The sequence below is a fragment of the Nocardiopsis metallicus genome, from assembly GCF_014201115.1.
In the GTDB taxonomy this organism is placed as follows: Bacteria; Actinomycetota; Actinomycetes; order Streptosporangiales; family Streptosporangiaceae; genus Nocardiopsis; species Nocardiopsis metallicus.
The window spans coordinates 4,127,789-4,184,340 of record NZ_JACHDO010000001.1 but is presented as its reverse complement, the minus strand read 5'-3'; the positions used below and the strand labels follow the sequence as shown (position 1 = coordinate 4,184,340).

53 protein-coding genes (2 of these 53 running past the window's edge) are annotated in these 56,552 nt (G+C 70.3%); 26 read left to right on the top strand and 27 right to left on the bottom strand.

From position 1 onward, the window contains the following. On the bottom strand, positions 1 to 8 hold the start of the coding sequence (locus tag HNR07_RS18235) for a GntR family transcriptional regulator (protein WP_013154702.1). Its footprint begins 733 nt before the window's first position; the window shows 8 of its 741 coding nt (coding positions 1–8); its start codon is at positions 6 to 8; the stop codon falls past the left edge of the window. Between the two features lie 145 nt (positions 9 to 153). On the opposite strand from HNR07_RS18235, the gene HNR07_RS18230 reads away from it, so the two are divergent. Beyond that, complete coding sequence (locus HNR07_RS18230) at positions 154 to 1,698, top strand: sensor histidine kinase (RefSeq protein WP_184366023.1); 1,545 nt, start codon at positions 154 to 156, stop codon at positions 1,696 to 1,698. Between the two features lie 99 nt (positions 1,699 to 1,797). On the opposite strand, the gene HNR07_RS18225 is transcribed toward HNR07_RS18230, so the two are convergent. Next, positions 1,798 to 2,052 (bottom strand): WhiB family transcriptional regulator, encoded by a 255-nt coding sequence (locus HNR07_RS18225; RefSeq protein ID WP_184366022.1) that lies wholly within the window; start codon positions 2,050 to 2,052, stop codon positions 1,798 to 1,800. Positions 2,053 to 2,338: 286 nt separating this feature from the next. Further along, positions 2,339 to 3,301 (bottom strand): diacylglycerol/lipid kinase family protein, encoded by a 963-nt coding sequence (locus HNR07_RS18220; protein ID WP_184366021.1) that lies wholly within the window; start codon positions 3,299 to 3,301, stop codon positions 2,339 to 2,341. Between the two features lie 115 nt (positions 3,302 to 3,416). On the opposite strand from HNR07_RS18220, the gene HNR07_RS18215 reads away from it, so the two are divergent. Then, positions 3,417 to 3,815: a hypothetical protein gene (locus tag HNR07_RS18215; protein ID WP_184366020.1), complete on the top strand. Its 399-nt coding sequence runs from the start codon at positions 3,417 to 3,419 to the stop codon at positions 3,813 to 3,815. Positions 3,816 to 3,983: 168 nt separating this feature from the next. After that, positions 3,984 to 5,363 carry an acyltransferase family protein gene (locus tag HNR07_RS18210; protein WP_184366019.1) on the top strand — a complete coding sequence of 460 codons (1,380 nt, stop codon included), beginning with the start codon at positions 3,984 to 3,986 and terminating at the stop codon, positions 5,361 to 5,363. 64 nt (positions 5,364 to 5,427) lie between these two features. Here the strand turns inward: HNR07_RS18210 and HNR07_RS18205 are convergent, their stop codons facing one another. The 7 genes from HNR07_RS18205 to HNR07_RS18175 form a co-directional block, all read right to left on the bottom strand. Beyond that, positions 5,428 to 6,186 (bottom strand): RNA polymerase sigma factor SigF, encoded by a 759-nt coding sequence (locus tag HNR07_RS18205; RefSeq protein ID WP_017581906.1) that lies wholly within the window; start codon positions 6,184 to 6,186, stop codon positions 5,428 to 5,430. Between the two features lie 41 nt (positions 6,187 to 6,227). Further along, positions 6,228 to 6,653, bottom strand: a complete 426-nt coding sequence (locus tag HNR07_RS18200) for an ATP-binding protein (RefSeq protein WP_017581905.1) — start codon at positions 6,651 to 6,653, stop codon at positions 6,228 to 6,230. Between the two features lie 125 nt (positions 6,654 to 6,778). Continuing rightward, complete coding sequence (locus tag HNR07_RS18195) at positions 6,779 to 7,270, bottom strand: GNAT family N-acetyltransferase (RefSeq protein WP_184366018.1); 492 nt, start codon at positions 7,268 to 7,270, stop codon at positions 6,779 to 6,781. Positions 7,271 to 7,422: 152 nt separating this feature from the next. Continuing rightward, positions 7,423 to 8,013, bottom strand: a complete 591-nt coding sequence (locus HNR07_RS18190; protein ID WP_184366017.1) for a class I SAM-dependent methyltransferase — start codon at positions 8,011 to 8,013, stop codon at positions 7,423 to 7,425. Positions 8,014 to 8,200: 187 nt separating this feature from the next. Then, positions 8,201 to 9,031, bottom strand: a complete 831-nt coding sequence (locus HNR07_RS18185) for an amino acid ABC transporter ATP-binding protein (RefSeq protein ID WP_246420381.1) — start codon at positions 9,029 to 9,031, stop codon at positions 8,201 to 8,203. Continuing rightward, positions 9,031 to 9,990 (bottom strand): amino acid ABC transporter permease, encoded by a 960-nt coding sequence (locus HNR07_RS18180; RefSeq protein WP_017581901.1) that lies wholly within the window; start codon positions 9,988 to 9,990, stop codon positions 9,031 to 9,033. The genes HNR07_RS18185 and HNR07_RS18180 overlap by 1 nt, the downstream gene beginning before the upstream one ends. A 99-nt stretch (positions 9,991 to 10,089) precedes the next feature. Continuing rightward, on the bottom strand, positions 10,090 to 11,001 hold the full coding sequence (locus tag HNR07_RS18175; protein WP_184366016.1) for an ABC transporter substrate-binding protein: 912 nt from the start codon (positions 10,999 to 11,001) through the stop codon (positions 10,090 to 10,092). A gap of 381 nt (positions 11,002 to 11,382) precedes the next feature. Between HNR07_RS18175 and HNR07_RS18170 the strand changes: the two genes are divergently transcribed. Continuing rightward, positions 11,383 to 12,576, top strand: coding sequence for an NAD(P)-dependent malic enzyme (locus tag HNR07_RS18170; RefSeq protein ID WP_184366015.1), 1,194 nt, complete (start codon positions 11,383 to 11,385; stop codon positions 12,574 to 12,576). Between the two features lie 69 nt (positions 12,577 to 12,645). Here HNR07_RS18170 and HNR07_RS18165 read toward each other — a convergent pair whose 3' ends face one another. The 3 genes from HNR07_RS18165 to HNR07_RS18155 form a co-directional block, all read right to left on the bottom strand. Further along, the gene (locus tag HNR07_RS18165) at positions 12,646 to 12,825 is read right to left on the bottom strand and encodes a hypothetical protein (protein WP_184366014.1); all 180 of its coding nucleotides are present in this window, start codon (positions 12,823 to 12,825) and stop codon (positions 12,646 to 12,648) included. Between the two features lie 88 nt (positions 12,826 to 12,913). Further along, a complete protein-coding gene (locus HNR07_RS18160) occupies positions 12,914 to 13,864 on the bottom strand; it encodes a PadR family transcriptional regulator (RefSeq protein WP_184366013.1) in 951 nt (316 codons plus the stop codon). Next, on the bottom strand, positions 13,865 to 14,716 hold the full coding sequence (locus tag HNR07_RS18155) for a DUF4097 family beta strand repeat-containing protein (RefSeq protein ID WP_017581894.1): 852 nt from the start codon (positions 14,714 to 14,716) through the stop codon (positions 13,865 to 13,867). It lies immediately after the preceding gene. A gap of 190 nt (positions 14,717 to 14,906) precedes the next feature. On the opposite strand from HNR07_RS18155, the gene HNR07_RS18150 reads away from it, so the two are divergent. Further along, on the top strand, positions 14,907 to 15,362 hold the full coding sequence (locus HNR07_RS18150; protein WP_246420380.1) for a hypothetical protein: 456 nt from the start codon (positions 14,907 to 14,909) through the stop codon (positions 15,360 to 15,362). An 84-nt stretch (positions 15,363 to 15,446) separates the two neighbouring features. On the opposite strand, the gene HNR07_RS18145 is transcribed toward HNR07_RS18150, so the two are convergent. Further along, the gene (locus tag HNR07_RS18145) at positions 15,447 to 15,626 is read right to left on the bottom strand and encodes a DUF6104 family protein (protein ID WP_017542535.1); all 180 of its coding nucleotides are present in this window, start codon (positions 15,624 to 15,626) and stop codon (positions 15,447 to 15,449) included. A gap of 16 nt (positions 15,627 to 15,642) precedes the next feature. After that, positions 15,643 to 19,272 (bottom strand): multifunctional oxoglutarate decarboxylase/oxoglutarate dehydrogenase thiamine pyrophosphate-binding subunit/dihydrolipoyllysine-residue succinyltransferase subunit, encoded by a 3,630-nt coding sequence (locus HNR07_RS18140; protein WP_184366012.1) that lies wholly within the window; start codon positions 19,270 to 19,272, stop codon positions 15,643 to 15,645. 587 nt (positions 19,273 to 19,859) lie between these two features. On the opposite strand from HNR07_RS18140, the gene HNR07_RS18135 reads away from it, so the two are divergent. After that, on the top strand, positions 19,860 to 20,282 hold the full coding sequence (locus tag HNR07_RS18135) for a BlaI/MecI/CopY family transcriptional regulator (RefSeq protein ID WP_184366011.1): 423 nt from the start codon (positions 19,860 to 19,862) through the stop codon (positions 20,280 to 20,282). On the opposite strand, the gene HNR07_RS18130 is transcribed toward HNR07_RS18135, so the two are convergent. After that, positions 20,265 to 21,488 carry an MFS transporter gene (locus HNR07_RS18130; protein ID WP_184366010.1) on the bottom strand — a complete coding sequence of 408 codons (1,224 nt, stop codon included), beginning with the start codon at positions 21,486 to 21,488 and terminating at the stop codon, positions 20,265 to 20,267. The two genes, HNR07_RS18135 and HNR07_RS18130, sit on opposite strands and share 18 nt — an antisense overlap. Before the next feature lie 114 nt (positions 21,489 to 21,602). After that, the gene (locus HNR07_RS18125) at positions 21,603 to 22,691 is read right to left on the bottom strand and encodes a suppressor of fused domain protein (protein WP_184366009.1); all 1,089 of its coding nucleotides are present in this window, start codon (positions 22,689 to 22,691) and stop codon (positions 21,603 to 21,605) included. A 228-nt stretch (positions 22,692 to 22,919) separates the two neighbouring features. Between HNR07_RS18125 and rlmN the strand changes: the two genes are divergently transcribed. Both rlmN and HNR07_RS18115 read left to right on the top strand, forming a co-directional pair. Further along, complete coding sequence (gene rlmN, locus HNR07_RS18120) at positions 22,920 to 24,017, top strand: 23S rRNA (adenine(2503)-C(2))-methyltransferase RlmN (protein ID WP_184366008.1); 1,098 nt, start codon at positions 22,920 to 22,922, stop codon at positions 24,015 to 24,017. A 15-nt stretch (positions 24,018 to 24,032) separates the two neighbouring features. After that, positions 24,033 to 24,506, top strand: a complete 474-nt coding sequence (locus tag HNR07_RS18115) for a YqaA family protein (protein WP_184366007.1) — start codon at positions 24,033 to 24,035, stop codon at positions 24,504 to 24,506. Between the two features lie 29 nt (positions 24,507 to 24,535). On the opposite strand, the gene HNR07_RS35045 is transcribed toward HNR07_RS18115, so the two are convergent. The 3 genes from HNR07_RS35045 to HNR07_RS18100 all read right to left on the bottom strand — a co-directional run bounded on the left by HNR07_RS35045 (position 24,536) and on the right by HNR07_RS18100 (position 27,480). Beyond that, positions 24,536 to 25,150, bottom strand: coding sequence for a TetR/AcrR family transcriptional regulator (locus HNR07_RS35045; protein WP_184366006.1), 615 nt, complete (start codon positions 25,148 to 25,150; stop codon positions 24,536 to 24,538). Positions 25,151 to 25,182: 32 nt separating this feature from the next. Further along, on the bottom strand, positions 25,183 to 26,556 hold the full coding sequence (locus HNR07_RS18105) for an amidohydrolase family protein (protein WP_184366005.1): 1,374 nt from the start codon (positions 26,554 to 26,556) through the stop codon (positions 25,183 to 25,185). A gap of 93 nt (positions 26,557 to 26,649) precedes the next feature. Continuing rightward, on the bottom strand, positions 26,650 to 27,480 hold the full coding sequence (locus tag HNR07_RS18100) for an alpha/beta hydrolase (RefSeq protein ID WP_184366004.1): 831 nt from the start codon (positions 27,478 to 27,480) through the stop codon (positions 26,650 to 26,652). Positions 27,481 to 27,622: 142 nt separating this feature from the next. Here HNR07_RS18100 and HNR07_RS35040 point away from each other — a divergent pair, with 142 nt between their 5' ends. Genes HNR07_RS35040 through HNR07_RS18085 form a run of 4 tightly spaced genes read left to right on the top strand, consistent with a single transcriptional unit; the run spans position 27,623 to position 29,263 of the window. Next, the gene (locus HNR07_RS35040; protein WP_246420379.1) at positions 27,623 to 27,925 is read left to right on the top strand and encodes a hypothetical protein; all 303 of its coding nucleotides are present in this window, start codon (positions 27,623 to 27,625) and stop codon (positions 27,923 to 27,925) included. Then, positions 27,883 to 28,236 (top strand): hypothetical protein, encoded by a 354-nt coding sequence (locus HNR07_RS35035; RefSeq protein ID WP_246420378.1) that lies wholly within the window; start codon positions 27,883 to 27,885, stop codon positions 28,234 to 28,236. The genes HNR07_RS35040 and HNR07_RS35035 overlap by 43 nt, the downstream gene beginning before the upstream one ends. A gap of 56 nt (positions 28,237 to 28,292) precedes the next feature. Further along, positions 28,293 to 28,922, top strand: coding sequence for a hypothetical protein (locus HNR07_RS18090; RefSeq protein WP_184366003.1), 630 nt, complete (start codon positions 28,293 to 28,295; stop codon positions 28,920 to 28,922). 2 nt (positions 28,923 to 28,924) lie between these two features. Beyond that, the gene (locus HNR07_RS18085) at positions 28,925 to 29,263 is read left to right on the top strand and encodes a transcriptional regulator (protein ID WP_184366002.1); all 339 of its coding nucleotides are present in this window, start codon (positions 28,925 to 28,927) and stop codon (positions 29,261 to 29,263) included. Between the two features lie 29 nt (positions 29,264 to 29,292). On the opposite strand, the gene HNR07_RS18080 is transcribed toward HNR07_RS18085, so the two are convergent. The 4 genes from HNR07_RS18080 to HNR07_RS18065 all read right to left on the bottom strand — a co-directional run bounded on the left by HNR07_RS18080 (position 29,293) and on the right by HNR07_RS18065 (position 33,643). Next, positions 29,293 to 30,180, bottom strand: a complete 888-nt coding sequence (locus HNR07_RS18080; RefSeq protein ID WP_184366001.1) for an undecaprenyl-diphosphate phosphatase — start codon at positions 30,178 to 30,180, stop codon at positions 29,293 to 29,295. A 224-nt stretch (positions 30,181 to 30,404) separates the two neighbouring features. After that, positions 30,405 to 32,003, bottom strand: a complete 1,599-nt coding sequence (locus HNR07_RS18075; protein ID WP_184366000.1) for an ABC transporter permease — start codon at positions 32,001 to 32,003, stop codon at positions 30,405 to 30,407. Beyond that, entirely contained in the window at positions 32,000 to 32,929 is a 930-nt protein-coding gene (locus HNR07_RS18070; RefSeq protein ID WP_184365999.1) for an ABC transporter ATP-binding protein, read from the bottom strand. The genes HNR07_RS18075 and HNR07_RS18070 overlap by 4 nt, the downstream gene beginning before the upstream one ends. 48 nt (positions 32,930 to 32,977) lie before the next feature. Further along, positions 32,978 to 33,643, bottom strand: coding sequence for a TetR/AcrR family transcriptional regulator (locus tag HNR07_RS18065; RefSeq protein WP_184365998.1), 666 nt, complete (start codon positions 33,641 to 33,643; stop codon positions 32,978 to 32,980). A gap of 122 nt (positions 33,644 to 33,765) precedes the next feature. Here HNR07_RS18065 and HNR07_RS18060 point away from each other — a divergent pair, with 122 nt between their 5' ends. Next, on the top strand, positions 33,766 to 34,578 hold the full coding sequence (locus tag HNR07_RS18060; RefSeq protein WP_184365997.1) for a carbon-nitrogen hydrolase family protein: 813 nt from the start codon (positions 33,766 to 33,768) through the stop codon (positions 34,576 to 34,578). Between the two features lie 240 nt (positions 34,579 to 34,818). Beyond that, positions 34,819 to 35,061 carry a hypothetical protein gene (locus tag HNR07_RS18055; protein WP_184365996.1) on the top strand — a complete coding sequence of 81 codons (243 nt, stop codon included), beginning with the start codon at positions 34,819 to 34,821 and terminating at the stop codon, positions 35,059 to 35,061. A 282-nt stretch (positions 35,062 to 35,343) separates the two neighbouring features. Here the strand turns inward: HNR07_RS18055 and HNR07_RS18050 are convergent, their stop codons facing one another. After that, a complete protein-coding gene (locus HNR07_RS18050; RefSeq protein ID WP_184365995.1) occupies positions 35,344 to 36,852 on the bottom strand; it encodes a CoA-acylating methylmalonate-semialdehyde dehydrogenase in 1,509 nt (502 codons plus the stop codon). Between the two features lie 162 nt (positions 36,853 to 37,014). Then, on the bottom strand, positions 37,015 to 38,301 hold the full coding sequence (locus HNR07_RS18045; protein ID WP_184365994.1) for an aspartate aminotransferase family protein: 1,287 nt from the start codon (positions 38,299 to 38,301) through the stop codon (positions 37,015 to 37,017). Between the two features lie 184 nt (positions 38,302 to 38,485). Here HNR07_RS18045 and HNR07_RS18040 point away from each other — a divergent pair, with 184 nt between their 5' ends. Both HNR07_RS18040 and HNR07_RS18035 read left to right on the top strand, forming a co-directional pair. After that, positions 38,486 to 40,090 (top strand): PucR family transcriptional regulator, encoded by a 1,605-nt coding sequence (locus HNR07_RS18040; RefSeq protein ID WP_184365993.1) that lies wholly within the window; start codon positions 38,486 to 38,488, stop codon positions 40,088 to 40,090. A gap of 107 nt (positions 40,091 to 40,197) precedes the next feature. Then, the gene (locus HNR07_RS18035) at positions 40,198 to 40,686 is read left to right on the top strand and encodes an Lrp/AsnC family transcriptional regulator (RefSeq protein WP_017581869.1); all 489 of its coding nucleotides are present in this window, start codon (positions 40,198 to 40,200) and stop codon (positions 40,684 to 40,686) included. 92 nt (positions 40,687 to 40,778) lie between these two features. Here the strand turns inward: HNR07_RS18035 and gabT are convergent, their stop codons facing one another. Beyond that, positions 40,779 to 42,113 carry a 4-aminobutyrate--2-oxoglutarate transaminase gene (gabT, locus tag HNR07_RS18030; protein ID WP_184365992.1) on the bottom strand — a complete coding sequence of 445 codons (1,335 nt, stop codon included), beginning with the start codon at positions 42,111 to 42,113 and terminating at the stop codon, positions 40,779 to 40,781. A gap of 171 nt (positions 42,114 to 42,284) precedes the next feature. Between gabT and HNR07_RS18025 the strand changes: the two genes are divergently transcribed. From HNR07_RS18025 to HNR07_RS17980, 10 genes are all read left to right on the top strand, one after another. Then, positions 42,285 to 43,751, top strand: coding sequence for a PucR family transcriptional regulator (locus HNR07_RS18025; RefSeq protein ID WP_184365991.1), 1,467 nt, complete (start codon positions 42,285 to 42,287; stop codon positions 43,749 to 43,751). A gap of 254 nt (positions 43,752 to 44,005) precedes the next feature. Then, positions 44,006 to 44,971 carry a phosphate/phosphite/phosphonate ABC transporter substrate-binding protein gene (locus HNR07_RS18020; RefSeq protein WP_184365990.1) on the top strand — a complete coding sequence of 322 codons (966 nt, stop codon included), beginning with the start codon at positions 44,006 to 44,008 and terminating at the stop codon, positions 44,969 to 44,971. A gap of 112 nt (positions 44,972 to 45,083) precedes the next feature. After that, the gene (gene phnC, locus HNR07_RS18015) at positions 45,084 to 45,884 is read left to right on the top strand and encodes a phosphonate ABC transporter ATP-binding protein (RefSeq protein ID WP_254418276.1); all 801 of its coding nucleotides are present in this window, start codon (positions 45,084 to 45,086) and stop codon (positions 45,882 to 45,884) included. Between the two features lie 13 nt (positions 45,885 to 45,897). Further along, on the top strand, positions 45,898 to 47,742 hold the full coding sequence (phnE, locus tag HNR07_RS18010) for a phosphonate ABC transporter, permease protein PhnE (RefSeq protein ID WP_184365989.1): 1,845 nt from the start codon (positions 45,898 to 45,900) through the stop codon (positions 47,740 to 47,742). 171 nt (positions 47,743 to 47,913) lie between these two features. After that, positions 47,914 to 51,072: a DNA helicase gene (locus HNR07_RS18005; RefSeq protein ID WP_184365988.1), complete on the top strand. Its 3,159-nt coding sequence runs from the start codon at positions 47,914 to 47,916 to the stop codon at positions 51,070 to 51,072. Positions 51,073 to 51,150: 78 nt separating this feature from the next. Next, on the top strand, positions 51,151 to 52,038 hold the full coding sequence (locus tag HNR07_RS18000) for an Fpg/Nei family DNA glycosylase (RefSeq protein ID WP_184365987.1): 888 nt from the start codon (positions 51,151 to 51,153) through the stop codon (positions 52,036 to 52,038). A 148-nt stretch (positions 52,039 to 52,186) separates the two neighbouring features. Beyond that, complete coding sequence (locus HNR07_RS17995; RefSeq protein ID WP_184365986.1) at positions 52,187 to 53,206, top strand: LacI family DNA-binding transcriptional regulator; 1,020 nt, start codon at positions 52,187 to 52,189, stop codon at positions 53,204 to 53,206. A 258-nt stretch (positions 53,207 to 53,464) separates the two neighbouring features. After that, a complete protein-coding gene (locus tag HNR07_RS17990; RefSeq protein WP_184365985.1) occupies positions 53,465 to 55,159 on the top strand; it encodes an ABC transporter substrate-binding protein in 1,695 nt (564 codons plus the stop codon). Between the two features lie 67 nt (positions 55,160 to 55,226). Next, positions 55,227 to 56,222, top strand: a complete 996-nt coding sequence (locus HNR07_RS17985; RefSeq protein ID WP_184365984.1) for an ABC transporter permease — start codon at positions 55,227 to 55,229, stop codon at positions 56,220 to 56,222. Next, positions 56,219 to 56,552, top strand: partial view of an ABC transporter permease gene (locus tag HNR07_RS17980; RefSeq protein ID WP_184365983.1) — the beginning only. The gene runs 578 nt beyond the window's last position; 334 of the gene's 912 nt are visible here — the first part of the coding sequence; the start codon lies at positions 56,219 to 56,221; its stop codon lies beyond the right edge, outside the window. The genes HNR07_RS17985 and HNR07_RS17980 overlap by 4 nt, the downstream gene beginning before the upstream one ends.

Here is a 56,552-nt window from a genome sequence, read left to right as displayed (position 1 = left end):
CCAGTCATCAGTCTCCTCCGCCGCGTCCCGCGCTCGCCATCGCACCGCGCCCGGAAGTGGCCGGTCCGGTGGCTGTTCGGCCGCCGATTGGTGTGGACCACTGGTCGAGTGCGTGTCTCTTGAGTATGCACGTCTTCATGGGATGATTTGTGAGTGCCTCACCTCAGCGACCTCATTCGCCGCCACACCTCACTCAAGCAGGCGGACCTGGAGTGGATCCACTCACTGGTCTCGGACTGGCAGCTCCTGGCCGACCTCTCCTTCGCGGACCTCGTGCTGTGGGTGCGTCTGCGCGATGACGACGGCTGGGTCGCCGTCGCGCAGATGCGTCCCACCACCGGACCGACCGCCTTCCAGGACGACCTGGTCGAGACGGTGCTCCGGGACGACATGACCGATGTCACGTCCCGCTCCGGCCCCAGAGTGGTCGGCCGCCGCGCCCTCATAGACCGCGCCTGGAGCGAGGGGCGGATCTGCCGGGACGGTGACCCCGACTGGTCGGGCGGGGTGCCGGTCCGCGAGGAGACCATCCCGGTCCGCCGCGCGGGCAACCTCATCGCCGTCATCCAGCGCAGCACCAACCTGAGCTCGGCGCGTACCCCCAGCCGACTGGAGCTCACCTACCTCCAGAGCGCGGGCGACCTGGCCCAGATGATCGCCGAGGGGGCCTTCCCGTTCAGCGACCAGGGGCCGCTCATGGTCCGTTCGCCGAGGGTGGGCGATGGTCTACTCAGACTGGACCAAAACGGTGAAGTGGTCTACGCCAGTCCCAACGCCCTCTCGGCCTACCGGCGGTTGGGCCTGACCGCTGACCTGGTGGGCGCGCGCCTGGACCGCACCACGCTCGAACTCGCCGCGCAGGGCGAGGCCCGCGACGAGAACCTCACCTACACGGCGAGCGGCCGAGCCCCGCAGGAGGCCGAGGTCGACGCGCGCGGGGTCACCGTCCAACTGAGGTCCATACCTCTGGTCATCGACGGGGTGCGCATCGGCGCGCTGGTGATGGTCCGCGACGTCACCGAGCTCCGGCGGCGCGAGCGCGAGCTCATGACCAAGGACGCCACCATCCGGGAGATCCACCACCGGGTGAAGAACAACCTCCAGACGGTGGCGGCGCTGCTACGGCTGCAGTCGCGGCGCCTGGACATCCCCGAGGCGCGGGCGGCCCTGGACGAGGCGGTGGGGCGGGTGGGATCGATCGCGATCGTGCACGAGATGCTCTCGCACACCCCGGACGAGGTCGTTGACTTCGACGACATCGCCGACCGGGTCATGCAGATGGCGGCGGAGGTGTCCTCGACCGGCAGCGCGGTGGTGCCGCGCCGGGACGGGCACTTCGGGCTGCTGAACGCGCTGGTGGCCACGCCGCTCTCGATGGTCCTGGCCGAACTGGTGCAGAACGCGGTGGAGCACGGGCTGGATCAGGGGCCGGGCCTGATCGAGGTGAGGGTGCGCAGGTTCGACGCCGGGCCCGGGTTCCCGGGGCCGAGCAGTCTGGAGCTGGCCGTCTCCGACGACGGCGGCGGACTGCCGGAGGACTTCGACCTGGAGGGGACCACGAGTCTGGGCCTGCAGATCGTGCGGACCCTGATCGTGGGAGAGCTCGGAGGGACCCTGGCGATCAAGCCGAAGGAGACCGGAGGGACCGAGGTGGCGATCAGCCTGCCACTGGAACACGAGGAACGCGAGGTTCCGTGAGGTGATGAGCCCGGTGGGGGCGTGCGGTCGTGCGCCGTCCCCCGCCGCGCCAGCGGGGGTCGGTCGGCGTCATCGTCTGTTCGTGCTTGGGGGCGTCGGCTAGCTACGGACCATGGGCCGTAGCGCGAAACCACGGCGCTTGATGCGGCGTCGTTCCTCTTCCGAGGTGCCGCCCCAGACTCCGCCGTCCTGGCCGCTCTCCAGCGCCCACTTCAGGCAGGCCGAGCTGACCGGGCAGCGCTGGCAGACTGCCTTGGCCTCCTCGATCTGGATCAGTGCGGGGCCGAAGTTGCCGATGGGGAAGAAGAGTTCGGGGTCTTCGTCACGGCAGGCTGCGTCATGGCGCCAGTCCATGCGGTCCACTCCTCACAGTGAGGCGATCATTTGTGAAGCTTTTCACGATCGGAATGTGCAAGGGCGCCCGGTGGAGGGGATCCACCGGCGGGTCGTCAAGGCCGAGGTAGTTGAGGTTTCACCCCACGGCCACGTGGGAAGCGCCCAAATTAACTCGCCCGTAACTCGCGGCGATATCTTGAGCGTGACAGGATCACCGGGGCCATGCAAGAGCTCGCGAGGCCAAAGGTCCTGTTCTCCGTGTCGGGTGCGTCACAGTGATCGGGAATGGCCGCTTTCCCCGCAATTAACAGAAGATTCGTAATGCCTTCGGTACCGATTGGAAGTTGACCTCTTCACGCTCGCCCAGGTATTCGCCGTCGATTTGGAAGGCTCTCGGGTGAGTCGAGGAGATCCGCAGCCACGGTTGGTCGTGCCAGGTCACGTACCCGTCCCCACGTGCGGGAAGGCCCTTGGGCAAGAACATTTGGGAAAGAACCCAGCCAGTATGCATGTCTTGCACAACGGCCACGTCGCCCAGCGCGTGCGAAGGCTTCGTCAGCGCGAAAGCGTCCAGTCCCAGCTCGAAACGGGAGTCCGGGGTCGGCTGGAGTGGGAAGGCGCCCGCGTAGGTCCACGGGGTCGTATTGGTGACCAAGGCGAAATACGCGTCGTCCAAGGACCCTCCGTCAGTGGCGACGCTCAGTGACGGATCGCGCAGATCCCCCTGGAAGAACAGTTTCGCCGCGGCTTCCGCGTACAGCGCGGGTGTCGCCTTCCGGCCGACCTCGCGTTCGAGTTCCACCTGGTGCACCACGTCGGCGTCCCAGCCGAAACCAGCACAGAAGGTGAAATAGCGGTCGTCCTGGTCGCTGGTGATCCGGCCCAGCCCGATATCCCGCCGACGGTCGGCCTTGATGGCCTTCAGTACCGCGCCGGTCGCGTCGACCGGGTCGCCGGGTACGCCCAGGGAACGGATGAACACGTTCGCGCTGCCGCCGGGGATCACCGCGTAACCGGGGCGGGTCAACCCTTCCGGGGTGGACAGGAGCCCGTTGACGACCTCGTTGACGGTGCCGTCACCGCCCAGGCTCAACACGAGTTCGTACCCCTCCGCGGCCGCCCCACGGGCCAGCTCGCGGGCGTGGTTCCGATACGCGGTCTCCACGGCCGTGACGTCCAACTCCTCCGTCAGAGCGCCGAGGATCACCTCACGGGTACGGGAAGTGGTCGTGGTCGCCTGGGGATTCATGATGAAGAGGGATCGCACGTCGCCAGTGTAGGCGTTCCCCTACCAACTGGTAATACGGAAGGCGGGGATGAGGCGCCGGCGGACGTCGCGGGGCCGGGAAGGGGAACGCCGGGAGCGCGTATAGGCTCGTCAGGTGTCTTCGCGTCCCATCACCATCGTCATCGCCGCCGCGCTTGAGGCCCTGATCGGGCTGGTCGCGGCGATCGCCGGAATCTACAGCCTCTACACCGCGATCACCGGCCGGGCCGCCGACCCGGTCTCGTCGGCCGTCCCGCTCGCCGTGATCGGTGTCGGGGTCGGCGCGCTGCTGGTCTTCGTCGCGCACGGGCTGTGGCAGCTGCGCGACTGGGCCCGGACCCCGGTGGTGGTCACCCAGCTCTTCATGGCCGTGATCGCCTACTACATGTTCACCGGCGGGCAGTTCGTGATCGGCTCCGTGATGATCGGCACCGCCGTCATCGCCGCGGCCGCCGTTCTGGCACCGCCGACGACCGCGGTGCTGTTCACCGAGGCGGGGAACGAACGCCGTTAGGGCCTTCGTGGCGGGCGCCCCGGGCGCCCCGGCACCCGCGGTGGGGACCGCGGCCGGTCGCGGGGGCGCGCGCCGCGCACCACTGAAACGTGCCGGTCCCAGGCGTGCTCTGTCGGTGAACCGGGCACACTAGCCGGAACCGCAGGTGACGTCCGTGGGGTGGTGAACATGTCGCAGTGGACTCCTGCCCTTCTCGCGCAGGCGCGGAGGGCGGCGCGAGAGACCCCCGCTAGGCGGGAGCGGTACGTCGATTTCCTCCGGGCCCTGGCCATCCTGCTGGTGGTGCTCGGACACTGGCTCGCCGCCGTGATCGTCTCAGCCAACGGTATGACCGGCGAAAACGCCCTGGCGCACCTGTCCTGGGCCCACCCACTGACGTGGTTCTTCCAGGTCATGCCGGTGTTCTTCCTGGTCGGGGGGTACGCCAACGCGGCCTCCATGGACCAGCACCGGCGCAAGGGCGGTGACGGCGCGGGCTGGCTCCTGGGCCGTACCGACCGGCTGCTGCGCCCGACCAGTGCCTTCATCGGCCTGCTCTGGGGCTGCGCGCTGGTGGCGGGCCTGGCCGGGATGGACCGCGAACTGGTCGCCATCGGGGTCTGGGCCGCCTCGATCCCCCTGTGGTTCCTCGCGGCCTACCTCGGTGTGGTGTTGTGCGCCCCGACCATGTACGCCCTGCACCGCAGGGCGGGAGCCGCCGTGCCCGTCCTCCTGACCGGCGCGGTACTGCTGCTCGACGTGCTGAGGCTGGGTGCCGGGGTGCCGGTGGTGGGAGAGGCCAACTATCTGCTGGTCTGGCTCACGATGCACCAGGTGGGCTTCCTGTGGCGCGACCGGTGGACGCGGACGGGGCCGCTCGCTCCGGCGGGCTTCGCCGCGGCCGGTTTCAGCCTGCTGTTCGTGCTGACCGTGTTCGGTCCCTATCCGGTGAGCATGGTGGACGTGCCCGGGGAGGAGTTGGGCAACGCCTCGCCTCCGACCTTCGCCCTTCTCGTGCTGGGGCTGTCCCAGACGGCGCTCGCTCTCGTGCTGCTGGGGCCGGCCAGACGGATGCTGCGCAGAACCGGGCCCTGGACGGCGGTCGTCGCCGTGAACTCGGTGGTGCTGACCCTGTTCCTGTGGCACATGCTCGCCGCTGTGCTGACCGGCGCCCTGCTCCACGGCACCGGACTCTTCCCCGAGCCGGCGGTGGGTTCGGGGGAGTGGCTCCTGTTCCGGCTCCCGTGGGTGCTCGCGGTCTCGGTGGTGATGGGCGTGTTGTTGGCGGTGTTCGGCCGGGTCGAGGCGCGCACCGCTCCCTCCAGCGCCGGTTGGCGGGCAGGCGGGCTCCTCGGACTGCCCCCCGGGCAGGCACTGTGGAACGCGGCGACCTGGTCGGCGCTGCTGGCCGTGATCCTCGGCCTGGTGTGGGTGGCGCTGGCAGGTCCCGAGCCCCACGGCGTCGGTGCCCTGCCGACCGCTGCGTTCGCTGCCTACGTCGTCGGCGCGAGCGTGTTGCGTCTGGCACGGCGTCGGCAAGCCCGTGCCGCGCAGGAGCAGGAGGATTAGGGGGCGCGACGGACGGAGGCGGCCCCGTCGCCTCCAGGAGGTGACGGGGCCGCCAGGGCAGAACTCAGTCGTCCGTGGTGAGCGCCTGTCGCAGCTGTGCCAGTGTGCGCGCCAGCAGGCGCGACACGTGCATCTGGGAGATGCCCAGTTCCTGGGCGATCTGCGACTGCGTCATGTTCCCGAAGAAGCGCAGCAGCAGGATGCGCTTCTCCCGGGGCGGGAGCTGTTCCAGAAGCGGCTTCAACGACTCCCGGTACTCCACGCCCTCCAGGGACTCGTCGACGATCCCCAGCGAGTCAGCCACCGCGGGGGCGTCCTCGTCACCGCTGTCGGGAGCGTCCAGAGAGACCGTCGAGTAGGCGTTGGCGGACTCCAGGCCCTCCAGCACCTCCTCCTCGGTCATCTGCAGGTGCGCGGCCAGTTCCGCGACGGTGGGGGAGCGCCCCTCCCGCTGGGACAGGTCGCTGACCGCCTTGGTCAGCGAGAGCTTCAGCTCCTGGAGGCGACGGGGAACCCGTACCGCCCAGCCCTTGTCCCGGAAGTGACGCTTGATCTCACCGACGATCGTCGGGGTCGCGTAGGTGGAGAACTCCACCCCGCGCTCCAGGTCGAACCGGTCGATGGACTTGATCAGCCCGATCGTGGCCACCTGGGTGAGATCGTCCAGCCACTCACCGCGGTTGCGGAACCGTCGGGCCAGGTACTCCACCAACGGCAGGTGGAGTTCCACCAGCTCGTCACGGATCGCCCGGCGCTCAGGTGCGTCCGCGTCGAGTTCGTTAAGGCGCTCGAACAACTCTCTCGCGCGCGCCCGGTCGGGCACCGCGTGCTCGGTCTTCGCTGTCAGAGCGGGCCCCCTTTCGCTCACGCCGGCTCCAGGGTGCCTCGGCGTTTGTACAGGACGATGTAGACGCGGTCGTCCGGACCGACCCCCGCGTCGACATCCCCCGCGAGAGCGGACAGGACGGTCCAGGCGAAGGTGTCACGGGCGGGAAGGCGGCCGTCCGCGGTCAGCACCGAGACGGATATGCGCATCCCCTCGGGGGTGAGTTCGAATTCCGTGGTCAGTTCTGTGCCGGGCAGCGCCTGTGAGAGGAGCATCGCGCACGCCTCGTCGACCCCGATCCTCAGGTCCTCGATCTCGTCGAGGGTGAAGTCGAGCCGGGCGGCCAGCCCTGCCGTCGCCGTGCGCAGGACAGACAGGTAAGCGCTGTCGGCGGGCATGTTGACGGTGACAGCGTCGCGTACACCGGTGGCGTCGGCCGTGGGCACAGCGGTTTCTTCGGTCACGTCCCTCCTTCGGGGGGCGAGGTTGCCGCTTGAGAGCAATGTATCTCGTTTCACCCTGCCACTGACGCAGGGAGAACAGATCGTGTCCGGCCTCAGAGGCCCGAACACGAGACGAATGGCCCGGCTCAGCCCTTCTCAGAGCCCAGTGCGGCCAGCGCGTCGCCGTCCAGGCGGCGGACCGTCCATTCGTCCATGGGCGTTGAACCCAGGGTCTCGTAGAACCCGATCGCCGGAAGGTTCCAGTCCAGAACCGACCATTCGAGACGGGTGTAGCCGCGCTCCACGCAGATCCGGGCGAGGTTTCTCAGCAGGGCCCGCCCGTATCCGTGGCCGCGCAGCTCGGGCCGGACGTACAGGTCCTCCAGGTAGATGCCGTGCCTGCCGGTCCAGGTGGAGTAGTTGCGGAACCACAGGGCGAACCCGGCCGCGACCGGGCTGCCGTCGGAACCCGTGTGTTCGGCGACGTGCGCGTACACCGCGGCGTCCGGTCCGAACAGGGCGGTGCGCAGGTCCCGCTCGGTGGCGACGACCGCGTCGGGTTCCTTCTCGTACTCCGCGAGCTCCCGGATCATCCCGTGGATGACGGGAACGTCGTCGGGTCGGGCAGGACGGATCATCGGACCACCTCGGGAGCGGAGCTACGGCTACGGTCGGTCCCCAGGGTATGCGCTGGACGGAGGGGGGCCGCGGCACATCCGGGACCCACGGGACGGATCCTCCCCTCAGTAGGGGGCCGGCCCGCCGTCAGGGCGCCGCCGTCCCGCCTCTCCTAGTGCGGCCGGTGCGCGACCAGCCGCTCCACCATGCCCAAGAGCAGCCGGTCGTGGTGGCCCACCTCGAACCCGGCCTCCTCCGCGACGGTGCGGGGCAGCCTGCGCGGGTGCTTGCGCAGGCGCTCAAGGAGCCGGAACGGGAACCGGGTGTACTCGATGTGGTCGACCAGCAGCAGCCGGCCCCCCGGCACCAGCACCCGGTGCATCTCCGCCAGCGCGCGCCCCTGGTCGGGGATCGTGCACAGCGCCAGAGCGCACAGCACGGTGTCGAACGACTGGTCGGCGAAGTCCAGCGCCTGGGCGTCGCCCTCCACCAGGGTCACCGGGCGGCCCTGCTCCTCGGCTCTCTCCCGGGCCCGCTCCAGCATGGCGGGGCTCAGGTCCACCCCGGTCAGCTTCACCTGCGGCGGGTAGTGCTCCAGGTTCATCCCGGTGCCCACGGCCACCTCCAGGGTGCGCCCCCTGGCGCCGCCACACAGGAGCCTGCGGGTGTTGCGGATACCCGCGGGCTCGATCCGGCCCCCGGTGTCGTAGCTCTTCGCCCGGCCCTCCCAGAGCTCACGGGCCTTCTCCGTACGCGCGTCCATGCCTCTCCCCAGGGGCGGGTGGGATCCCCCTGATGACTTTGGGGCCGCGAGCCCCTCCGGTCAAGGGCGACGCGGGCACACAGCGTCGGACACCGGGGTGAACACGGCGGAGCCCCGCGCTCCCGGTGGCGGGGAACGCGGGGCTCCGCGCGGCGATTCGTGCGGTGGTCCGTGGGGCCGTTCGCTCCTAGAGGACCTTGGACAGGAAGGCCTGGGTGCGCTCGTGCCGGGGGTTGGAGAGCACCTCGTCCGGGGTCCCCGCCTCCACCACGACGCCGCCGTCCATGAAGACCAGCGAGTCGCCGACCTCGCGGGCGAAGCCCATCTCGTGGGTGACCACGACCATGGTCATACCGCCCTTGGCGAGGTCGCGCATGACGTCCAGGACCTCACCGACCAGCTCCGGGTCCAGGGCGCTGGTGGGTTCGTCGAACAGCATCAGCGACGGCTCCATCGCCAGCGCGCGGGCGATCGCCACGCGCTGCTGCTGGCCGCCGGAGAGCTGCTCCGGGTAGGCGTGCGCCTTGTCCGGCAGCCCGACCCGTTCCAGCAGCTCCATGGCGTGCGCGGTGGCCTTCGCCCGCGGAACCCGCTTGACCTGGACCGGCGCCTCGGTGACGTTGCCGAGCACGGTCAGGTGCGGGAACAGGTTGAACCGCTGGAAGACCATCCCGATGTCGCTGCGCTGCGCGGCGATCTCACCGTCGCGCAGCTCGTACAGGCGCCCCCGCTTTTGCCGGTAGCCCATCAGCTCGCCGTTGACCCACAGGCGGCCCGCGGTGAGCTTCTCCAGGTGGTTGATGCAGCGTAGGAACGTGGACTTGCCCGACCCCGAGGGGCCGACGACGCACATGACCTCGCCGCGCTTGACCTCCAGATCGATGCCCTTGAGCACCTCAAGGCGCCCGAAGCTCTTGTGCACGTCCTCGGCCACCACGAGGGCGTCCGCGGGCAGCTCCGCGCCCTCAGCGGTCTCCACGACCCCGTCGTGCGCGGTCACGCCGTTCTCCTCGGCCATCAGTGCGCCCCTCCCACGATGCGGTCCCGGACCCCGCGCTCACTCCGGCTGAACCTGCGTTCGATGAAGTACTGGCCGACCATCAGGACACTGGTGATCGCCAGGTACCACAGGCACGCCGCCACCAGCATCGGGAAGATCTGGTAGGTGCGGGTACCGACCGCCTGGAGCTGGTAGAAGAGCTCGATGGTCACCGGTACGTACGCCAACAGGGCGGTGTCCTTGAGCATCGCGATGGTCTCGTTGCCGGTGGGCGGGATGACCACGCGCATCGCCTGCGGCAGGGTGATGCGCCGCATGATCTTGCTCCGGCTCATCCCGAGCGCCTGGGCGGCCTCGGTCTGGCCCTTGTTCACCGACTGCAGGCCGGCACGGATGATCTCGGCCATGTAGGCGCCCTCGGACAGGGCCAGGGCGAGCAGACCGGCCATGTAGCCGCTCAGCAGCGTGCGGACGTCGATCTCGAAGAAGCGGGCGTCGCCCTCCAGGCCCAGCCACGGCATCCAGTAGTTGTCGAACGGCAGCCCGATGTGGATGGTCGAGTACAGGATGGCGATGTTGCCGAAGAGCACCGCCAGCACCAGGCGGGGCACGCCGCGGAAGAACCAGGTGTACATCCAGGAGACCGAGACCAGGACCGGGTTCCCGGACAGGCGCATGATCGCGAGGATCACGCCCAGCAGGATTCCGATGATCATGGCCAGGATGGTGGCGCTGAGGGTCACCCAGACACCGCGCAGGACCGGGTCCGAGAACATGTGGTCGAACATGAAGGGCCAGTTGAACGCCGGGTTCGTGATCAGCATGTTCACGAACATCGCGGCGAGGACCAGCACGATTCCGGCGGCGACCCAGCGTTCCGGGTAACGGACGGGGACGGCGGTGATCGGGTCGGCCGAACGGCTCCGGGTCGGTTCCTTCGACCCCGGATCGTCCGCCGATGCACTCGGTGACGTCACGGATCAGACTTTCGCTAGTGGCGGGCGCCCGGACGGATCCGGGTGAAACGGCCGCACGCCGGCCCTGTGCGAGCTCGGCGTGCGGCGGGGCGGTTGGACCTACTCCTCGACGGAGGGGTTGACCTCGGAGGTGTCGATGGCGCCGGTCTCGATACCCCACTCCTCGAGGACGGCGTCGTAGGTGCCGTCCTCCATGATGGCGTTGAACGCGGCGGCCAGGGCGTCGGCCAGCTCGTTGTCGTCCTGGTTGACGACGACGCCGTACGGCGCGGCGTCGTACTGCTCACCGATGAACTCGAGCTGGTCGCCGGTCTCCTGGAGGGCGAACAGCGAGGTGGGCAGGTCGGCCAGGGAGGCGTCGTTCACCCCGGAGATCACGCTGGTGGTGGCCAACTGCTGGTTCGGGAACTTCTCGATTGTGATGGCGTCCTCGCCCGCCTCGACGCAGGCCTCGCTGCGGGCCTCGACGTCGGCGTCGTGCGTGGTGCCGGTCTGTACGGCGACGCGCTGACCGCAGGCGTTGTCGGGGTCGATGTCCTCGGGGTTGCCGGCCAGGGAGAACCACTGCGTCCCGGAAGAGAAGTAGCTGACCATGTTCACGGTCTCCATGCGCTCCTCGTTGATGGTGAAGGAGGAGGCGCCGAGGGTGTACTGGCCGCTGTCGACCCCGATGATGATCGCGTCGAAGTTGGCGGGGACCCACTCGGCCTCGAGGTCGAGCTTGGTCAGGGCGGCGGTGACCAGGTCGACGTTGAAGCCCAGGACGGTCTCGCCGTCCTCGTCCAGGTACTCGCCGGGCGGGTACTCGGCCTCGACGCCGATGGAGACGGAACCGGCCTCGCGGATCTCGTCGGGGACCAGGGCGGCGAGCTCCTCGTCGGCGGATACCTCGGGGGCGGCCGAGTCGTCGGCACCCTCCCCACCGTTGCCGCACGCTGTCAGGGCCAGGATGCCGGCGGCGGCCAGGGCGCCGAGGGCGAACGGCCCGGAGTCGGGCTTGCGCAGTGCCATGTGGGGTCTCCTTCTGGGAGCACGGAGTGCCTGGTCAGAACCGGGTGCGACGGTGAACGCGGACTGCCGATGTCGAGATGCAGGACATTATGCTTGATCTGGTGATACGTCGGTAACTTCCCATCGTGTCCACCCGCGATTTTCCTGTGGTCACCGTTGTGAGAGGATTGCGTAACGGGTCATCCCCGTGAGATGCGGACGCGCAGTACTCGGATAAGAGTCCAGCGAAGACCGTCCCTTCCGGCGAACACCACCGGTCATGGCCGACCGGCGCCGTGGAGGGCTCCCCTAGCACCCTTACGTCTTCGCGCGTGATCCGTTGCCCACCGTCCCTCGTCATGGCCGACGCGGGACGTAGCATCAGACCGAGGGGTTTGAGTAGTGACCACCTTTTCTTCGCGTACCCAGAACACGTCCCACCTGGACGAGGACCCGGCTTTCGCCATGCACCGCGGCGGCAAGCTGCAGGTGACCTCCACCGTGGACGTCAGTGACCACGAGGGCCTGTCCCTCGCCTACACCCCCGGCGTCGCCCGCGTCTGCGACGCGATCGCCGAGGACGCCGAACTGGTCGAGACCTACACCTGGAAGAGCAACCTGGTCGCCGTCGTCACCGACGGCACCGCCGTGCTCGGTCTGGGCAACATCGGACCAGAGGCCTCCCTGCCGGTCATGGAGGGCAAGTCGCTGCTGTTCAAGCAGTTCGGCGGTGTCGACTCCGTGCCGATCGCGCTCAACTGCACCGACACCGACGAGATCGTCGAGACCGTCGTGCGCATGTCGCCGTCCTTCGGCGGCATCAACCTGGAGGACATCGCCGCCCCGCGCTGCTTCGAGATCGAGGCCAAGCTGCGTGAGCGCCTGGACATCCCGGTCTTCCACGACGATCAGCACGGCACCGCGATCGTGACCGTCGCCGCCATGCACAACGCCGCCCGCCTCACCGGCCGCACCCTGGCCGACCTGCGGGTGGTCGTCTCCGGTGCGGGCGCCGCCGGGGTCGCCGTCACCAAGATGCTCATCGACGGCGGGATCGGCGACATCGCCGTGGCCGACTCCAAGGGCATGATCTACCAGGGCCGCGAGGGCCTGACCCCGATCAAGCAGGAACTGGCCTCGATCAGCAACAAGGCCGGTCTGCAGGGCTCCATCGAGAGCGCCCTCGAGGGCGCCGACGTCTTCGTCGGCCTGTCCGCCGGAGAGGTCCCCGAGTCGGTCGTGGCCACGATGGCCGAGGACGCCATCATCTTCGCCATGGCCAACCCCAACCCGGAGGTGCACCCGGACGTCGCCCGCAAGTACGCGAGCGTCGTCGCCACCGGGCGCAGCGACTTCCCGAACCAGATCAACAACGTGCTGGCCTTCCCGGGCGTCTTCCGGGGCGCCTTCGACGTCCAGGCCAGCGACATCACCGAGAACATGAAGCTGGCCGCCGCCAAGGCGCTGGCCGGGCTGGTCGGTGACGACCTGAGCGCCGACTACGTCATCCCGAGCTCCTTCGACGAGCGGGTGGTCCCGGCGGTCTCCGCCGCCGTCGCCGCCCAGGCCCGCCAGGACGGCGTCGCCCGCCGCTAGGCGCACCGAAACACACGGCCAAGGCCCGCGGACCGCACCGGTCCGCGGGCCATCGCTGTGCTCTGACCCTCACATCAGCTCCGCCGAGGTGTCGAACTCCTTGGCCAGGAGGGCGAAGGCCGCGCGCAGCTCGGCGAGGGCGGCGTCCGGGGTGTCTCCCTCGCCGTGGGCGGAGACCCCCGGCCGCAGCACCGCGTGGGCGCACCAGACCCCGTCCTCGTCCTGCTCGATCGTGTACGGAACCAGCAACGGTACTTCCTCGTCCGTCGGATGATGCGCGACCGAAGGGCCCGGAGGAGCACGCCCCCGCGTGCTCCTCCGGGCCCTCGCCCGCCGGTCAGCCCTTCTTCTGGTCGTCCTCGCCGGTGGCGGCGGACCAGGGGTCGCCGCCCGAAGGCGGCATCGGGTGTGCGCCCGAGTCCTCCGGGCCGGACCCCTTGTCCTCGGCGGCCTCGGGCTCAGGGGACCCGGGTGCGTCCCGGCCGGAGTCGCCGGGCGCGGAGTCCTTGGCCTCGGCGCCCCCGGGTCCCCGGTCGGGCGGGCCCCAGTGGCCCAGGTCGCGGCGGATCACCTCGACGGTGTCGTCGAGGATGCGGCGCAGGTCGTGGGTGGCGGACTCGCCGACCTGACCGGCCCCGCGCACCATGTCGCGGACCTTGGTCGAGAAGTCCCGCAGGGCGTGCTCGAAGTCGGGGCGGTCGCCGCCCTCGGTGCCGCGGTCGGAGTCGGTGCGGTTGCCCCAGGCGGCACCGAAGGCGCCGAAACCCTGGGCGAACCGCTCCCACTCGCGGGCCCACATGCCGCTGTCGTCGCAGCGCTCGCGCTTCTCGCGCTTGTCTTCCCCGGAACTCTCCGAACTCTCGGAGTCCTTGGCGTCGCCGCCGCGCTCGGAGTTCGAACCGCGGGCCGCGCCCGAGGCGAACTTGAGCTCGTCGCGCAGGGAGCTGATGGTCGCGCGCACGTCCTGTTTCACGGCCCGTGCGATGTCGCGCACCGAGTCGGTGATCTCCCGCTCCAGGTCGTCCAGGTCGCTCTCGCGGGCCCGCAGCTCCTCGCGTCCCTTGTCGGTGAGGCTGTAGACCTTGCGGCCGCCCTCCTCGGTGTGCGTGACCAGCCCCTCCTCCTCCAGCCGCGCGAGTCGCGGGTAGATGGTGCCGGGGGAGGGCGAGTACACGCCCAGGAAGCGGTCGCGGAGCAGGCTGATGATCTCGTAGCCGTGCTTGGGGCTCTCGTCCAGCAGCTTGAGCAGGTACAGCCGGAGTCTGCCGTGGCCGAAGATGGTGCTCATTCAGGCCCCCTCGGGGATCGCGGCCGGGGCCTCGGGCGCGCGCCGCAGCAGCGCGGTCCGGCCGGACACGGTGTTGATGCTGATGGAGGCGGGGTCCACGCCCACGCCGATCTTGCCGCTCAGGGAGTTGCGGGCCGGGGCGGTGCGGCGGTCCAGGCCGAAGTCGGAGTCCACCTTGCCGGTGACGGCGCGCAGCTCCACGGTGGCCGAGCTCTCCGACGGCACCCGCAGGGCCACCTCGCCGGAGACCGTGTTCACCCGGACCCGAGCGGAGGACGCCAGGTCCGTGTCGACCAGAACGTGGCCGGAGGCGGTCTTGGCGCGCAACTCGGCCAGGCGGCCACCGGCCACCGCGAGCTGTCCGGTGGCGCTGTTGAAGCCCAGGGTGCCGCCCGGGTTGCGCACCGAGGCGTCGCCCGAGGCGGTGTTGATGTCGGCCTCACCGGAGACGTGGTCCAGGGTGACCTCGCCGCTGGCGCTGCGGATACGGGTGCGGGAGTTCAGCCCGGCCGCCACCACGGGAGCGCTGGCCGTGGTCACCTCCACCGGGCACTCCCGGGGCACCCGGAGGTTGACCGTGGCGCGGCGGGAGGAGAGGTCCCGGTAACCGCCCAGCTGGATGGGCTTGAGCCGGTCCAGCAGACCCTGTCCGGTGAGGTCCTTGTAGTGGATGGTGAGGATGCCCGCCTCCTGGGTGACCTCCAGGGGCTCGCCCTCGATGTCGGTGATCTCGAAGGTGACCGGGTCATCCGTGGGGATGATGTTGACCTGTCCGTGGACGATCCGCACCTTCAGGGCGACGATGCCGTCCAGGGTGTGGGTCATCGGACTGTCGATGGTCCATCGTGCCATCGTGAACCCTTTCCGCTCGCTCTCGATGTCTTCACGATATGTCGCGAGTCAGGCAAACTCAAGATATGTCGCGGATTTCAGGGGCGGATCAGGGAGAGCTCGGGGTCGGCCCCGAGCAGCGGGTGTCACGAACCGCGCTTGAATAGGTGCTCGACCTGCTCATACGGACAAAAATCAGGAGTTCCCCACCTTGCATCCCCCGCAGACCCTTCCCGCGAGCCCGCCCATGCCCCGGGCGCTCCGGGTTCTCCGTGTCCTGTTCAGCCTCGTGGCGACCGTCTCCGCCCTGGGTTGCCTCTTGGCCGCGCTGGGAGTGATCGCCCGGGTCGCGCAACCCGATGCCTTCGGTGCGCCGGAGTCTTCCCTGACGGGGGAGGTGTTCTTCGTCGTCGGCGGTGCCGTGTGGGCGGCCCTGTACGGTGCCGCGGCCGTACTACTCGGCCGGGGCGGGACGGCTGGGCGACGCTGGGCGCTGGCGGCGATCGGGTTCGACGCGGCCCACACCGTGGGCAACGCGGTCCTGACCGGACTCGGGGAGCCCTCGGCCTGGGTCGGAGGCCTGGTCGTCCTCGCTCTGCCCGGCCTCTTCCTCCTGCTGCTGAGCACTGGGTCCAGCCGGGACTGGTTCCGCGCGACCGCGGTGTGACCGCCGAGAACGGCCGAGGGGCCCGGGTCGTGACGACCCGGGCCCCTCGGCCGGAATTCCGCCGCTCAGCGCGGCTCCGCGTGACTACTCCTCGTCCTCGTCGTCCAACCGGGCCAACCAGGTGGCCAGTCGTTCGACCGGGGTCTCGAACTCGGGGTTGAGGTCGGTGAACACCCGCAGCTGCTCGGCGAGCCAGGCGAAGCTGACCTCCTCCTCGCCGCGGCGGTTCTCCAACTCCTCGATCCCGCGATCGGTGTAGTACATACCGTCGTTTCCCGTCCTACTCGGCGGGCGGGAACACCGTGTCCACCAGGGCACGCTGCTCGGCCTCGTGGCGCTTGGCCGAACCGGCCGCGGGCGCGGAGGAGGCCGGACGCGAGATCCGGGTGAACGGACGGTCGAGCTGCTCGGAGAAGACGAGCGCGACGAAGGGCCACGGGCCCATGTTCGCCGGCTCCTCCTGGACCCACAGGACCTCGCCCGCGTTCGGGAAGGCCTTGAGCTGCTCGCGGATCTCCTCGATCGGCAGCGGGTAGAGCCGCTCCGCCCGGATGATCGCGGTGTGCTTGTCGCCGCTCTTGCGGCGGGCCGCGTCCAGGTCGTAGTAGATCTTGCCCGAGCAGATGACCACGCGACGGACCTTGTCCGGCGCGATCGAGTCGTCCCCGATCAGCGGCCGGAAGTGGCCCGAGGTGAAGTCCTCGGCGGCCGAGGTCGCGGCCTTCAGGCGCAGCAGCGACTTGGGCGTGAACACCACGAGCGGACGCTCGAACGGCGACTTCGCCTGCCAGCGCAGCAGGTGGAAGTAGCTCGCCGGGGTGCTCGGCATCGCGACGGTCATGTTCTCCTGCGCGCACTGCTGCAGGAACCGCTCGATCCGGGCCGAGGAGTGGTCCGGGCCCTGGCCCTCGTAGCCGTGCGGCAGCAGCATGGTCACGCTGGAGCGCTGACCCCACTTCTGCTCACCGGCGCTGATGTACTCGTCGATGACGGTCTGCGCGCCGTTGACGAAGTCACCGAACTGCGCCTCCCACATCACCAGGGAGTCCGGGCGGGTCAGCGAGTAGCCGTACTCGAAGCCCAGCGCCGCGTACTCGCTCAGCAGCGAGTCGTGCACGTGGAACTTCGTGGTGCCGTTGTCGAACTGCTTGAGCGGCGTGTACGTCTCACCGGTCTCGCGGTCCATCAGCGAGGCGTGGCGTTGGCCGAAGGTGCCGCGGCGGCTGTCCTGCCCGATCAGGCGGACCGGGTGGTCGTCCAGCAGCAGCGAACCGAAGGCCAGCAACTCACCGGTGGCCCAGTCGACCGCGTCGTTCTCGACCATCGTGGCGCGACGGGACAGCTGCGGCGCCAGCCGCGGGTGCGGCGTGAAGCCTTCGGGCATCGTCACCTGGGTGTCGATGACCCGCTTGACCGTCTCGGTGCTGATGGCCGTCTCGACCTTGGAGTGGTCCAGACGGGACTCGGTGAACACCTCGGGCTTGACCACGGCGCCCGGCTCGATCGGCTTCTTCTCGACCTCGCGGGTCTCGGTGAAGGCGCGCTCGAGCTCGGTCTGGTAGTCGCGCAGGGCCTGTTCGGCCTCCTCCACCGTGATGTCCCCGCGCCCGATGAGGGACTCGGTGAACAGCTTGCGGGTGGAGCGCTTGGCGTCGATGACGTCGTACATCAGCGGCTGCGTGAACGCGGGGTTGTCGCCCTCGTTGTGGCCGCGGCGCCGGTAGCAGACGAGGTCGATGACGACGTCCTTGTTGAACGCCTGACGGTAGGCGAAGGCCAGGTGCGCGACCCGGACCACGGCCTCGGGGTCGTCCCCGTTGACGTGGAAGATCGGCGCCTGCACCATCCGCGCGACGTCGGTCGCGTACACGCTGGAGCGGCTGTCGGTCGGCGAGGTGGTGAAGCCGACCTGGTTGTTCACGATGACGTGCACCGTGCCACCGGTGCGGTAACCCCGCAGCTGGGACAGGTTCAACGTCTCGGCGACCACGCCCTGACCGGCGAACGCCGCGTCACCGTGGATGAGGATGGGCAGCACGGTGAAGCCGTGCGGGCCCTTGTCCAGCACGTCCTGCTTGGCGCGGACGATGCCCTCGGCGACCGGGTTGACCGTCTCCAGGTGGGACGGGTTGGCGGCCAGCGAGATCTGGATCTTGTCGCCCTCGCGGGTCTCGAAGGTCCCCTCGGTGCCCAGGTGGTACTTGACGTCACCGGAGCCGTGCGCGCTGCGCGGGTCGAGGTTGCCCTCGAACTCACCGAAGATCTGCCCGTAGGACTTGCCGCAGATGTTGGCCAGCACGTTCAGGCGGCCGCGGTGGGCCATACCGATGACGGCCTCGTCCAGCTCGGCCTTGGCGGCCTTGGAGATCACACCGTCCAGCAGCGGGATCAGCGACTCGCCGCCCTCGAGGGAGAAGCGCTTCTGACCGACGTACTTGGTCTGCAGGAAGGTCTCGAACGCCTCGGCGCTGTTGAGCCGGTGCAGGATGTGCAGCTGCTCGTCGCGGTCGAGCTTCTCGTGCTCGCGCTCGACGTGCGACTGGATCCACTCCCGCTCCTCCGGGCTCTGGATGTGCATGTACTCGATACCCACCGTGCGGCAGTAGGTGTCGCGCAGCACGCCCAGAACGTCGCGCAGCTTCATGACCTGCTTGCCGCCGAAGCCCCCGGTGGGGAACTCGCGGTCCAGGTCCCAGAGGGTCAGGCCGTGCTCGAGCACGTCCAGGTCCGGGTGCTTGCGCTGCTCGTGGTCGAGCGGGTTGGTGTCGGCCATGAGGTGGCCGCGCACGCGGTAGGCGTGGATCAGCTCCTGGACCCGGGTGGTCTTGTCGAGCTGGGTCGCCGTGTTGACGTGGATGTCCTGGACCCAGCGGACCGGCTCGTAGGGGATCCGCAGCGAGTTGAAGATCTCGTCGTAGAAACCGTCGTCGCCCAGCAGCAGCTGGTGGATCCGGCGCAGGAACTCACCCGACTGGGCGCCCTGGATGATCCGGTGGTCGTAGGTCGACGTCAGCGTCATGACCTTGCTGATGCCGAGCTGGCTCAGGGTGTCCTGGGACGCGCCCTGGAACTCGGCCGGGTACTCCATGGCACCGACGCCGAGGATGGTGCCCTGGCCGGGCATCAGGCGCGGCACGGAGTGCACGGTGCCGATGCCGCCCGGGTTGGTCAGGCTGATCGTGGTGCCCTGGAAGTCCGGAACGCCCAGCTTGTTGTTCCGGGCCTTGCGGACCAGGTCCTCGTAGCCGCTCCAGAACTCGTTGAAGTCCATCTCGTCGGACTTCTTGATGGAGGGCACGACCAGCTGACGGGAACCGTCCGGCTTCTGCAGGTCGATCGCCAGGCCGAAGTTCACGTGTTCGGGCTTGGCGACGCCGGGCTTGCCGTCGATCTCCGTGTAGGAGTAGTTCATCTCGGGCATGGCCTTGAGGGCCTTGACCATGGCGTAGCCGATGAGGTGGGTGAAGGAGACCTTCCCACCGCGGCCGCGCCGGAGATGGTTGTTGATGACGATGCGGTTGTCGAACAGCAGCTTGACCGGCACCGCGCGCACGCTCGTCGCGGTGGGCAGGGTCAGGCTGGACTCCATGTTGGTCGCGGTACGGGCGGGTGCGCCACGCAACCGCTCCTCGTTGACCTGGAGCGCATCGTCGGTGTTCTTGGGTGCCGGGGCCGCGGCGGCCTTCTTCTTCGGCGCGGGTGCGGCGGGGGCCTTCTCGGGCTGCGCCTTCGTGGCCGCAGTTCCCCCACCCTTCCCGTTGGCCGAGTCCGCGGGCTTGTAGTCCGCGAAGAAGTTCCACCAAGCCTTGTCAACCGAATTCGGGTCGGTGAGGTACTTCTGGTAAAGCTCCTCGACCAGCCACTCGTTCGGGCCGAAATCTGTCAGGGGTTGAGACGCCTCAGACGACACGGCGGAGATCGCCCACTTCCGCAGCTCGCTTGTGAATGTGTAGGAAAGACGGGTGGCTGCTGGCAAGGCGGGCTCAAAGAAGCATGAAGTCGCTCCCCTTGACAGGGAGAATCTGACCTGGCCAGCACTCGTCGGGTACCAGGCTACTTGTACAGACCTCCCGGACGGGAACATCGGTCTTGTTGAAACTGGGAGATACCTAACAATCTTTCACACGAACCTTGTCGCTACGTGCCGGTCACTTCGCGTTCCGTGGTCAACGTGGAGCGTTTGATCCTTTTTGTCGGGGTTTTGAGTCTGCTTTGTCGTGACCGCCTCCGGACAGCCCCGGTGTGGCGCGCACCACGATTCCAGCGCAAGCCGCGTCGGCGCGGCTGAACTGAGGACTGGGGGCGGCCGACCGGTGACGGAACAGTCCCCGACAGTGCCCGACCAACGGTGCGCGACCTGCGCTCGACGGCGAAACGCCGGTAATCGACGACGGCGATGTCCGGATCTGTGTGCTCTTCCCCGTTCTGCCACATGAGGGCCCGCCCGCTGACTACGATCACCCCACGTCAACGCCGACACATGCGGGTGGGAGGCCGATGAGAGGGCTCGGGGAACTGGAGGCGGCCATCATGGGCGCTCTGTGGCGTACGGAGGTGCCGCTCTCCGTGCGCGGGGTCCGGGAGAACATGGTCTACGACCGGGACGTCGCCTACACGACCGTCATGACGGTCGCGAACATCCTCTTCCACAAGCGTCTGGTGGACCGGGAGAAGGACGGTCGGGCCTGGGTCTACTGGGCCAGGGAGAGCCACGCCGAGTACACCGCCAGAGTGATGGAGGAGGTGCTCGACACCGGCCCCGACCCCGGCGCGACCCTGCTGCGGTTCGTGGAGCGCTTCGACGAGGAGGAGATGGCCCGCCTCCACCACGTCTTCAGCCAGGTGCGCGACCGGCACGTCGCGGGACGCACCTCACCGACGGTGCGATCGTCGACGGCTCCGTCAGCGACGGCGCAGTGAGCGCACGCTGGGGGCGGCTATCGCCGCCAGGGTGGCCGTGACGGTCAGACCGGCCACGATGAGGATGGACCGCTCCGGCCCGATCGCCTTGGCCACCGGGCCGATCGCTATCTGGCCCACCGGCATCGCCACGAACGAGCCCAGCGCGTCGTAGGAGTAGACCCGGGAGAGCCGTTCCGGCGGGATGTTCTCCTGTACCGACACCTCCCAGGCCACGCTGAACTGCTCCACCGCCACCCCGCCCAGGAACATCGCGGCGAACAGCAGCGGCACCACCGGAGCGGGATCGGCCAGGACGAAGAACGGCGCGGTCTGGAGCGTGACCAGTGAGGTCCCGAAGAAGAGCGCGCGCCGCGGCTGCCATCGGGCCGCCAGGATTCCGCCGAGCAGCAGCCCCACGCTGTTGGCGGCCATCACCAGTCCCCAGGTGGCCCGGCCGAACGTCTCGTCGGCGATACCCGGGCCCAGCACGCTGGTGGTCGCCGACCATCCGGCGTTGACCACCATGAACTGCAGCACGATGATCCACACCCACGGCCGGGCCACGAACTCGCTCCACCCGTCCAGCAGGTCGCGCAGCACACCGCCGCCCGGCACCGCCGTCGAGGGCACCCGCAGGAAGAGGAAGACCGCCCCGGCCGCGGCGAACAGCAGCGCGTCGACGCCGATCGCCCACCCCGGGCCGACCAGGCCCACCAGCACGCCGCCCGCCGACATCCCGGCGAACATGCCCAGCTGTTTGGCGATCCCGGCCAGCGCGTTGGCCGGGCGCAGCAGCGCGTGCGGAACGGTCTGCGGGGTCAGCGCAGCCAGGGCGGGCAGGTTGGCGGCGGCCGCGGCCCCGTTCAGCGCGCTCAGCGCCATCATCACCGCGAGCGTGGCGGTGCCGGTGAGCAGGGCCAGCGCCAGCAGCCCCTGGGTGAGCGCGGCCAGCACGCAGGCGCCCTGGACCACCAGGGCCCGTGGCAACCGGTCGGCGAGGACCCCGCCGAGCAGGAGCAGAGCCACGTTGGCGATCGAGCGCGCGCCCACCACCAGGCCCACCTGGGTCAGGGAACCGGTCACGTCCAGCACGGCGAAGGCCAGCGCGACCGTCGCCATGCCGTTGCCGAAGAGCATCAGCACCCGGCCCGCGACCAGGGTGCGGAAGGGCGCGTGGGCCAGCGGCGCCATGACGCCCGGGGCCGGGCCCCGCCTCCGTGCCATGCTCCCCCCCCCGGTCAGCCTGCCGACCGGAGCACCCTTCCTGAGCCGGAGGAGTGGGTCAACCGGTTTTCCGAGGACGGGGGGCTGTCGCCCAGGACCCAGCGCTGGGACGTACTACCGGCCCAGGACCCAGCTGCGGCCCTCGGCGGCCAGCTTCTCCACCAGGGTGGCGCTGTCGTGCTCCTTGGCGAAGAGGTGTTCGGGGCGGGTGATCGGCACGATCCACAGCCACCGCACCGGGTCGCCCTGGAAGGTCAGCCCGGAGGTGTCCGGCGGCAGGTGGGCCGGGTCGGTGACCAGGGGGCTCGGGTCCTCCAGCAGCAGGACCGCGCCCGCGCCGCCGCGCATGGAGCGGTCCTCGGGGTTGTCCAGCCACTTGACCGTGTGCCCGGTGCCGAACCACGTGACCGCCCGCCACGGGAACGCGCCGATCCACCGGAAGATCCGCGCCGCGTGGTGCGCGGGCAGGGTCGTGGCCAGGGCCAGTTCCACCCGGGCGTGGTGGGAGGTGTCGGCCATGTACCGGTCCAGGGTGGGCATCCGCTGGCCGCACATGCCCACGGTGGAGAGCACGGTGTAGGGGCGCTCCTCCGAGGGGGGCCGTTCCGAGACCCGCAGCAGCGGCGGGTGCCCGTCGGAGACGTCCCAGTAGTGGCCGGGCTCGCCGATCCGGCGGTTCAGGTGGCTCAGGACGGTCCGCTGCACACTGCGCCAGGCGCCTGAGGCGCGCCGCCAGTCCCAGTAGGCCTCGGCGTGCACCACCCGCGGCCACAGCTGGTTCTTGACCGAGTCCAGCTCCCAGGCGTAGGCGCTGCGCCCGATCGCCTCGCGGGCGTACCCCGGCAGACCGCTGTCGGCCTCGGCCCAGCCCGGTATCACCGCGAGCAGGCCCTCCTCGTCCACCAGGGCCACCCCGTCGCCCTCCTCGAACCACACCGCGCGCAGCGCGGCCGGGTCGAAGCGGGGGCGCCCCTGGGGGTGCTTGGTGTAGGCCTCCGGCATCAGCGGGGCCTGCCCCCGGTAGAGGCCGCTCGACTCGCTGTCGCGGGGTGCGGCCTCGTGGTTGGCCAGCCACACCGGCACCCGGATCCGCTCACGGGCGTCCAGCAGGTAGGCGGCCGTGGTGTGGGAGTCGCACTCGACGACGACGCGACGGCTCTGGTAGGGGCTCATCTCGTCGAGCAGGACGTCGATCTCGGTCACCGGCCCTCCCACGCGCCGACGGGGTGTCGTGTTGTCAGTGTCATGCTGCCAGCGGCGACCGGGCTGGGGCGGATCCGCCCGGGCTGTCCGCAAGGTAAGTAGAATCGACGGTAGTGCCCTGACAGGCGGAGCAGCACCGCAGTCGCGTATAGGTCGTATAACGACCCGTGCCGCCACATCCCTCCCGCGCCGGGCGCAGTCCACCGACTCCACTCCTTACGGATCCTTATGCCCGCCGAGCTCACATTCGTCGCACCCCGCCGCGCCAAGCCGCCCCGGCACCTGGCCGACCTCAGCCCCGAAGAGCGGCAGGAGGTCGTCAGGGAGCTGGGCGAGAAGCCCTTCCGGGCCAAGCAGATCGCCAAGCACTACTACGGCGCCCTGGAGTCGGACACCGCGAAGATGACCGACCTCCCGGAGGCCTCCCGGGAGAAGCTCGGCGAGGCGCTGCTGCCCACGCTGCTCACCCCGGTCCGGCACATCACCTGTGACAACGGGATGACCCGCAAGACGCTGTGGAAGGCCTTCGACGGGGTGATGTTCGAGTCGGTGCTGATGCGCTACCCGGACCGCGTCACCCTGTGCATCTCCTCCCAGGCCGGCTGCGGCATGAACTGCCCGTTCTGCGCCACCGGCCAGGCGGGGCTGACCCGCAACCTGTCCACCGGCGAGATCGTCGACCAGGTGGTCGCCAGCGCCCGCGACCTGGCCCGCGGCGAGGTCGCAGGCGGCCCGGGGCGGATCAGCAACATCGTGTTCATGGGCATGGGCGAGCCGATGGCCAACTACAAGCGGGTGCTCCAGACCTGCCGTCAGATCACCGACCCGGTCCCCAACGGCCTGGGCATCTCCCAGCGAGGCGTGACCGTCTCCACGGTCGGGCTGGTCCCGGCGATCAACAAGCTCATCGACGAGAAGATGCAGGTCCGCCTGGCGATCTCGCTGCACGCCCCGGACGACGAGCTGCGTGACGAGCTGGTCCCGATCAACACCCGGTGGAAGGTCGAGGAGGTCCTGGACGCCGCCTGGCGCTACGCCGGGACCACCGGCCGCCGCGTGTCCATCGAGTACGCGCTGATCAAGGACATCAACGACCAGGCCTGGCGGGCCGACCTGCTCGGCAAGCTCCTCAAGGGCCACCTGGTGCACGTCAACCTCATCCCGCTCAACCCCACCCCGGGGTCGAAGTGGACGGCCTCGCGCCCCGAGGACGAGCGCGAGTTCGTCCGGCGGCTCCAGTCCCACGGGGTCTCGGTGACCGTCCGCGACACCCGCGGCCAGGAGATCGACGGCGCCTGCGGGCAGCTCGCCGCCGCCGAGAAGTAGCGGGAAGCGGCCGACGTGGTCGAGACCGCCCTGGCCTTCGTGGTGGCCACCGCGGCGGGGCTGGTCCCGCTCATCAACATCGAGCTGTACCTGCTGGGCGCCGTCGCCGTTCTGGACGACGGCGCCCTCGTCGCGATGGCGGTGGCCGCCGCCGTGGGCCAGACCCTCGGCAAGATCCCCTACTACTACGTGGGGTACGGGACGATCTCGGCGCCCTGGCTCAAACGCCGGGCGGCCACCCCCGGCAAGTGGTCGGAGCGGGTGACCCGCTGGCGGGCCAAGGCCGAGGCACGCCCCGCCTGGGGCGCGGGCCTGCTCGCCCTCAGCTCCTTCGCCAGCGTGCCGCCGTTCATGGTGGTCTCCGTCCTGGCCGGGGCCCTGCGGATGAACCTCGTGCTGTTCTGCGCGATCACCTTCGTCACCCGGACCGCGCGCTTTTTGATCCTCGTGCTGGCCCCGGCCTGGGCGATGTCCTTCCTGCCGGGCTGACCGGCGGCCCCGTCTGCCCCAGCAGGGCCTCAGCGTTCGGTTCGGGGGCCGGTTCCGCCCAGCAGGCGGTTCAGCAACAGCCGCAGGTCGCGCAGCTGCGCGGGGGCGTCGAACCCGGTCTCGGTGGCCGCGCGCAGGAAGAGCGCCCCGATGATCGTCTGGATCCACACGGCGGTGGCCCGCGCGTCCAGGACCGGATCCGCCCCGCCCTCCCGGACGGACCGGGACACCAGGTGGGTCAGGGCCTCCAGTTCGAGATCGCTGTCGGCCTCCAGCGCCGCGGCCAGTTCGGCGTCCTTCCCGGCCTGCCGCAGCGCCTCCATCACCAGTCCGGCGGCCACTGGGCTCGCCGCCGGCGCGGCCAGCTCCTCCACCAGGTCGAGGAGGGCCGACCGGGGGTCGTCCCGGTCGCGTGCGGCGGCCAGGCGCTGGGCGTCGCCGTTGTCGTCGTCGGTCAGGAGTGCGACGAAGACCGCGCGCTTGCTGGGGAAGTAGTGGAAGAGCGTGCCCGAGCTGACTCCGGCGGCTTCTCGGATCCGGGCCGTGGAGGTACCGTCCAGGCCGTGCGCGGCGAACAGCGGAGCCGCCGCCATCATGATGTGGCGCCGTTTGGCCCGGTACTGGGCGGGGTCGACCTTGCGCATGGGTTCAGCTTCCCACCATGTGTCCGCTGCCTTCAGCTCCCCACCACCCGACGACCGTCCCGGTAGACGGCGGCCACGTCGCGGACGCGGGTGATGTCGGTCAGCGGGTCACCGGTGAGGGCGACCAGGTCGGCTGCGCGGCCCACCTCGATCGCGCCGAGGTGGTCGGCGTCGAGTACCCGGGCGGCCTCGCTGGTCGCGGCCCTCAGGGCCGCGTGCGGGCCCATCCCGCTCTCGGACAGCAGTTCCAGTTCGCGGTGCAGGCCGTCGCCGAAGCCGACCCCGGGCACGGCGGCGTCGCTTCCGGCGACGATCCGGCCGCCCGCGGTGTGCAGCTCGGCCAGCCGGTCCCTGATCACCCGGTGCTCTTCGGCGGAGACGGCCACCTCGGTGACGGCCAGGGTCGGGGTGACGGGGACGTCCCGCTCGACCAGTTCGGCCAGTAGTTCCTCGGGCCACCCGTCGAGGACGCCCCGGGCCTCCAGGTGTTCGAGCCCGTCCACCCCGGCGGCCAGGGCGTCGGTCAGGTCCGGTTCCGAACCCCAGTGCGCGGTCACGAACAGCCCGTGCTCGTGTGCCTCGGCCACGACGGCCTCGAGGACGTCGGCGGGGATCGGGTCCAGTTCCAGGCGCTCGGCGTCGCCCCGCTCCTGCACCACCTTGATCAGGTCCACCGGGTAGTCGCCGGTGGCGAGTTCGCGTACGGCCTCGCGGGCCTCCTCGGGGGTGGACGGCAGCCGGACGGTGTCGGAGTCGGGTTCCACCCCGAAGGTGGCCACGGGGTGGCCCGCCGGGGTGGTGAACAGCGGCCCCGACGTGTACAGGCGCGGTCCCTCCAGTTCGCCGTCGCGGAGCATCCGGCGCATCTCGGTGATCCAGGTGTGGTCGTCGCCCAGCCCGCGTACCGTCGTCACACCGTGTTCGAGCAGCGCGCGGCGGGCGGAGGGGACGTAGCGCGCCATCTCGTAGACCACGCCCGGCATGTCGGTCGGCCCCAGCTCCTCACCGGGCTCCTGCTGCGGGAAGCCCAGGTGCACGTGGAGGTCGATCAGGCCGGGCATGAGCGTGTGCCCGCCCAGCTCGACGGTCTCGGTGCCCGCCGGGAGCTCGAGGTCGCCGTCGTCCGCGATCTCGGTGATGACACCGTCGGTGACCAGCACCGTGGTGTTCTCACGCGGTTCCAGGTCCGTACCGACCAGGACCGTGGCCCCGGTCAGGGCCAGAGCGCCCCGCTGCGGATCCGTCCGCGGGCTGTACAGGGTGGCGACGTAGTGGCCCACGAGCCCGCCGCCGGCGAGGAGGCCCAGACCGCCCACCACCGCGGCCCCGCGCAGGAACCGCCGCCGGGTGCTCCTCTTCCCGGGCTTGCCCGAACCCTGCTCCGCCGTGCCGTCCGCTGTTTCCATGGGCCGCCCTCAGGCTCGTTTATTAATAGACCGACTGATCGGTTTATGTTTACCATCGCAAGCCGCCCGGGGCGGGGCGGTGGCCGATGCCGGTCAGCGAGCGTGGTCGGCGAGCCGGGCCACCGCCGCGACCACCTCGGGGCCGTGGATCGTCGCGGGGTCGTTGTGGCCCCCGCCGGGCAGCACGACCTCCTCGACCAGGTTCGCGCTGGCCCCGGCCACTTCGTGGCTCTGTTCCGGGGGAACGATGGTGTCGGAGTCGGCGACGACCACGGTGGTGGGCGTGTCGAGGTCCGCGACCCGTTCGGCCACCGGGAACTCGTCCCTGAGCAGCAGGCGCACGGGAACGAAGGGGTAGTGGTGACTGCCCATGTCGGCCAGGGAGGTGAAGGGCGAGCGCAGGAACAGTGCCGCGGGCGAGCGTTCGGCGGCCAGGTTGGCGGCCACGGCGGCGCCCAGGCTCTCGCCGAAGTACACGGTGCGCTCGGCGTCGAAACCGCGTTCGGCCAGTGCGTCGGCGGCGGCGCGCGCGTCCATGGCCAGCCCCGCCTCGCTGGGGCTGCCGGGGTTGCCGCCATAGCCCCGGTAGTCGAACAGCAGCACGGAGAAGCCCTCGGCCGCCAGGGCGCGGGCCAGCGGAGCGCGGCTCTCCCGGTTGCCCGCGTTGCCGTTGGCCACCAGGACCGCGGTCTCCCGGTCGGTGGCACGGTCGGTGTCCTGCGGGGTGATGAACCAGGCGCCGAGTTCGAGGCCGTCATCGGTGTGCAGGCGCACGTCCTCTGCGCCCTCGATCACCTCGGCGGCGGGTGGCGGCTCCCCGCCCATGGGGATGAAGATGACCGATCTCTGCAAGGCCCAGGCGAGTCCCACCAGTACCACCAGTACGAGCGCCACCACCGCCGCCACGATCAGGGCGCGTCTCACTACGGCTCCTTCCCGGAGGGTTGCTGTCCTTGCCCTGCGGGCTACCCGTTTCCGGCCGGAACATCCCTGAGGTTTGCATTGCAAACCAAGATGCCCCCGCCTACGGTGGAAGAAAGGTTTGCGTTACAAACCGGAGGTGCGCATGACGACCCCCCATGACCTCGACCGCCTTCAGCGGATCCGCGAGGTCACGTCCGACTACGGCGGCTACCAGGGCCTGTACACGTCCCTGCTGGGTGTGTTCGCGATCTGTGTGGGCCTGGCCCCGCTCACCGGGGAGGGGCCGCTGACCGACCTGTTCCCGGTCGGGATGCTCTTGATCGCCGCCCTGTTCATCGCCGTCCAGCAGTACTACCGGCGCAGGTGCGGCCGCGGTGGACCACGGGACGGCTGCTGTGGGTGGTGCTGCTGCCGATCGCGCTGGTCCTCGCCTATATGGCGCTGATGATCACGACCAACCTCCTCGGGGTCCAGGGGGGTTGGGTATTCGGAGTGTTCCTCGCGGTCGCCCTGTTCGGGGTGGGCTGCTCCGATCTGCGGAACCGTCGGCACTACCTGGTCGGCGCCGTCCTTATCCTCACGTTCACGGTGCTGCCGCTGGGTCCTCTCTTCCCCTCGGGGACGCATCCCGTCGAGTGGGAGTACCCCGTGACGGTCGCGGTGGCCGGTGGGGTCGTCTTCGTGGTGAACGGGCTGCTCGACCACCGCACCCTGGTGCGCACCCTTCGGCCTGCGGCGGAGAGCGAGAAGGCCTGACCACGGGCACACCCTTCTCCCGCATTCTGGGTTCGCGTTACGAACCGGAGGTTCGCATGACTGTCCCGTACGACTTCGAGCGGCTCGAACGGGTCCGCCACGTCACCGCCTACTACGTCGACTACCAGGGGCTCTACATGCTCGTGGTGGCGCTCTTCGCACTGAACCTGCTACTCGTCCGGGGCGGCAGCCTGGAGCCGCTGATCATCGGCCTGCCCCTCCTGGTGGCCCTTGGCTTCCTGGTCCGCTGGTACTACCGGTGGCGCTTCGGGCAGGTCCGAGCGCTCTTCGACCCGGGGCGGATCTCCGCTTACGTGCTCCTGCCCTTCGGCCTTCTCATTCTCTCCATGGCCGGAGGAACCCTGAGCGCCCAGGCGGGCTGGACCTACGGGCCCCTGGGGATCGGCGGGCTCGTGTTCACGCTGCTCTTCGTCCTGCTCGCCTGTCCCCACTGGCGGATGCGGGCGCACTACCTGGTCGCCGCGGCCGCCGTCGGCCTGGCGAGCCTGCTGCCGTTGGGGATGCTGCTGCCCTCGGGCGTCCATCCGCTCAGCTACGCCGCCACCGACACGCTCCTGGTCACGCTCGCTGCCGTACTGTGCGTCGGGGGACTGCTCGACCACCGTACGTTGGTGCGTACCCTCCCGCCGGTGACGGACGCGGCGACAGAGAACGGAACGGCCTGATCATGGGTACCCCTTTCGAGGACATGGCGGAGATCGACCGCCTGGTGCACGACCCCTCGCGGTTGGCGGTCACCAGCGCCCTGCTCTCCTGCGAGAGCGCGGACTTCCTCTTTCTTCAGCGGCTCACCGGCCTGTCCAAGGGCAACCTGTCCAGCCACCTGTCCAAGCTGGAGAGGGGCGGCGTCGTCGAGATCGAGAAGAGCCGGGAGCGCCGCCCCCGTACCGTCGTCCGGCTCACCGCCACCGGCCGCGAGAGGGTGTCCGAGCACTGGGACCGGCTGGTCCGGTTGCGTGAGGAGGCCGCCGGGTGGGACGGCACGCAGGAGGCGCCGCGGGGGTGAGCCCCGCCCCCGCGGGGCTCACCCCTTGATCAGGGGTGCCCCATCACCGCGCCGGTGAGGCCGATGTCGACCAGGCCGTAGGCGTCGGCCAGGATCAGCGCGGCCAGGGCCCACACGTAGTAGGAGAAGTAGCGCAGCCGGGCCTTGTACAGCAGCTTCAGGACCAGCAGCAGGGAGAACGTGCCGACGATCGCCGCGACCACGAACCCGGTCAGCAGGGGGAGGGGGTCGAAGGCCGACAGGATCTCGGGTTCCAGGATGGGGAGCAGCACGTTGCCCGCGATGATCGTGGGAATGGCGATGAAGAAGCTGAACTCCGCGGCCCAGCGCCGGCGCAGCCCGAGCAGCAGGGCGATGGCGATGGTCGTGCCGCTCCTGGACAGGCCGGGCGCGAAGGCCATCGCCTGGGCGAGACCGATGAACAGGGCCATCATCCAGGTGAAGTCGCGCAGGCCCTTGGTGCGGGGGCTCAGCAGGTCGGTCCACAGCAGCAGGGCGCCCGTCACGCAGAGCATCAGGGCGATCAGCGCCGGGTTGGCGAAGACGTTCTCCAGCGGTTTGCGGATCGTCAGGCCCAGGACGCCGGTGACCGCCACCGCGAACAGGCCCATCATCATCAGCTTGAGGTAGAGGCCCTCGGTCCGGGGGCCTGCTCCCACGAGCCCCCGCAGGTCGGCCACCGAGCGGGCCACGAGGTCGGTCAGCGCCCTTCGGTAGACGATGAGGATCGAGACCACGGTTCCCACGTGCACCACGATGTTGAAGAACACCATCTCCGGTGACTCCGGCGGCGGCAGCGCGGAACCGTTCTGGATGAGCCAGTGCTGGGCCAGCGCCAGATGACTGCTGGAACTGACCGGGATGAACATGAACAGACCCTGGATGACACCGAGGATCGCCGACTCGAGGACGGTCATGGGGAGAAGGCCTTTCGGGCGAGGCCGGAGCGGCTCTCCCTCGCCGACTCGGAGGAGTACGGGGAGGGGAGCCAGGAGGTTCCGGCCAGGAGAACATCCCGACCCAGGCTAGTTCCAGGAAAGGTGAACGGGGGCTCCCCCGGAGGTGAACACGCGGAGCGGCCCCGCGGCACGTCCCGGGCGGGTGCGGTCCCGCACCTGCCCGGGACGGCCCTTCCACTGCCTCAGACGGCCGCCAGGTCCCGGTTGCGGAACCCGACCAGGGACAGCGCTCCCGCGAGCAGGACCGCGCCCGAGTACAGGACGTAGTGGAGGGGTTCGAAGTCCTCCACCGGAAGCCTGGGCAGGATCTCGAAGGCGCTGAGGCCCATCATCCAGTCGGGGAACTCCAGCAGTCCGCCCATCACGGTGGCCAGGATGCTGTATCCGAACCACAGCCAGAGCAGGCCCGTCAGGCGTGGGGCCGTGCCCAGCAACAGCCCGGCCAGGGCGCCGAACACCAGCGCCGCCGGGAGCTGGGCCAGGACCGCCTGCAGCAGTCGACCCACCCAGGCGCCGTCCTCCAGGACGGCGGCGGCGCCCAGGCCCATCCCGAGGCCGCCCGCCAGCACGACGAACAGGGTCGAAACGGCGGCCACCGCCAGTGCGGAACCGATCCAGGCCACCCGGCCCGCCGCGGTGGACAGGACCAGTTCGGTACGGCCCGAGTTCTCCTCCGAGCGCAGGCGCAGTACGGACAGGGCTCCGAAGGCAGCGGCGCCCATGATGGTGTAGCTGGTGACGAAGGACAGGAACCCGCCGATCACGTCGTCGACGTCGGTCCCGAAGACCGCCTGCAGGTCCGGGTTGCTCTCGAACATTCCCTCCACCTCGGTGGCGAGGGTGCCGAAGGACACCGCGAAGAGCAGCACGGCGAGGGTCCAGGCGATGATCGAGCCCCGCTGCTGATGCAGTTGGAGCGTGGTCACCCCCCGCAGCAGACGACCGGCCTCCGCCGGGCCGGGACGGGCGGCGACCAGCCCGGCGCCCAGGTCGCGGCGGCCGGACAGGACGTGGGCCGTGGCGGTCAGGGCCACGATCGCGAGCCCGTACAGGGCGAGGGGCGCCCAGCGCAGGTCGTGGAACGGCTGTGCCTGCTGGACCCAGGCGAACGGTGAGAGCCAGGACAGCAGGTTGCCGCCTGGCTCGGCCATGTCGCCCACCACGCGGAGCATGAAGAGCACGCCCACCGCGAGGAAGGCCAGCCCCGAGGCGCCGCGTCCGTATTCGCTCACCTGGGCGCACACGGCGGCGATCGCGCCGAAGGTGATTCCCGCCAGGGCCAGCCCCAGGCCGTAGGCGAGCGAGTCCGCGACGGCCAGGTCGAAGCCGGCCAGCGCGAGTGCGATGACCCCGCCGATGAGCAGGTTGACCGCGGTGACGGTCAGCAGGGCGGCGGCCATGGGCGCGCCGCTGCCCATGACGTTGGCGCGCAGCAGTTCGGCGCGCCCGCTCTCCTCCTCGGCCCGGGTGTGCCGGATGACGTGCAGGATGCTCATCACCGCCATGGCGATGAGCAGGGTCATGGTCATCTCGTTGGCCATCATCGGGCCGAGCGTGTAGTCCTCCAGCCCGTACCTCGGACCTCCGAACACGATGCCGGTCGGTGTGTCCATGAGGGCCGCACGGCCCTGGCGCTCCTCCTCGGTGGTGAACATCTCGTCCAGCATCGGGATGGTGGCGGCGGTGATTCCCGCCAGGGCCAGGGTCCACACGGACAGCCGGATCCTGTCCCGGCGCAGGATGAACCGGGTGAGCGTCCCGGTTCCGGTGAAGGCGCTCACTTGCCCTCGCCTCCTTCGCGGTTGCCGTTGAGCGCGGCCAGCTCGTCGCCGTAGTGGCGCATGAAGAGCTCCTCCAGCGAGGGCGGGTTGCTCACCAGTGAGCGCACGCCCAGGGCGGTGACCTCGCTCAGGACGTCCCCGATGCGCTGGTTGTCCACCGCGAAGGACACCCGGTGGCCTTCGGCTTCGAAGTCGTGGACCCCGGGCAGGGAGGACAGGCCGGAAGGATCGCGTTCGACCTCGGCGTGCACGGTGGAGCGGGTGAGGTGGCGCAGTTCGGCGAGGGTGCCCGACTCCACGGTGCGTCCCTGCCGGATGATGGTCACGGTGTCGCACAGCTTCTCGACCTCGGAGAGGATGTGGCTGGACAACAGGACCGTGCGTCCCTCCTCCTTGACCTCGCGCACGCATTCGGTGAACACCGTCTCCATCAGCGGGTCCAGCCCGGAGGTGGGTTCGTCGAGGATGAGCAGTTCGGCGTTGGACGCCAACGCGGCCACCAGGGCGACCTTCTGCCGGTTGCCCTTGGAGTAGGTGCGGGCCTTCTTCGTCGGGTCGAGCTCGAAGCGCTCCAGGAAGGCCTTCTTGCGCCGGGTGTCGAGCCCGCCGCGCAGCCGCCCCAGGAGGTCGATGGCCTGTCCGCCGGTCAGGTTCGACCACAGGGATACGTCTCCGGGCACGTACGCCAGGCGCCTGTGCAGGGTGACGGCCTCCTTCCAGGGGTCTCCACCCAGGAGGCGGACGCTGCCGGAGTCGGCGCGGAGCAGGCCGAGCAGGACGCGGATGGTGGTGGACTTGCCCGAGCCGTTCGGCCCGAGGAACCCGGCGACCTGGCCGGGGCGCACGGTGAGGTCGAGTTTGTCGAGCGCCTGGAAGCGCCCGAAGCGCTTGTCGAGGCCGCGGACCTCGATGGTGGGTGCGGACATGGTGGTGCAACTCCTGGTCTGGTGGGGATCTGTTGCTCTCCGAGCGGGTCAGCGCTCCTCCTCGGGCGGATCGCTGACGTAGACCAGGTAGGCGTCGAGCATGGTGCGGTCCGCCAGCAGGCCCTCGGTGTACACCTCCAGGGCCGGGAGTATGTACTGCTGCTCCCAGTCGTGCAGCACCTGGCCGAAGTCGGGGTTCTCCTGGTCCCGCTGCATCGTGACGAGGACCAGGATCGAGCCGAATCCGTTGGCGGCCAGCCAGCGGGCCCGCTTGGCCGGGTCGCGGCTGGGGCGGATGGTGCCCTCGCGCACGCCGATGTCCAGGTAGCTCTGCACGTCGGCGACCATCGCCTCGTACAGGTGCCGGCTGAGCTCCCCGCCTTCCTGCATGGCCCGGAAGAGGTAGGCCAGGAGGCCGGAGTACTGGTCGACCGCCCTGAGGGAGCGGATCATCCCGTCGGCGCTGGGGTGGCTCACCGACTCCTTCTTGGCCTCGTAGATCACCTGCCTGACGTACTCGTCGCAGGTCTCCCGGAGCTTGGCCTTGCTGCCGAAGTGGTGGATGACCAGTCCCGGGGACACCGAGGCCCGGTCCGCGATCGCGCGCACCGTGACTCCGAACCCCTTCTCACCGAAGCACTCGATGGCGGCGTCCCGGATGCGGGCGCGTGCGGTGAGGTCCCCGTCGGGGGGAACCTTCCTGCTTGAACTCATGTTCAATACATTAAACGCCTGTTTAGTCTCTTGGCAAGGGGGTGCTGTGCCCCGGGCGTACACTCGGGGCACGTTCGGGGCTGCCGGCTGGGCTGGCCCCAGGCCATGAGGGGGGAATTTCGATGGTGCAGGTCGCGGTCGCCCAGTTCGCGCCGGGTCAGGACAAGGCCGAGAACCAGCGTTCGGTGGCGGAGCTGACCGCCCGGGCCGCCGCTCTGGGAGCGAAGGTCGTCCTGCTGCCCGAGTACACGATGTTCACCGCCCCGCGCACCGACCAGCGCTACGTGGCGGCCGCCGAGCCCCTGGACGGCCCCTTCCTGGCCGACGCCGCGGACACCGCTCGCCGCGAGGGCGTGTACCTGGTGCTGGGGGTCAACGAGTCCGGGGGTGAGGGTGCAGCCCGCTTCACCAACACTCTGGTCGCGCTCTCCCCCGAGGGCAAGCGCGTCGCGCTCTACCGCAAGATCCACCTCTACGACGCCTTCGGGGTCAAGGAGTCGGACGTGGTCGCGCCCGGGCCGATCGAGGACCCGGAGACCTTCACCGTCGACGGCGTGGTCTTCGGCCTCCAGACCTGTTACGACCTGCGCTTCCCGGAGGTGACCCGGCGGATCGCCGGGGCCGGGGCGCACGTGGTGCTGCTGGCCGCCCAGTGGGTTCCCGGCCCGCTGAAGGAGGACCACTGGCGCACGCTGGCCCGGGCGCGCGCCATCGAGAACACGGTCTACGTGGCCGCTTCGGGGCAGTCGGCGCCCACGGGGGCGGGTAACAGCATGATCGTCGACCCTATGGGCACCGCCCTCGCGTCCCTGGGGGAGCAGACCTTCGAGGTCGCCGCCGCGGAGGTTTCGGCCGCGCGTGTGGACGCGGTGCGTGTCACCAACCCGGCTCTGTCGCTGCGCCGTTTCGAGGTCTCCCCGCGCTCGGAGGGCTAAGGTCCGGCGCCTGGAGGGTCTGTACATATCCGGCGCTTCGTATGAAAAACCAACCCTGAACTGGGGTCTTCCCAGGGTTCGTTACTTAGGGTTATGATTTCCCTGCACGGAGTGATTTAGATTGGTCCGGACCCTTCCAGGCGCCGAGAGCTTCTGATTCAATAAAGAGCCGGTAACTATCGGCCCGCCAGACTGTCCTAAACCACGGGGGGAGCAAGGACATTGCGCGGAACGAGCACGATGTGCGAACCAGACACGAAGCCTGACGCCGCATCCGAGAACTACGTCTACGACCCGAGTCGGCTGAGCGGGGCGCAGTGCATGGGGGATGCCTGCGTCGTCTGCCACGCCAAGTGGCCCCGGCCCCGCCGGGTTCTGGGCGAGCTTCCGGACGGCAGTCACGCGTACGGATGTGACGAGTGCGCGGGGATCATCGGCCACCAGCCGGTCTCCGCGGGTGGGCCGCTGATCGCGGCACGTTAGCCGAGCCAGCTGGTTCAGCTGATCCCGTGCGGCCGCGGAGGCCGCCGGAGACGGTCGCGCTCCGGGTCCAGGGGGAGTCATTCGGACCCGGAGCGCTTCCGTTGACGCGCCCGCTTCCATGGGGAGGAGGGGAAATGAGCGCGTCTATCCAGGATGGTCTCTCGTGACACGCGTGGCCCTCGGCCACACCCGGTCAGGGGCTTCGTGCAACAACGATACTCCGTGTTGCCCGCCGTAGACCGTCAGTGAGAGACATCCGTCCGTTATTTCGATGAACTCCGGCTAGCCGTTGGTGGGGAAGCCCAGGTCCACGCCGCCTTCGGGTCGTTTGCCCGGGTCGGTCCAGCGGGCGGTGACCGCCTTCGTGCGTGTGTAGAAGTGCACACCCTCCGTGCCGTGCGCGTGCGAGTCACCGAACAGTGACTGCTTCCATCCGCCGAAGGAGTAGTAGGCCATCGGTACCGGGATGGGTACGTTGATGCCCACCATGCCCACCTCGATCTCGTTCTGGAAGCGCCGGGCCGCGCCGCCGTCGTTGGTGAAGATCGCCGTCCCGTTGCCGTACGGGTTGTCGTTGATGAGCTTGACGGCCTCGTCGTAGTCGCCCACGCGGACCACGCTCAGCACCGGACCGAAGATCTCCTCCCGGTAGCAGGACATCTGCGGGCCCACGTGGTCCAGGACCGAGGGGCCCAGCCAGAAGCCGTCCGAGGCGCCGCCGAGTACCGGGTGTACCCGGCCGTCGATCGCCAGGGTCGCACCCTCGCGCACCCCCGACTCCAGGTACGAGGCGACCTTGTCGCGGTGCTCGCGGGTGACCAGCGGACCCATCTCGCTGCGGTCGTCGTCCCCGGGGCCCACCCGCAGTCGCGAGACGCGCTCGCGGATCCGCTCCAGCAGGTCGTCGGCGACCGAGTCCACCACCGCCACCGCGGAGATGGCCATGCAGCGCTCACCGGCCGAGCCGAACCCGGCCGAGACGGCGGAGTCCGCCGCCAGGTCCAGGTCGGCGTCGGGCAGGACCACCATGTGGTTCTTGGCGCCGCCCAGCGCCTGCACGCGCTTGCCATGCTCGGCGGCGGTCCGGTAGATGTACCGGGCGATCGGCGTGGAGCCCACGAAGCTCACCGCGGCCACGTCCGGGTGCTCCAGGATCGCGTCCACCGCGACCCTGTCTCCGTGCACCACGTTGAACACGCCGTCGGGCAGTCCGGCCTCGGCCCACAGCTCGGCCAGGAGCACCGCCGCGGACGGGTCCTTCTCGCTGGGCTTGAGCAGGAACGTGTTTCCGCAGGCGATCGCCACCGGGAACATCCACATCGGGACCATCGCCGGGAAGTTGAACGGCGTGATGCCGCTGACCACACCGATCGGCTGCAGGATCGAGTAGGAGTCCACGCCGGTGGACACGTTCTCGGAGTAGCCGCCCTTGAGCAGGTGGGGGATGCCGCAGGCGAAGTCCACGACCTCCAGGCCCCGGGCCACCTCGCCCTGGGCGTCGGAGAAGACCTTGCCGTGCTCGGAGCTGACGATCGCGGCCAGCCGGTCGCTGTTGGCGCGCAGCAGCTCACGGAACCGGAACAGCGTCTGCACGCGCTTGGACAGCGAGGTGTCCCGCCAGCCGGGGAAGGCCTCCTTGGCGGCCGCCACCGCGGCACCGACCTCCTTCGGGCCGGCGAAGTCCACCGTCCCGGTGACCTGGCCGGAGGCCGGGTTGTAGATGTCCCCGGTCCGCTCGGCGGGCCCTTCGTGGGCGCCGCCGCCGACCCAGTGGGTGACGTGCTTGCTCATGCTTGTGCTTCCTCTTCCTCGTGCCGGGGCCGTCCACAGACCGGGTTGGCCGCGGGCGACGGGCCGGCACCGGCGGGCCGCCGGTGCGCAGACTTGAATGGGAGTAGGGGGACCCCAGCGGGAGGCGGTTTCGTGCTGCCCGCCTTCCCCCCGGGGCGGCCCTCAGGCCTGGCCGGCGACGGCGCGCACGGCGTCCAGCAGGATGTCGCGGCCCTCGGCGGCCTCCTCCGAGGACAGGGTCAGCGGCGGGGCCATGCGCAGCACGTTGCCGTGCACGCCGCCCTTGCCCACCAGCAGCCCGCGCTCGCGGGTGGCCTCCAGCACCTTCCCGGCCAGCGGTGACGACGGCTCTCCCGTGGCCGGGTCGACCATCTCGATCGCGAACATCAGTCCCTTGCCGCGCACGTCCTTCACGCAGGCCAGTTCGCGCAGCGCCCGCAGGCCCTCGGTGACGGTGGCGCCCTGGCGCAGCGCGTTGCCCTGGAGGTCGTGCTCCAGCACGTAGTCGAGGGTGGCCCCGGCCGCGGCCATGGACACCGGGTTGCCGCCGAAGGTGGCCACGCCCAGCGCCTTGAGGCCGTCCATCAGGTCGCCGCGGGCCACCACACCGCCCACCGCGAAGCCGTTGCCCAGCCCCTTGGCGAAGGTCATGGCGTCCGGGGTGACCCCGTGGTTGCCGATCCCGAAGAAGCTGGTCCCGGTCCGGCCCCAACCGGTCTGCACCTCGTCGGAGACGAACAGGATGCCGTGCTCGTCGAGGACCTCCTTGTAGGCGGCGTAGAGCCCGTCCGGCGGCATCGCGAACCCGCCCACGCCCTGGACCGGTTCGGCGATCAGGCAGGCCACGTTGGGCGCCGTGGTGTCCAGGACCTCGCGCAGGTCGGCGACGCAGACGTCGATGTACTCCTGCTCGGTCAGGCCGCGGAACGCCGGGGAGGCGTGGTCGGTGCCGTGCAGGTAGTGCACGTTGAGCGGAGAGAGCGAGGAGTTCTTCCACGCCTTGTTACCGGTTACCGCGACGGTGCCGAAGGAGCGGCCGTGGTAGCTGCCGCGCATGGCCAGCACCTCGTCGCTGCCGCGGGCGTAGGTGGCCAGTAGCAGGGCGGTCTCGTTGGCCTCGGTGCCGGAGTTGGTGAAGAACACCTTGGCGTCGGGGATTCCGGACAGCCGCGCGATCTTCTCGGCCAGCTCCACCTGGGAGCGGATGAGGTACAGCGTGGAGGTGTGCACGACCCCCTTGGCGATCTGGCGCTCCACCGCCTCGCGCACCTCGGCGACGTCGTAGCCGAGCATGTTGGTCACGATGCCGGTGAAGAAGTCCAGGTAGGTGTTGCCGTCGGCGTCCGTGACACGGGCGCCCTTACCGCTGACGATCTCCAGCGGGGACTCGTAGTACAGGGGCAACCAGGAGGGCATGACCGCGCGGTGGCGGGCGAGAAGTTCCGACATGCCCCCAGTCTCCCCAGCGCCCGCGGGCTTGGCCAGGATCACCATGTTGACAACATGCTGGGTGGATTTACAACATGTAAAGCATCCCTCCAGTCCGGGAACCACTGTTCACAGGCCCGGCCGTGCGCGCACCCTGTAAAGAAAAATGCCCCTCTACCTGACAGAACGTCCTAGACTGGCGGTTGTGCTTCCCACCCTTGCCGAGGTCCTCCAGCTCCCCGCACTCCAGAAGGCCCGACCCCGCGTGGTGGCCGGTTCCGAGTACCTCGACGTGGCCGTGCGCTGGGTGCACATCGCCGAGGTCACCGACCTCGCCCACCTGCTGCGCGGCGGTGAACTCGTGCTCAGCACCGGTATCGCCATGCCCGACGACCCCGAGGCCCTGCGCCGCTACATCGAGGACATCGCCGATGCCGGGGTCAGCGGAATCGCGGTCGAGCTCGGCCGCAAGTACCACGCCGAACTCCCCAAGGCCTTCCTCGACGCCGCCCGCGACGCGAGGATCCCGGTCATCCTGCTCGACCGCGAGGCGCGCTTCGTGGAGATCACCGAGGCCGTGCACATCCGGGTGGTCAACGAGCAGCTGGAGGAGCTGCGCGACTCCGAGAAGCTCCACTCGGTCTTCACCCAGCTGTCCGTGGAGGGGGCCGACGCCGGGCAGATCCTGCACGAGGTCGCCCAACTCTCCGGCTGCCCGGTCGTCCTGGAGAACCTCACCCACCAGGTCCTGGCCTGCGACCTCAACGGCGAGGACCCCGGCACCCTGCTGACCTCATGGGAGAGCCGCTCGCGGTCGATCCGCACCGGCACCCGGACCGTGCACGCGCCCGCCACCGGCTGGCTGGTCACCACGGTCGGCGCCCGGGGCCAGGACTGGGGGCGGCTGATCCTCATCACCGGGGCCGCCCCCAGCGCCCGCCAGACCATGCTCATCGAGCGCGCCGCCACCACTCTGGCCCTGGGCCGTCTGTTGGAGCGCCATCAGGAGAGCCTGGAGCGCCAGACCCACCGCACGATCATCGCGGGCATCATCGACCGCGCCTACTCCGATCCCGAGGAGGCGCTGGTCCGGGCGCGCGCGGTCGGGGTGCCCCTGAACGGGCGCGAACTGGTCGGGCTGGTCCTGCGGCTGCGCGAGAGCGGAACCGGGCTGGCCGCCCAGGCGCGGCTCTCCGACACCGCCGAGGGCGCCGCCCGGGCCTGTCGGGAGCTGCGCCTGCCCGCCCTGGTGGGGTCCCTGGACGACCTGCGGGTGGGCATCCTGCTGGCCCTGCCGGACCGCAAGCGCCTGGACGCCACGCTGCACCTGCTCGCGGACCGGGTGCGGGGCGCTGTGGGGGACGCGGCCGTGCTGGCTGTGGGTTCGGCTGCCGAGGGCGTGCGCGAGGTGCGCCGTTCCTTCCTCGAGGCGCGCCAGGTGGGCGACGTGGCGATCAAACAGAGCGACCGGCGCCCCTTCTACCGGCTGCCCGACCTGCACCTGCGCGGGCTGCTGCACCTGTTCCGCGACGACGAGCGCCTGCAGACCTACGTGGAGCGCGAGCTGGGCCCGCTGCTGGACCACGACGCCCGGCACGGCGGGGACCTGGCCGACATGCTGCGCCACTACCTCGGCGCGGGACGCAACAAGGCGCTGGCCGCGAGCCGGGCACACCTGTCCAGGCCCGCCTTCTACGAGCGCCTGCGCCGGATCTCCAACGTGCTCGACGCCGACCTGGAGTCGGTGGAGACCTGCCTGTCACTACACGTGGCCCTGCTGTCACTGGACTCGGTCCGGGATCAGCAATAGGCCTTTCCTGTTCGATACCTGGTTGTCACGCCAGTACGTTACTTTGGAATCCGTTGTAGAAAACAGGCGCGACAATGGATTCCTGATTCATACGGGTGGAGGACCCTGTGACCGAACCGCTCGACCCCGGGCCCACCAGGAGGGTCAACGGGGTGGTGCTGGACGACACGGCCAAGCGCATCATCGAGGTCCTCCAGGAGGACGGGCGCCTGTCCTACGCGGCCATCGGCAAGATCGTCGGCCTGTCCGAAGCCGCCGTGCGCCAGCGCGTCCAGCGCCTGCTGGAGTCAGGGCTGGTCCAGGTGGTGGGCGTCACCGATCCCATGACCCTGGGCTTCAACCGGCAGGCGATGATCGGCGTGCGCACCAACGGCGACCTCAACGCCGCCGCCGACGCCGTCTCCGAACTCGACGGGGTGGAGTACGTGGTGATCACCGCGGGCTCCTTCGACCTCATGGTCGAGGTGGTGGCCGAGGACGACGCCCGCCTGCTGGACATCCTCGCCGCGATCCGGGCGGTGGACACCGTGGAGAGCACCGAGACCTTCCTCTACCTCAAGCTTCGCAAACAGACCTACGCCTGGGGAACCCGCTAGCGGGTCACGAACGAGAGAACCCGGCGGCGTCCTGTGGGCTGGGACGCCGCCGGGGGCCAGGCGCCGACCGGCGGCTGCTCCCGACCGGGGGACTACAGCCCGGCCAGGGCCTCCTCGAGGATGTCCAGCCCCTCGCGGAGCAGGTCGTCACCGATGACCAGCGGCGGGAGCATCCGGATCACGTTGCCGTAGGTGCCCGCGCTCAGCAGGATCAGGCCGCGCGCGTGGCAGTGCTTCAGCACCTGGGCCACGGCCTCCGGGTTGGGCTCCTTGCCGTCCTTGACCAGCTCGATCGCGACCATCGCGCCGCGGCCGCGCACGTCGCCGACCACGTCGAACTTGTCGGCGAAGGCGTTCAGACGGCCCAGCATGAGCTCGCCGATCCCGCGGGCGCGGCCGGTCAGGTCGTCGGACTCGATCGCCTCCAGCGCGGCCAGCGCCGCGGCGCAGGCGGCCGGGTTGCCGCCGTAGGTGCCGCCCAGACCGCCGCCGTGCACGGCGTCCATGAGCTCGGCGCGGCCGGTCACCGCGGCCAGCGGCAGACCGCCCGCGATGCCCTTGGCGGTGGTGATCAGGTCCGGCACGACGCCCTCGTGGTCACAGGCGAACATGTCACCGGTGCGCGCGAAGCCGGTCTGCACCTCGTCGGCGACGAACACGATCCCGTTGGCGCGGCAGAACTCCACCAGCGCGGGCAGGAAGCCGGGGGCGGGCTCGATGAAGCCGCCCTCGCCCTGGATGGGCTCGATGACCATGGCGGCCACGTTCTCGGTGCCGACCTGCTTGACGATCTGGTCGATCGCCGCGGCCGCCGCCTCGGGGCCGCAGTTGTCCGGGCCGGTCGGCCAGCGGTAGGCGTAGGCCATGGGCATCCGGTGGATCTCGCCAGCGAACGGCCCGAATCCGTGCTTGTAGGGCATGTTCTTCGCGGTCAGGCCCATGGTGAGGTTGGTACGGCCGTGGTAGGCGTGGTCGAACACCACGACGGCCTGGCGCCCGGTGGCGCTGCGGGCGATCTTGACGGCGTTCTCGACCGCCTCCGCACCCGAGTTCAGCAGGATGGAGCGCTTCTCGTGGTCGCCCGGGGTGACGCGGTTGAGCGCCTCGCACACGTCCACGTACGCCTCGTACGGGTTGACCATGAAGCAGGTGTGGGTGAAGCGGGCCAGCTGTTCGGCGGCGCGCTCGACCACGCGGGGGTCGGCGTTGCCGACGTTGGTCACGGCGATGCCGGAACCGAAGTCGATCAGGGAGTTGCCGTCGATGTCCTCGACGATGCCGCCGCCCGCGCGCTCCACGTACACGGGCAGCACACTGCCCACGCCCTGGGCGACGGCGGAGGAACGGCGCTTGTGGATCGCGCGGGACTTGGGGCCGGGGATCTCGGTGACGATCCGGCGGGACTGGACGACCTCGGTCGCGGCCATGCGGCTGCCTCCTTGTGGGCGTGGTGGTGCGGTGTGCGGACTCGCAAGACACTAGGCCGCGCCGAACCGGACACCCATGGACACAGTGGATAATCAAGTGAGTGTCCTGTGCCATTGCGTCAGGGCGCGGAGAGGGCGGGAAGAGCTACGGGGGACTACGGGGGAACGCCGATGCCACCGACACTGGGGGCCCTGCTGCGCACGCCGAGCCTGCGCCTGCGACTGCTCACCGGGCAGGACCGCACTCACCGGCAGGTGGAGTGGGTCGCGGTCAGCGAACTCGGCGACCCCACCCCCTACCTGGCCGGGGGAGAGCTGGTGCTCACCACCGGGGTCCGGTGGGTGGACCGCCTGCCCGACCTGCGCGCCTACGTGCGGCGCCTGGCCGAACGCGACGTCGCCGGGATCGGTTTCGGCGTCGCGGTCAACTTCGACGACACCCCCGAGGAGCTGCGCGAGGCCGCCGAGGAGTTCGGCGTCGCGCTGGTCGAGGTCGGTCGCCAGACGCCGTTCATGGCGGTGGGCAAGGAGGTCTCCCGGCTGCTCGCCAAGGAGGAGTACGAAGGGCTGACCCGCGCCTTCACCGCCCAGCGCGAGCTCACCCGCGCCGCGCTCACCGGCTCTTCCGCGGTGGTGGACCGGCTCGCCCGCGAACTCGGCGGGTGGGTCCTGCTGCTGTCCCCGGACGGCGCGCCCTGGCACGCCGCCCCCGCGGGCGCCGCGGCCCGCGCCCCCCGGCTGGCCGCCGAACTCACCCGGCTGCGCGGCGCGGGCCCGCGAGCCAGTGTCTCGGTCGCCTCCGCCGGAGACCGGGTCTCGGTCCAGCCGCTGACCACGGGCGGCAGGGCCCGCGGCTACCTGGCCGTGGGCGGGGTGCGGGTCTCCGGTTCCGACGACCGCACCCTGGTCAACGCCGCGGTCTCCCTGCTCTCCCTCGAACTCGAACGCTCCGCCCCGGGCCGCGGCTCCAAATTCCGCTCGGGGGTGCTCTCGGCCCTGCTCGACGGTGCTCTCGATCCCCTGCACCCGGGTGCGGCCGACCTGCGGGCGGTTCTGCCCGCCGAGCCCGTGGTGGTGGCCGTCGCCGAGCGGGCGGACCCGGACACCCCCCTGCCCGAGGGGGTCCTGGTGGCCCGGCACGAGGGGCGCACGGTGCTGCTCGCCGCGGCGGGCACCGAGGAGAGCGTGTTCGGCGAGGTGCTGCTCGGCCCCGTGGGCCTGAGCTCCCCGGGCGGATACCCGGACCTGGCCGCCGCCCGCTCCCAGGCCGAACGCGCCATGGCGGCCGCCGCGGAGCAGGACGAGGCCCTCCAGCGCTTCGACCAGCTGCCGGGCGGGCTGCTCGGCCTCCTGGCCAACCCCGCCGGGGCGCGGTTGGCCGACGACCTGCTCGCCCCGATCGACGAACAGCGCGCCGCCCCCGAACTCCTCGCCTCGCTGCGCGCCTACCTCGCCGCGTCGGGCCGATGGGACGCCGCCGCCGAGCAACTGGGCGTGCACCGGCACACCCTGCGCTACCGGATGCGGCGGATCCGTGAACTACTGCCCGGCGACCTGGACGACCCCGACCACCGCACCGAACTGTGGATCGCGTTGCGCGTCCGCGAGGCCCGATCCGGACAACAGGGCCGTTCCTGATCACAAGTCACTCCTGTCACACAGTTCTCGTGGGGCACACAGTGCCCATGAGACACAGTGAGTCACGGTGTGGTGACTCCTCGATGACCGCCCGGTCACGCTCCCAGCCGAGCGCGCACCAAGCCGCCGCGCTCTGTTCGGTGCCCGGTCACCTTGCCGTAGGTTCCCGACAGCCGCGGGTCTGCACAGTGGGAGACGTCCCGATGACCGAGACGTCCGCCTTGGGCGGATGACGTTGAGGAGTCCCCCGAACCATGCAGACCAGATTCGGCCGTCGCGCGGGCGCCTTCGCCGCCGCGGCCTCAGCACTCGCCCTCCTGGCCGCCTGCGGGCCCAGCGCCGACGAGACCGCCGAGGCCGACGCCTCGGCCGGCGGGGAGGGGATCACCCCCGACACCCTGATCATCGGCGCGGTCCCCGCCGAGGAGGCCACCGGGCTGGAGAACAGCTACGAGCCGGTCATCGAGATGCTCAAGGACGAGACCGGCCTGGACGTGGAGTTCCAGACCGCCACCGACTACGCGGCCGTCATCGAGGGCCAGCGCAGCGGCCAGATCCACATCGCCCAGTACGGTCCCTTCTCCTACTACATCGCCAAGAACACCGGCTCGGAGATCACCGTCGCCGGCGCCATGGTCCAGGAGAAGGACGAGCCCCCGGGTTACGTCTCCTACGGTGTCGTCCCGGCCGACTCCGACATCGAGAGCATCGAGGACTTCGCCGGCAAGCACCTGTGCTTCGTCGACCCGAACTCCGCCTCCGGCTACCTGTACCCGCTGGCCGGGCTCCTGGAGGCCGGGATCGAGGAGGGCGACTGGGACGAGACCTTCGCGGGCGGCCACGACGCCTCGGCCATCGCGACCGCCGCGGGCGAGTGCGAGGCGGGCTTCGCCTTCGACTCGATGGTGGACGAGACCCTCGTCGACAACGGTTCCATCGAGGAGGGCGACCTGCGCGTGGTCTGGGAGTCCGAGACCATCACCAGCTCGCCGATCACCGTCTACGACGGCCTCGACCAGGAGCTCTTCGACACGGTGATGGCGGCCCTGCAGGAGAAGGCCAACCAGGACTACCTCGTCGCCAACGGCTACTGCGAGGAGGGCGACTGCGACCTCACCGACGAGCGGATCTGGGGTTGGGAAGCGGTTCCGGACGACTTCTACGACGCGCTCGACGTGGTCTGCGAGGCCACCCGGGCCGCGCAGTGCTCCGACAGCTGACCACCCACCCTCAGCAGTCTCCGGGGGCGCCCTCCGGTCCGGGCGCCCCCACACCTTCGCACCCCGCCCCGCCCTCCGCCCCGACCTGTCCGATCCCACATCGAGGAGCCGCGTGGACGCCGCATCCCCTTCCCGGCCCGGGCCCGTGCCCGCCGTCCGTTTCGAGAACGTGACCAAACGCTTCGGTGACACCGTCGCCCTGGACGAGGTGTCGGTGACCGCCCACACCGGCGAAGTGCTCGTCCTGCTGGGCCTGTCCGGATCGGGCAAGTCCACCCTGCTCCGCCACGTCGACGGCCTCCAGATGCCGACCAGCGGCGGGGTCGAGGTCCTGGGCGTGGACGTGCCCGCCGCCCGCGGTGGCGAGCTGCGCGCGCTGCGCCGCCGGATCGGCTTCGTCTTCCAGCAGTTCCACCTGGTGGGCTCGCTGACCGTGCTGGAGAACGTGTGCACCGGAGCGCTGGGCCGCGTGCGCGGGCCGCGCCTGGGACTGCCCACGTACCCGCGGGCGATCCGCGAGGAGGCCCTGGCCCAGCTCGACCGGGTCGGCCTGGCCGACCGTGCCTTCCAGCGGGCGGACACCCTCTCCGGCGGCCAGCAGCAGCGGGTCGCCATCGCCCGGGCCATGCTCCAGCGCCCCGAGGTGCTCCTGGCCGACGAACCGGTCGCCTCCCTGGACCCCGAGTCGGCGCACCAGGTCATGGAGCTGATCCGCGAGGTCGCCGCCGAGGAGAAGCTCACCGTGCTGTGCAGCCTGCACCAGGTGGACCTGGCGCTGTCCTGGGGCGATCGGATCGTCGGCCTGCGCACCGGACAGGTGGTCATGGACAGCCCGGTCACCGAGCTGGACCGCGACGAGGCGATGGCCATCTACGCCCGGGTCGGTTCCGCCGATCCCGTGACGGTCGGTTGACGGGGAAACGCACATGATGACCGAACCCGCCGACGCTCCCCCCACCGCCACGTCACCCGCCCCCGCCGAACCCCCGCCACCCGCTGGTACCGCCGCACCCGGGAGCCCGTGCGCCGCCGCAGAGCGGCCGCGCACGCTCCCGCTGCCCCGGCCGAGCGGGGTCGCCGCCCTGCTCACCGTGCTCGCCCTGGTCGGGGTGGGCGTGTGGTCCATCATCGACCTGCGGATCAACGTCGCCACCCTGGTCTCCAGCGTGGACAACGCCGCCGACTTCCTCTCCCGGACCCTGCCGCTGGACTTCCCCGGCCTCGGTGAACTCGCCGGGCCGCTGGCCACCACCCTGGCCATCGTCATCGCCGCGACCCTGCTGTCCGTGGCGCTGAGCATCCCGCTGGCGATCTGGGCGGCGGGCAACACCACCCCCGGGAGGCCCGCGCGGCTGATCTCCCGGTCCCTGATCGTGGTCGCCCGCGCCATCCCCGACGTCGTGCTGGCCATCCTGTTCTTCCGGCTCTTCGGCTTCGGCGCCGTCACCGGTGTCCTGGCCATGGGCCTGCACTCGGTCGGCATGGTCGGCAAGCTCTACGCGGACGCCGTCGAGCAGATCGACGAGGGCCCGCGCCAGGCGCTGCGGGCCGCGGGCGCCGGCCGCCTCCAGGAGCTCACCGGCGGGGTGCTGCCCCAGGTGCTGCCCGCCTTCGTGGCCACCGCCATGCACCGGCTCGACATCAACCTGCGGATCTCGGTGATCCTCGGGTTCGTCGGCGTGGCCGGGATCGGGCAGGACCTGGCGCACGCCCTAGGCCGCCTCGACTACCAGCGGGGCATGGCCCTGGCGCTCATCGTGCTGCTGCTGTGCGTGGGGATCGAGCTGCTGTCCGTCGCGGTGCGCCGCGCCCTGCTGCCGCACACCGAGCAGCGGGTGAGCGGGATCAGCGGGCTGGTGGCGCGGACGCGTGCACGCGCCGGAGCCCATTCCAGCACCGGCTCCGGTGTGAAGGCGGCCGCCGCCCGGCGCACCTCGGTGGACCCGCGCGCCGCCTCGGCCGCCGCGCTGGCCACCGGGCGGATCAGCCCGCCCTGGACCGCTGAGCGGATCCGCCGGACCTGCTACGTACTGGTCACCCTCGCGGTCCTGGGCGGCTCGGTCGGCTACGCGGTGCTGGACTTCAACGGCTTCATCGACTCCAGCCGCGGTCCGCTGGGCGTCCTGGCGATGTTCTGGCCGCCGGAGGCCGGCGGGATCGGCGAACGGCTCGTCGCGGGCCTGATCGTCACCGTGCAGATCGCCTTCGCCGCCACCCTGCTCGGTATGGTGCTGGCGCTGCCGGTGGGCGTGCTCGCGGCGCGCAACGTGGCCCCCCACCACCGGGTCGGCCAGCTCTGCCGGATGTTCATCGTGTTCGTCCGCAGCATCCCCGAACTCATCCTGGCGATCATCTTCGTGGTGATGATCGGGCTCGGCCCGGTGGCGGGAACCCTCGCCCTGGCCATCGGTGTCGTCGGCCTGCTCGGAAAGCTGGTCGCCGACTCGGTGGAGGAGGTCGACCCCGGCCCCGAACGCGCGCTCCAGGCCACCGGCGCCAGTCGGGTCCAGGTGTTCTTCGGTGCGACGCTGCCGCAGGCGCTGCCCTCCTTCGTCGGTCACAGCATGTACCAGCTGGACGTCAACATCCGCTCGGCGACCATCCTCGGCATCGTGGGCGCGGGCGGTATCGGCTACGAGCTGCTCAACGCCGCCCGGGTCCTGGAGTTCGGGGTGGTCACCCTCATCACCCTGATGGTCTTCGGGGTGGTCATGGTGGTGGAGCTGATCGCCGTGTGGCTGCGCGGGGTGGTCGGCGGCCGCGACGACTGACCCCGGTCGGTGAGCCCCCACCCTCCCGTCCCCGGCCCGTCGTCGAACATCGTGAAAGCGGCGACGGGTTTCGGCGTTCCCGGGGCGGGCGGGTGAAAAATGCACCACAATGGACCTTGATAGCGGGGAGTAATCGCCTGATCACGAAAGATCAGGTGGTCAGGGGGCGTCGTGAGGTCATTACAGGACGGCGAGGAGATCGGCGGCACCGGGCCCTATCCGTCCCCGGTCGGTCTGGTGGCGGAGCGGTCGGGGCTGGCGGCCGGGTTCGCCGCCACCTCCCTGCGCTGGAAGCCCCCGGTGGACCGGGGCGAGGTCCGCTCCTTCCTGGCCTACCTGCGGGCCTGCCTGCGCCGCGAGGCCGTCCACGCCCACGTGGTGCGCGCCGAGCACCTGGGCTCCGACACCTGCGCCTGCCTGCCCGCCGGACCCGAACTGCTGTTCAGCGGGGCCCGGGACACCCTCCCCCTGCACCCGGAGACCGCCCGGGTGCTGCGTCTGGCCGGGCGCCGCGGTCAGGCGCTGCGCTACGGCTACCCCCTGGTGGTCCTCGGCGAGGGCGAGGACCGGGTGGCCCTGCCGCTGCTCACCGTGGACGTGCGCGTCGTGGACGACCCGGGGGCATCCGCCGAGGCCGCGGGCGGTGACGGCCGCCCCGGCGGTGGCACCCCGCTGGTCCGAGCCGCGGGCCGAGCCGACGTCAACACCGCGCTGCTGGCCCGGCTCGGCATCACCGACCCCGAAGACCTCTTCGAGCTGCGTACCCGCCTGCGCACCGGCGCCCCCGACACCGTCCACCGGCCCGCCGCCATCGCCGACCTCGCCGCCAAGGTACGCACCCTGCTCACCCGGCTGGAGATCGAACGGGTCGACGACATCGCCCCGCTCGGTACCCGCGGCCAGCCCCACCTGGTCACCGCCGGGGCGTACAACACCGCCGTGCTCTTCCGGGCCGGACCCGGCGGCCCGGGTGAGAGCGGTGGCTCCGGCAGCACCGGCGGCGCCGAGGATCCCGACCCCGGTAGCACCGAGGGGATCCTGGCCGACCTCGACCCCACGGGCCGCGACGGCCTCGATCCCGACGCCATCCCCGGTACCGCCCTGGAGTCCCTGCTCGGCAACGCCGCCCACCGCGCCGCCCCGGGCGGCGCGGACGCCGGACCCGCCGAACCCCAGACCGGCCGCGGCATCATGCGCCGCAGTGCCCGGGCCCAGCGGCGCGCGGCCCCGGCCCCGGCCCCGGACCCCAACCCCGCGCCGGTGCCCGTCTCCACCACCGCGCTCAGCCAGGCCCAGTACGAGGTCCTGTACGCCGCCATGCGCGAACAGCTCACCGTGGTCGCCACCCCGCCCGGCAGCGGCATCCACGACCTCGTCGACGCCCTGATCCGCACCGCTGTGGCCAGCGGCCAGCGGGTCCTGGTGTGCGGTCGTACCGAGGCCGACCTGGACGCCGTCCTGGCCAGGGCCGACATCGCCCCGGGTCACCCCGTCGTCCGGGCGGGCGGGCCCGGCCAGCGTGCGGCCGAAGTGCGCCTGCTCACCCGGCTCCTGGCCCAGCCGGGCGGCACCCAGGCCGCCGGGAGCTCCTCGCCCTCCGGTGAGGGGGGAGCCTGCCATCGCACCGAGCTGATCGCGGCCTGGAGCCGGGTCCGCCAGGTCTGGTCCGCCATGGACACGATGGCCTCGGGCGGCCACGTCCTGGCCCACCTGGCGGAGGAACGCAGTCGCAGTATCGCCCGCGGCTGGGCCCCCGACAGCCTCTTCACCCCCGAACAGGGCGGCCCCGAGTACTGGCTGCACCGTGCCGAACGCGCCGCCGCGGGCGGACTCGGCGGCTTCCAGCACCGGGCCGCGATCCGCCGCGAACTGGGGGTGGCCACCGACCCCGAAGGGCTGAGGCAGCTCTGCTCCGTCGCCCGTCTGGAGAGCGACTGGCGCGAGGGGGTGGACCGACGCACCCGGTGCGCCCCGCTCAACGAACTCACCACCGAGCTCGCCGACGCCCTGGCCGCCCACCGCAGAGCCAGCGCCGCCTGCCTGACCGCGGTCACCGAGCCCCGCCTGTGGCGCGGCCGCACCGCCATCGAGAACCGGGTCGAGACGCTCAACTGGCACCAGGGCGGCGGCTGGCCCGGGCTGGCGGGCCTCCTGGACACCCTGCCCGTGTGGGCGTGCCGCACCGACCAGGCCCGGGCCCTGCCACCGCAGGCCGGTCTGTACGACCTGGTCGTCGTGGTGGGCGCCGAGCAGACACGGGTCAGCGAACTGCTGCCGGTGCTCTACCGGGCCGGTCGCGCGGTGGTGGCGGGCGACCCCGCGCACCCCGGACCGGGCACCGTCCTGGAACCAGAGGAGGAGCGTCGGGCCCTGGCCACGGCCGGACTTGCCGCGGGGCAGCTGGACACCCGCGCGCTGCGGCACGGTTCGGGTTCGGCGCTGCGGGCGGCGCAGGCGGCCGCGCCGCCCATGCTCTGGCTGGACGAGCACGACGGCGCGCCCGAGAACCTGGCCGAGACCGCCTCCCGGCACTGCTACGGTGGCCGGCTCGGGGTGCTGACCCGGCCCGAGCCCACCGATCCGCCAGCTTTCGAATGGCGCGACGTCGGCGGGGAGTGCGAGGCCGCGCCCGGTTCCTCCTACATCAACCGCGACGAGGCCTACCGGGTGGCGGTGGTCGTGGGCGAACTCGACCAGGAACTGCCCGAGGGCCACGACCTCGCGGTCATCGCCCCGATGCAGCCCCAGGTCGCCCTGTTGCGCCGACTGCTGCGCCAGCGCCACCTGCGCCGCCGGGTCCGGATCGGCGGCCCGGAGGTACTGGGCTCCGATACCGACGCCGCCGACGTCACCGTGCTCTCCGCGATGCTCGCCGCCGGGGCCCCGGCCATCGCGGAACGGCGGGTACGCCGGATGAGCCACCTGTGGTCCGCGATCCTCACCCGGACCCGTGGGCGCCTCGTGGTGGTGGGGGACCGGGCCCACTGGTCCGGCGGGGACGACCCGCTCGGCGACCTGCTCGCCGCGCGCACCCGCGCCGGGACGGACCCGGCCAGCGTCGCCCTGGCGGAGGCCCTGCGCGAGGCCGGGACCAACGTGGACGCGGGCCGGCGGATCAACGGGTGGACCGCGGACCTGGTGGTCAGCTACGGCGCCCGGCGCGTGGTGCTGCTGCTCGACCGTGAACCGGACGGCCCCGCTCTGCGCCGCCTGCTGACCAGGGGCGACGCCCTCAACCAGGCCACCGAGGACCTCGTGGTGGTGGTCCCCGCCTGGCGTTGCCTGGCCGACCCCAAGTCGCTCGTGGAGGAGATCCTCGCCGCCTGCTGAGCCCGCCCCGGGCGCGCCCTATCCTTGATGTGCACAGACGCATGCCCATTAAACTCATGCCCACAGAGGGGGACACGGGTGCCTGAGGGCCACACACTGCACCGGTTGGCGGCGCACTTCGACAAGACCTTCGGGGGCGGCGCCGTACGGGCCTGGAGCCCCCAGGGGCGCTTCGCCGAGGGCGCGGCCCGGGTCGACGGGCGCGTCCTGACCGAGAGCGAGGCCCACGGCAAGCACCTGTTCCTCGGCTTCGACTCCGGCGAGTGGCTCCGCGTCCACCTGGGCCTGTACGGGGCCTGGTCCTTCGGGGACGCCGACGGCGAACGCCACCTGGGCGCACCCCGCACCGAGGGCGCCGACCGCCTCGACCTGCGGCGCGACCCCGACGGTTTCGTCCTGCCGCCCGACCCGGTGGGAGCCGTCCGCGTGCGCCTGGTCAACTCCTCGGGCTGGGCCGACCTGCGCGGCGCCTCCGCATGCGAGGTCATCACCGAGGAGGACAAACGCGCGGTCCAGGAACGGCTGGGCCCGGACCCGCTGCGTGCCGACGCCGATCCGGAGCGGGCCTGGCGGGCGGTGAGCCGCTCGCGCAGCAGCCTCGCGGTGCTCCTGATGCGCCAGGACGTGATCGCGGGCATCGGCAACATCTACCGCGCCGAATCCCTCTTCCGGGCCGGCCTCGACCCGATGACCCCGGGCCGCGAACTCACCCGGGAGCGGTGGGACGCCCTGTGGGCCGACCTCACCGGGCTGCTCCAGGACGGGGTGCGGGACGGCTACATCATCACCACCCGCCCCGAGGACCGCCCCAACCCCGAAGCCCGGCCGGTGCCCCGGCCGGACACCCTCTACGTCTGCTACCGCACCGGCGATCCCTGCCGGGTGTGCTCCTCGCCGATCTCGGCCGCGGAGCTGTCCGGGCGCACCCTGTACTGGTGCCCCGGCTGCCAGCGCCCGACACGCTGAACCCGGACGCCGGGGTCGGACGTATCCGCCTCGTTCGCCGTGCCCGGCGAAAGCCGTGGGCTCGGGCCAAAGCCGGTGGGTTACAATCCACTCCCGGTGACTGAACCGGTTCAGTCTTTAATTACTGGGAGACGGCTTGGGGTCTTTGATGCGGCGCCCGACGATCATGGACATCGCCAAGGCGGCCGGGGTGTCCAAGGGGGCGGTTTCCTACGCCCTCAACGGCCGCCCCGGGGTCTCGGAGTCCACTCGCGAGCGCATCCTGACCATCGCCAACGACCTGGGCTGGGCGCCCAGCAACCCCGCCCGCGCACTCGCCCCCGGCGGTCGGGTGGGCGCGATCGGCATGGTCGTCGACCGTCCGGCGCGCTCGCTGGGTATCGAGCCCTTCTTCATGCAGCTGGTCTCGGGTGTGGAGACCGAGCTCTCCGACCAGGGGGTCGACCTGATGCTCCAGGTCGCCGAGGACGTCGAGGCGGAGCTGGCGGTCTACCGCCGCTGGGCCGCCGAGCGCCGGGTGGACGGGGTGGTCATGGTTGACCTGCGGGTGTCCGATCCCCGGCCGGAGATGATGGGGGTCCTGCCGCTCCCCGCCGTGCTCCTGGGCGGGCCGGAGGGCGCTGGCGGACTTCCGTGTCTGTACACGGACGACGGGGTGCCGATGCGCGAGGTGGTGCACTACCTCGCCGCGATGGGGCACCGGCGGATCGTGCGGGTGGCCGGCCCCGAGGACTTCGTGCACACCCACAGCCGTACGGAGGCCTTCCGCCAGGCGGCCGAACGCTCCGGGTTGCTCCAAGCACGCACGGTGCACGCCGATTACACGGGGGAGGCGGGGAGCCGGACCACCAGGCGTCTGCTGGCCGAGGCCGAGCCTCCCACGGCTCTGGTCTACGACAACGACCTGATGGCGCTGGCCGGACTCGGGGTCGCGGCGGAGATGGGTATCGAGGTGCCCTCCCAGCTGTCCATCGTGGCCTGGGACGACTCCGCGCTCTGCCAGATGGTGCGCCCCTCGCTCACCGCGGTCAGCCGTGACGTGGTGTCCCACGGGCGCCGGGTGGCGTCGATGCTGAACGCGGTCCTCACGGGGCAGCGGGTCGAGAGCGAGGAGACCCTGCCGGGGGAGCTGCGGCCCCGGGGGAGTACCGGCCCCCTGGTGGTCTGAGCACCCTGGGTCCGCGCGCGGGCACAGAACCGGTTCACCAAGGGGTCTTCGGGCGACGCCAGGCCATCGTGGCTGTTACAAGGGGATAACAGGGAAGTGTCGGGGATTGACGGGGTTCGTCGGTCCGTGTTGTTGTTAACGTCACTTACCCGGTTCAGCAACGGCCCTTTGCTTCCACTATTGGGAGCGCTCCCAGCCTGTCCCTGACAGGATCGGCTTCCCCCCTAGAGGGCCGGCCGGGTGTGAGGAGGAGTCGAGATGAGATCTCTGAGGCTTCCCGCTGCCCTGGCGGCACTGGTGATCGTGGCCAGTGCGTGCTCAGGCGAAGGCGGAGAGGGCGGCGGTTCCGAGGGCTATCCCCGGGGCGAGACGCTGTACACCACGGGTACCGCCTGGGGCCCGCCGGTCAACTGGAACCCGATCATGCGCGGCCAGTACGCCGTGGGGACCTTCGGTCTGGCCTATGAACCGCTCTTCCACTACGACCCCGAGGCGAACGACTACGTTCCCTGGCTCGCGGAGGGAGACGAGTGGCCCGACGCGGACACCCACGTCATCACCCTGCGCGACGGGATGACCTGGTCCGACGGTGAGCCGATCGTCGCCCAGGACGTGGCGACCACCATCGAGCTCGGCCAGATGGACATCTCCTACAGCAACATCTGGAACTTCATCGAGAGCGTCGAGGCCACCGGTGACCTGGAGGTCACGGTGAACTTCTCGGACAGTCGCCCCCAGGAGTGGATGAACTGGGCCTACAGCACCCCGATCGTTCCGGACCACATCTGGGCCGACAAGGACCAGGCGGGTCTCAGCGACGACCCCAACGCCGATCCGGTCGGCAGTGGTCCCTACCTCTACGAGACGCACGCCGATGACCGCATGGTCTGGAAGCGCAACGACGACTGGTGGGGAACCGAGGCCCTGGGCCTGGAGATGCAGCCCACCTACATCGTCGACATCGTCAACGCCTCCAACGAGGTGACGATGAACATGATCAGCAACAACGAGGTCGACCTCTCTAACAACTTCCTGCCCGGCATCGACCAGATGATCGACGGGCAGGCCATCACCAGCTTCTACGACGGTCCGCCCTACATGCAGTCCGCCAACACCGCCTGGCTGGTGCTCAACCACGAACAGGAGCCGATGGGCGACGCCGAGTTCCGCAAGGCGCTGGCGCACGCCATCGACATGGAGACGATCATCGACGGCCCCTACTCCAACCTGGTCGAGGGCGCCAACCCCACGGGTCTGCTCCCCCAGTGGGACGACTACATCGACCACGAGCTGGTCTCCGAGGAGGGCTACTCCTACAGCCCGGACGAGGCGGTCGCCCTGCTGGAGGACGCGGGCTACACCGACCAGAACGGGGACGGCTTCGTCGACACCCCGGATGGAGAGCCCATCTCCCTGACCCTCCAGGTCCCCTCCGGCTGGACCGACTGGATGGAGGCCGCCCGGGTCATCGCGGAGAACGCCCAGGACGTCGGGATCAACGTCGAGGCGGACTTCCCCGACTTCGACCTGCTGGTCAACAACCGCAACGAGGGTGACTTCGACATGCTCGTCAACAACGAGCGCCAGCTGAGCAACACCCCGTGGACCTACTACGACTACCTCTTCCAGCTGCCGATCCGTGACCAGCAGACCACGGCCAACTTCGGTCGCTACGAGAACGAGGAGGTCTGGGCCCTGGTCGAGGAGCTCGCCGCCGTCCCGGCGGACGACGTGGCGGGCGCGGCTGAGGTCACCTCGCAGATCCAGGAGATCCAGATGGCCGAACTTCCGGCCATCCCGCTCTGGTACAACGGCCTCTGGTCGCAGCAGACCAACACCACCTGGACGAACTGGCCCAGCGAACAGGGCACCGCCGGTTACGCCACGATGTGGGACGGATGGTTCGAGCTCGGAGCCATCCGCACCCTCGCCGAGATCGAACTGGCCGAATAACGCGCACCCGTGGAGCGCTCCCGGTATGGGAGCGCTCCACCCCGCGCCCCACATCTGGAGGAACCCCGTGTGGCGTTACATGGGCCGCAAGCTCGGGATCTACGGCATCACCTTCGTGGTCGCGGTCACCATCAACTGGATGATCCCGCGGTTCATGCCGGGCGACCCCGTTCGCAGCATGCTCAACAGGGCCTCGGTCTCCGACCCCGAGGCACTGGAACGCATGACCACCTACTACAACGAGGTCTTCGGCCTCGATACCCCGCTCCACCAGCAGTACTTCGCCTTCTGGGCGGGCCTCTTCCGCGGTGACCTCGGCATCAGCGTCTGGCTCTACCCGGAGCCGGTGACCGACATCATCCTCCGCAGCCTGCCGTTCACCCTGGGCCTGCTGCTGCCCGCCATCATCCTGAGCTGGATCATCGGCAACCGCTTCGGTGCGTTCGCGGCGCGCAGCAAGGTCCTCGACAACACCGTGCTGCCGCTCGGCTACATCCTGACCGCCACCCCCTACATGTGGATCGCCCTGCTGCTCGCCTGGGCGCTCGGTGTGGTGGGCGGCTTCTTCCCGACAGCCGGAGGCTACAGCTTCGCTCTCACGCCGTCATGGTCGTGGGTATTCGTCTCGAACCTGCTCAGCCACTGGTTCCTTCCGTTCCTCTCCCTGTTCCTGGTCGCCCTCGGCGGTTGGGCTATCGGGATGCGCAACATGATCATCTACGAGCTGGAAGCGGACTACTCGAACTACCTCCAAGCCCTCGGTGCCCCCCGCCGACTGATCCGCCGCTACGCCTTCCGCAACGCGATGCTGCCGCAGATCACCGGCCTGGCCGTGCAGTTGGGCACCATCATCGCCGGAGCGCTGCTCACCGAGATCGTCTTCAACTACCCCGGCCTGGGCACCCTGATCCTCAACGCACTCAGGAACAACGACTTCTTCCTGCTGCAGGGCATCTTCCTGTTCGTGGTGGTCGGAGTGCTGATCGCCAACTTCATCATCGACATCATCTACGTCCTGGTCGACCCGCGCACGCGTGTGCAGATGACGGGAGGCGCGTCATGACCAATGTCCCCGGAGCACCGGGAGCGGCCGATTCCGGAGCCGCCCCCGAGCCGGTCGCCGAGCGCAAGGTCTCCGAGACCCTGCACTTCGCCCGGCGCAACCCCAAACTCCTCATCGGTACGGGCATCGTGCTCGCGCTCCTGCTCACCGGCCTGATCGGGCCGCTGTTCATCGACCACGGTCCGAACGTCTACGTCGGCCCCAAGAGCCAGCCGCCCAGTTCCGAGTACTGGATGGGCACCACCTCCTTCGGTCAGGACATCTGGGCACAGTTCGTCTACGGGCTGCGATCGACCTTCCTGGTCGGCGCACTCGGCGGCGGCATCGCCT

Excerpts from the sequence above, each read along its gene's own strand:
- HNR07_RS18070 (WP_184365999.1), bottom strand. The coding sequence starts at position 32,929 with ATGTCCGCACCCACCATCGAGGTCCGCGGCCTCGACAAGCGCTTCGGG.
- HNR07_RS18105 (WP_184366005.1), bottom strand. The coding sequence starts at position 26,556 with ATGGAAACAGCGGACGGCACGGCGGAGCAGGGTTCGGGCAAGCCCGGG.
- HNR07_RS18080 (WP_184366001.1), bottom strand. The coding sequence starts at position 30,180 with ATGACCGTCCTCGAGTCGGCGATCCTCGGTGTCATCCAGGGTCTGTTC.
- HNR07_RS18055 (WP_184365996.1), top strand. The coding sequence starts at position 34,819 with ATGTGCGAACCAGACACGAAGCCTGACGCCGCATCCGAGAACTACGTC.
- HNR07_RS18160 (WP_184366013.1), bottom strand. The coding sequence starts at position 13,864 with ATGAGCACCATCTTCGGCCACGGCAGACTCCGGCTGTACCTGCTCAAG.
- HNR07_RS35045 (WP_184366006.1), bottom strand. The coding sequence starts at position 25,150 with ATGCGCAAGGTCGACCCCGCCCAGTACCGGGCCAAACGGCGCCACATC.
- HNR07_RS35040 (WP_246420379.1), top strand. The coding sequence starts at position 27,623 with ATGACGACCCCCCATGACCTCGACCGCCTTCAGCGGATCCGCGAGGTC.
- phnE (WP_184365989.1), top strand. The coding sequence starts at position 45,898 with ATGATGACCGAACCCGCCGACGCTCCCCCCACCGCCACGTCACCCGCC.
- HNR07_RS18195 (WP_184366018.1), bottom strand. The coding sequence starts at position 7,270 with ATGATCCGTCCTGCCCGACCCGACGACGTTCCCGTCATCCACGGGATG.
- HNR07_RS18185 (WP_246420381.1), bottom strand. The coding sequence starts at position 9,031 with ATGGCCGAGGAGAACGGCGTGACCGCGCACGACGGGGTCGTGGAGACC.
- HNR07_RS18065 (WP_184365998.1), bottom strand. The coding sequence starts at position 33,643 with ATGAGTTCAAGCAGGAAGGTTCCCCCCGACGGGGACCTCACCGCACGC.
- HNR07_RS18020 (WP_184365990.1), top strand. The coding sequence starts at position 44,006 with ATGCAGACCAGATTCGGCCGTCGCGCGGGCGCCTTCGCCGCCGCGGCC.
- HNR07_RS18085 (WP_184366002.1), top strand. The coding sequence starts at position 28,925 with ATGGGTACCCCTTTCGAGGACATGGCGGAGATCGACCGCCTGGTGCAC.
- rlmN (WP_184366008.1), top strand. The coding sequence starts at position 22,920 with ATGCCCGCCGAGCTCACATTCGTCGCACCCCGCCGCGCCAAGCCGCCC.
- HNR07_RS18050 (WP_184365995.1), bottom strand. The coding sequence starts at position 36,852 with ATGAGCAAGCACGTCACCCACTGGGTCGGCGGCGGCGCCCACGAAGGG.
- HNR07_RS17995 (WP_184365986.1), top strand. The coding sequence starts at position 52,187 with ATGCGGCGCCCGACGATCATGGACATCGCCAAGGCGGCCGGGGTGTCC.
- HNR07_RS18130 (WP_184366010.1), bottom strand. The coding sequence starts at position 21,488 with ATGGCACGGAGGCGGGGCCCGGCCCCGGGCGTCATGGCGCCGCTGGCC.
- HNR07_RS18135 (WP_184366011.1), top strand. The coding sequence starts at position 19,860 with ATGAGAGGGCTCGGGGAACTGGAGGCGGCCATCATGGGCGCTCTGTGG.
- HNR07_RS18045 (WP_184365994.1), bottom strand. The coding sequence starts at position 38,301 with ATGTCGGAACTTCTCGCCCGCCACCGCGCGGTCATGCCCTCCTGGTTG.
- HNR07_RS18175 (WP_184366016.1), bottom strand. The coding sequence starts at position 11,001 with ATGGCACTGCGCAAGCCCGACTCCGGGCCGTTCGCCCTCGGCGCCCTG.
- HNR07_RS18090 (WP_184366003.1), top strand. The coding sequence starts at position 28,293 with ATGACTGTCCCGTACGACTTCGAGCGGCTCGAACGGGTCCGCCACGTC.
- HNR07_RS18145 (WP_017542535.1), bottom strand. The coding sequence starts at position 15,626 with ATGTACTACACCGATCGCGGGATCGAGGAGTTGGAGAACCGCCGCGGC.
- HNR07_RS17990 (WP_184365985.1), top strand. The coding sequence starts at position 53,465 with ATGAGATCTCTGAGGCTTCCCGCTGCCCTGGCGGCACTGGTGATCGTG.
- HNR07_RS18155 (WP_017581894.1), bottom strand. The coding sequence starts at position 14,716 with ATGGCACGATGGACCATCGACAGTCCGATGACCCACACCCTGGACGGC.
- HNR07_RS18210 (WP_184366019.1), top strand. The coding sequence starts at position 3,984 with ATGTCGCAGTGGACTCCTGCCCTTCTCGCGCAGGCGCGGAGGGCGGCG.
- HNR07_RS18225 (WP_184366022.1), bottom strand. The coding sequence starts at position 2,052 with ATGGACTGGCGCCATGACGCAGCCTGCCGTGACGAAGACCCCGAACTC.
- HNR07_RS18025 (WP_184365991.1), top strand. The coding sequence starts at position 42,285 with ATGCCACCGACACTGGGGGCCCTGCTGCGCACGCCGAGCCTGCGCCTG.
- gabT (WP_184365992.1), bottom strand. The coding sequence starts at position 42,113 with ATGGCCGCGACCGAGGTCGTCCAGTCCCGCCGGATCGTCACCGAGATC.
- HNR07_RS18060 (WP_184365997.1), top strand. The coding sequence starts at position 33,766 with ATGGTGCAGGTCGCGGTCGCCCAGTTCGCGCCGGGTCAGGACAAGGCC.
- HNR07_RS18190 (WP_184366017.1), bottom strand. The coding sequence starts at position 8,013 with ATGGACGCGCGTACGGAGAAGGCCCGTGAGCTCTGGGAGGGCCGGGCG.